The sequence below is a fragment of the Micromonospora sp. NPDC000663 genome, assembly GCF_042898105.1.
Lineage (GTDB): Bacteria > Actinomycetota > Actinomycetes > Mycobacteriales > Micromonosporaceae > Micromonospora.
Genome location: NZ_JBIAYR010000002.1, coordinates 597037 through 653818, shown reverse-complemented (window position 1 = coordinate 653818; position 56782 = coordinate 597037). Strand labels below are relative to the sequence as shown.

50 protein-coding genes and 1 pseudogene (2 of these 51 running past the window's edge) are annotated in these 56782 nt (G+C 71.0%); 22 read left to right on the top strand and 29 right to left on the bottom strand.

Annotated elements, in window-relative coordinates:
- The 4 genes in view from ACFY1S_RS11750 to ACFY1S_RS11735 are tightly spaced (at most 4 nt apart) and all read right to left on the bottom strand, a layout consistent with a single transcriptional unit that may run on beyond the window.
- On the bottom strand, nucleotides 1-412 hold the 5' portion of the coding sequence (locus tag ACFY1S_RS11750; RefSeq protein ID WP_364375285.1) for an ABC transporter permease subunit. It extends 299 nt beyond the left edge of the window; only the first 412 of its 711 coding nucleotides appear in the window; its start codon is at nucleotides 410-412; its stop codon lies beyond the left edge, outside the window.
- Between the two features lie 4 nt (nucleotides 413-416).
- Nucleotides 417-1328, bottom strand: coding sequence for an ABC transporter ATP-binding protein (locus ACFY1S_RS11745; RefSeq protein ID WP_387115739.1), 912 nt, complete (start codon nucleotides 1326-1328; stop codon nucleotides 417-419).
- Nucleotides 1328-2233, bottom strand: coding sequence for an ABC transporter permease (locus ACFY1S_RS11740; protein ID WP_364375290.1), 906 nt, complete (start codon nucleotides 2231-2233; stop codon nucleotides 1328-1330). Before ACFY1S_RS11740 ends, ACFY1S_RS11745 begins: the two co-directional genes overlap by 1 nt.
- A complete protein-coding gene (locus ACFY1S_RS11735; RefSeq protein ID WP_364375293.1) occupies nucleotides 2226-3140 on the bottom strand; it encodes an ABC transporter ATP-binding protein in 915 nt (304 codons plus the stop codon). The genes ACFY1S_RS11740 and ACFY1S_RS11735 overlap by 8 nt, the downstream gene beginning before the upstream one ends.
- 239 nt (nucleotides 3141-3379) lie before the next feature.
- On the opposite strand from ACFY1S_RS11735, the gene ACFY1S_RS11730 reads away from it, so the two are divergent.
- The 4 genes from ACFY1S_RS11730 to galT all read left to right on the top strand — a co-directional run bounded on the left by ACFY1S_RS11730 (nucleotide 3380) and on the right by galT (nucleotide 8518).
- Entirely contained in the window at nucleotides 3380-4894 is a 1515-nt protein-coding gene (locus tag ACFY1S_RS11730) for a glycosyltransferase family 2 protein (RefSeq protein WP_387115735.1), read from the top strand.
- A gap of 87 nt (nucleotides 4895-4981) precedes the next feature.
- The gene (gene cysC / locus ACFY1S_RS11725) at nucleotides 4982-6511 is read left to right on the top strand and encodes an adenylyl-sulfate kinase (protein ID WP_387115731.1); all 1530 of its coding nucleotides are present in this window, start codon (nucleotides 4982-4984) and stop codon (nucleotides 6509-6511) included.
- Between the two features lie 112 nt (nucleotides 6512-6623).
- Nucleotides 6624-7448: a DeoR/GlpR family DNA-binding transcription regulator gene (locus ACFY1S_RS11720; RefSeq protein WP_387115728.1), complete on the top strand. Its 825-nt coding sequence runs from the start codon at nucleotides 6624-6626 to the stop codon at nucleotides 7446-7448.
- Nucleotides 7445-8518, top strand: coding sequence for a galactose-1-phosphate uridylyltransferase (galT, locus tag ACFY1S_RS11715; RefSeq protein ID WP_387115725.1), 1074 nt, complete (start codon nucleotides 7445-7447; stop codon nucleotides 8516-8518). Before ACFY1S_RS11720 ends, galT begins: the two co-directional genes overlap by 4 nt.
- 277 nt (nucleotides 8519-8795) lie before the next feature.
- On the opposite strand, the gene ACFY1S_RS11710 is transcribed toward galT, so the two are convergent.
- Complete coding sequence (locus tag ACFY1S_RS11710) at nucleotides 8796-10010, bottom strand: NADP-dependent isocitrate dehydrogenase (protein ID WP_387115722.1); 1215 nt, start codon at nucleotides 10008-10010, stop codon at nucleotides 8796-8798.
- A 138-nt stretch (nucleotides 10011-10148) separates the two neighbouring features.
- On the opposite strand from ACFY1S_RS11710, the gene ACFY1S_RS11705 reads away from it, so the two are divergent.
- On the top strand, nucleotides 10149-10961 hold the full coding sequence (locus ACFY1S_RS11705; protein WP_387115719.1) for an MBL fold metallo-hydrolase: 813 nt from the start codon (nucleotides 10149-10151) through the stop codon (nucleotides 10959-10961).
- Nucleotides 10962-11090: 129 nt separating this feature from the next.
- Here the strand turns inward: ACFY1S_RS11705 and ACFY1S_RS11700 are convergent, their stop codons facing one another.
- Both ACFY1S_RS11700 and ACFY1S_RS11695 read right to left on the bottom strand, forming a co-directional pair.
- Nucleotides 11091-12041, bottom strand: coding sequence for a malate dehydrogenase (locus ACFY1S_RS11700; protein ID WP_387115716.1), 951 nt, complete (start codon nucleotides 12039-12041; stop codon nucleotides 11091-11093).
- 119 nt (nucleotides 12042-12160) lie between these two features.
- A complete protein-coding gene (locus ACFY1S_RS11695; protein ID WP_266246080.1) occupies nucleotides 12161-13021 on the bottom strand; it encodes a bifunctional methylenetetrahydrofolate dehydrogenase/methenyltetrahydrofolate cyclohydrolase in 861 nt (286 codons plus the stop codon).
- 449 nt (nucleotides 13022-13470) lie between these two features.
- On the opposite strand from ACFY1S_RS11695, the gene ACFY1S_RS11690 reads away from it, so the two are divergent.
- From ACFY1S_RS11690 to ACFY1S_RS11670, 5 genes are all read left to right on the top strand, one after another.
- Nucleotides 13471-15072 (top strand): ABC transporter substrate-binding protein, encoded by a 1602-nt coding sequence (locus ACFY1S_RS11690; protein ID WP_387115713.1) that lies wholly within the window; start codon nucleotides 13471-13473, stop codon nucleotides 15070-15072.
- Between the two features lie 202 nt (nucleotides 15073-15274).
- Nucleotides 15275-16213, top strand: a complete 939-nt coding sequence (locus tag ACFY1S_RS11685) for an ABC transporter permease (RefSeq protein ID WP_387115710.1) — start codon at nucleotides 15275-15277, stop codon at nucleotides 16211-16213.
- Between the two features lie 72 nt (nucleotides 16214-16285).
- Nucleotides 16286-17242 (top strand): ABC transporter permease, encoded by a 957-nt coding sequence (locus ACFY1S_RS11680; RefSeq protein WP_387115707.1) that lies wholly within the window; start codon nucleotides 16286-16288, stop codon nucleotides 17240-17242.
- A 7-nt stretch (nucleotides 17243-17249) separates the two neighbouring features.
- A complete protein-coding gene (locus ACFY1S_RS11675) occupies nucleotides 17250-18278 on the top strand; it encodes an ABC transporter ATP-binding protein (protein ID WP_387115704.1) in 1029 nt (342 codons plus the stop codon).
- A complete protein-coding gene (locus ACFY1S_RS11670) occupies nucleotides 18262-19296 on the top strand; it encodes an ABC transporter ATP-binding protein (RefSeq protein ID WP_387115701.1) in 1035 nt (344 codons plus the stop codon). Before ACFY1S_RS11675 ends, ACFY1S_RS11670 begins: the two co-directional genes overlap by 17 nt.
- A 111-nt stretch (nucleotides 19297-19407) precedes the next feature.
- On the opposite strand, the gene purH is transcribed toward ACFY1S_RS11670, so the two are convergent.
- Entirely contained in the window at nucleotides 19408-20979 is a 1572-nt protein-coding gene (gene purH, locus ACFY1S_RS11665; RefSeq protein ID WP_387115698.1) for a bifunctional phosphoribosylaminoimidazolecarboxamide formyltransferase/IMP cyclohydrolase, read from the bottom strand.
- Nucleotides 20976-21596 carry a phosphoribosylglycinamide formyltransferase gene (purN, locus tag ACFY1S_RS11660; protein WP_354824084.1) on the bottom strand — a complete coding sequence of 207 codons (621 nt, stop codon included), beginning with the start codon at nucleotides 21594-21596 and terminating at the stop codon, nucleotides 20976-20978. The genes purH and purN overlap by 4 nt, the downstream gene beginning before the upstream one ends.
- A 178-nt stretch (nucleotides 21597-21774) precedes the next feature.
- Between purN and ACFY1S_RS11655 the strand changes: the two genes are divergently transcribed.
- Entirely contained in the window at nucleotides 21775-22071 is a 297-nt protein-coding gene (locus ACFY1S_RS11655; RefSeq protein ID WP_364375335.1) for a CD225/dispanin family protein, read from the top strand.
- A gap of 27 nt (nucleotides 22072-22098) precedes the next feature.
- The gene (locus tag ACFY1S_RS11650) at nucleotides 22099-22662 is read left to right on the top strand and encodes a DUF4190 domain-containing protein (protein ID WP_364375338.1); all 564 of its coding nucleotides are present in this window, start codon (nucleotides 22099-22101) and stop codon (nucleotides 22660-22662) included.
- Nucleotides 22663-22716: 54 nt separating this feature from the next.
- Here ACFY1S_RS11650 and ACFY1S_RS11645 read toward each other — a convergent pair whose 3' ends face one another.
- Nucleotides 22717-24054: a DUF6350 family protein gene (locus ACFY1S_RS11645; protein WP_387115693.1), complete on the bottom strand. Its 1338-nt coding sequence runs from the start codon at nucleotides 24052-24054 to the stop codon at nucleotides 22717-22719.
- 201 nt (nucleotides 24055-24255) lie between these two features.
- Between ACFY1S_RS11645 and ACFY1S_RS11640 the strand changes: the two genes are divergently transcribed.
- The gene (locus ACFY1S_RS11640) at nucleotides 24256-24522 is read left to right on the top strand and encodes a DUF4190 domain-containing protein (protein ID WP_354888888.1); all 267 of its coding nucleotides are present in this window, start codon (nucleotides 24256-24258) and stop codon (nucleotides 24520-24522) included.
- 63 nt (nucleotides 24523-24585) lie between these two features.
- Here ACFY1S_RS11640 and sucD read toward each other — a convergent pair whose 3' ends face one another.
- The 3 genes from sucD to ACFY1S_RS11625 all read right to left on the bottom strand — a co-directional run bounded on the left by sucD (nucleotide 24586) and on the right by ACFY1S_RS11625 (nucleotide 27490).
- Nucleotides 24586-25473 (bottom strand): succinate--CoA ligase subunit alpha, encoded by an 888-nt coding sequence (gene sucD / locus ACFY1S_RS11635; protein ID WP_357991253.1) that lies wholly within the window; start codon nucleotides 25471-25473, stop codon nucleotides 24586-24588.
- A 2-nt stretch (nucleotides 25474-25475) separates the two neighbouring features.
- Nucleotides 25476-26654 carry an ADP-forming succinate--CoA ligase subunit beta gene (sucC, locus tag ACFY1S_RS11630; RefSeq protein WP_387115689.1) on the bottom strand — a complete coding sequence of 393 codons (1179 nt, stop codon included), beginning with the start codon at nucleotides 26652-26654 and terminating at the stop codon, nucleotides 25476-25478.
- Between the two features lie 431 nt (nucleotides 26655-27085).
- The gene (locus ACFY1S_RS11625; protein WP_139584684.1) at nucleotides 27086-27490 is read right to left on the bottom strand and encodes a cobalamin B12-binding domain-containing protein; all 405 of its coding nucleotides are present in this window, start codon (nucleotides 27488-27490) and stop codon (nucleotides 27086-27088) included.
- Between the two features lie 409 nt (nucleotides 27491-27899).
- Here ACFY1S_RS11625 and ACFY1S_RS11620 point away from each other — a divergent pair, with 409 nt between their 5' ends.
- Entirely contained in the window at nucleotides 27900-28607 is a 708-nt protein-coding gene (locus ACFY1S_RS11620) for a M23 family metallopeptidase (protein WP_354824075.1), read from the top strand.
- A 262-nt stretch (nucleotides 28608-28869) separates the two neighbouring features.
- Nucleotides 28870-29631: a M23 family metallopeptidase gene (locus ACFY1S_RS11615; RefSeq protein ID WP_387115685.1), complete on the top strand. Its 762-nt coding sequence runs from the start codon at nucleotides 28870-28872 to the stop codon at nucleotides 29629-29631.
- Between the two features lie 107 nt (nucleotides 29632-29738).
- Here ACFY1S_RS11615 and pcrA read toward each other — a convergent pair whose 3' ends face one another.
- The gene (gene pcrA / locus ACFY1S_RS11610; RefSeq protein ID WP_387115682.1) at nucleotides 29739-32144 is read right to left on the bottom strand and encodes a DNA helicase PcrA; all 2406 of its coding nucleotides are present in this window, start codon (nucleotides 32142-32144) and stop codon (nucleotides 29739-29741) included.
- A gap of 279 nt (nucleotides 32145-32423) precedes the next feature.
- Here pcrA and ACFY1S_RS11605 point away from each other — a divergent pair, with 279 nt between their 5' ends.
- Nucleotides 32424-32813, top strand: a complete 390-nt coding sequence (locus tag ACFY1S_RS11605; RefSeq protein WP_387115679.1) for a chorismate mutase — start codon at nucleotides 32424-32426, stop codon at nucleotides 32811-32813.
- A 131-nt stretch (nucleotides 32814-32944) separates the two neighbouring features.
- On the opposite strand, the gene ACFY1S_RS11600 is transcribed toward ACFY1S_RS11605, so the two are convergent.
- The 5 genes from ACFY1S_RS11600 to ACFY1S_RS11580 form a co-directional block, all read right to left on the bottom strand.
- Nucleotides 32945-33958 (bottom strand): ABC transporter ATP-binding protein, encoded by a 1014-nt coding sequence (locus tag ACFY1S_RS11600; RefSeq protein ID WP_387115676.1) that lies wholly within the window; start codon nucleotides 33956-33958, stop codon nucleotides 32945-32947.
- The gene (locus tag ACFY1S_RS11595) at nucleotides 33951-34979 is read right to left on the bottom strand and encodes an ABC transporter ATP-binding protein (RefSeq protein WP_387116056.1); all 1029 of its coding nucleotides are present in this window, start codon (nucleotides 34977-34979) and stop codon (nucleotides 33951-33953) included. Before ACFY1S_RS11595 ends, ACFY1S_RS11600 begins: the two co-directional genes overlap by 8 nt.
- Nucleotides 34980-35005: 26 nt before the next feature.
- Nucleotides 35006-35971, bottom strand: a complete 966-nt coding sequence (locus tag ACFY1S_RS11590; protein WP_364375361.1) for an ABC transporter permease — start codon at nucleotides 35969-35971, stop codon at nucleotides 35006-35008.
- The gene (locus ACFY1S_RS11585; protein ID WP_387115672.1) at nucleotides 35964-36890 is read right to left on the bottom strand and encodes an ABC transporter permease; all 927 of its coding nucleotides are present in this window, start codon (nucleotides 36888-36890) and stop codon (nucleotides 35964-35966) included. The genes ACFY1S_RS11590 and ACFY1S_RS11585 overlap by 8 nt, the downstream gene beginning before the upstream one ends.
- 149 nt (nucleotides 36891-37039) lie before the next feature.
- On the bottom strand, nucleotides 37040-38680 hold the full coding sequence (locus tag ACFY1S_RS11580; protein WP_387115669.1) for an ABC transporter substrate-binding protein: 1641 nt from the start codon (nucleotides 38678-38680) through the stop codon (nucleotides 37040-37042).
- Nucleotides 38681-38808: 128 nt separating this feature from the next.
- Between ACFY1S_RS11580 and ACFY1S_RS11575 the strand changes: the two genes are divergently transcribed.
- Complete coding sequence (locus ACFY1S_RS11575) at nucleotides 38809-38952, top strand: hypothetical protein (protein ID WP_364375370.1); 144 nt, start codon at nucleotides 38809-38811, stop codon at nucleotides 38950-38952.
- Between the two features lie 399 nt (nucleotides 38953-39351).
- On the opposite strand, the gene ACFY1S_RS11570 is transcribed toward ACFY1S_RS11575, so the two are convergent.
- The 3 genes from ACFY1S_RS11570 to ACFY1S_RS11560 all read right to left on the bottom strand — a co-directional run bounded on the left by ACFY1S_RS11570 (nucleotide 39352) and on the right by ACFY1S_RS11560 (nucleotide 42644).
- Nucleotides 39352-40500 (bottom strand): Cys-Gln thioester bond-forming surface protein, encoded by a 1149-nt coding sequence (locus ACFY1S_RS11570; protein WP_387115665.1) that lies wholly within the window; start codon nucleotides 40498-40500, stop codon nucleotides 39352-39354.
- 192 nt (nucleotides 40501-40692) lie between these two features.
- Entirely contained in the window at nucleotides 40693-41379 is a 687-nt protein-coding gene (locus tag ACFY1S_RS11565; protein WP_387116053.1) for a response regulator, read from the bottom strand.
- Nucleotides 41380-41381: 2 nt separating this feature from the next.
- Nucleotides 41382-42644, bottom strand: a complete 1263-nt coding sequence (locus ACFY1S_RS11560) for a PspC domain-containing protein (protein ID WP_364375376.1) — start codon at nucleotides 42642-42644, stop codon at nucleotides 41382-41384.
- A 157-nt stretch (nucleotides 42645-42801) separates the two neighbouring features.
- Here ACFY1S_RS11560 and ACFY1S_RS11555 point away from each other — a divergent pair, with 157 nt between their 5' ends.
- The 3 genes and pseudogenes from ACFY1S_RS11555 (at nucleotide 42802) to ACFY1S_RS11545 (ending at nucleotide 46590) form a co-directional block, all read left to right on the top strand.
- Entirely contained in the window at nucleotides 42802-44571 is a 1770-nt protein-coding gene (locus ACFY1S_RS11555; RefSeq protein WP_387115661.1) for a PspC domain-containing protein, read from the top strand.
- Nucleotides 44568-44804 (top strand): annotated as a pseudogene (locus ACFY1S_RS11550) (hypothetical protein); the annotation flags it as partial. The gene ACFY1S_RS11555 and the pseudogene ACFY1S_RS11550, both read left to right, overlap by 4 nt.
- Nucleotides 44805-45336: 532 nt before the next feature.
- Entirely contained in the window at nucleotides 45337-46590 is a 1254-nt protein-coding gene (locus tag ACFY1S_RS11545) for a phosphatidylserine decarboxylase (RefSeq protein WP_387115658.1), read from the top strand.
- A gap of 60 nt (nucleotides 46591-46650) precedes the next feature.
- Here ACFY1S_RS11545 and ACFY1S_RS11540 read toward each other — a convergent pair whose 3' ends face one another.
- The 3 genes from ACFY1S_RS11540 to ACFY1S_RS11530 all read right to left on the bottom strand — a co-directional run bounded on the left by ACFY1S_RS11540 (nucleotide 46651) and on the right by ACFY1S_RS11530 (nucleotide 49936).
- Nucleotides 46651-47586, bottom strand: a complete 936-nt coding sequence (locus ACFY1S_RS11540) for a CDP-alcohol phosphatidyltransferase family protein (protein WP_387116050.1) — start codon at nucleotides 47584-47586, stop codon at nucleotides 46651-46653.
- A 345-nt stretch (nucleotides 47587-47931) separates the two neighbouring features.
- Nucleotides 47932-48825 (bottom strand): NUDIX hydrolase, encoded by an 894-nt coding sequence (locus ACFY1S_RS11535; RefSeq protein WP_387115655.1) that lies wholly within the window; start codon nucleotides 48823-48825, stop codon nucleotides 47932-47934.
- 160 nt (nucleotides 48826-48985) lie between these two features.
- Nucleotides 48986-49936 (bottom strand): NUDIX hydrolase, encoded by a 951-nt coding sequence (locus ACFY1S_RS11530; RefSeq protein WP_387115652.1) that lies wholly within the window; start codon nucleotides 49934-49936, stop codon nucleotides 48986-48988.
- 143 nt (nucleotides 49937-50079) lie between these two features.
- On the opposite strand from ACFY1S_RS11530, the gene ACFY1S_RS11525 reads away from it, so the two are divergent.
- Nucleotides 50080-50436, top strand: a complete 357-nt coding sequence (locus ACFY1S_RS11525; protein ID WP_387115649.1) for a PspC domain-containing protein — start codon at nucleotides 50080-50082, stop codon at nucleotides 50434-50436.
- 7 nt (nucleotides 50437-50443) lie between these two features.
- On the opposite strand, the gene guaA is transcribed toward ACFY1S_RS11525, so the two are convergent.
- Nucleotides 50444-52000: a glutamine-hydrolyzing GMP synthase gene (gene guaA / locus ACFY1S_RS11520; protein WP_387115646.1), complete on the bottom strand. Its 1557-nt coding sequence runs from the start codon at nucleotides 51998-52000 to the stop codon at nucleotides 50444-50446.
- Nucleotides 52001-52153: 153 nt separating this feature from the next.
- Nucleotides 52154-53851, bottom strand: a complete 1698-nt coding sequence (locus tag ACFY1S_RS11515; protein ID WP_387115644.1) for an FAD-dependent oxidoreductase — start codon at nucleotides 53849-53851, stop codon at nucleotides 52154-52156.
- A 145-nt stretch (nucleotides 53852-53996) separates the two neighbouring features.
- Between ACFY1S_RS11515 and ACFY1S_RS11510 the strand changes: the two genes are divergently transcribed.
- Nucleotides 53997-55115, top strand: coding sequence for an LCP family protein (locus ACFY1S_RS11510; protein WP_387115642.1), 1119 nt, complete (start codon nucleotides 53997-53999; stop codon nucleotides 55113-55115).
- A 6-nt stretch (nucleotides 55116-55121) separates the two neighbouring features.
- On the opposite strand, the gene ACFY1S_RS11505 is transcribed toward ACFY1S_RS11510, so the two are convergent.
- Nucleotides 55122-56579 carry a M1 family metallopeptidase gene (locus ACFY1S_RS11505; protein ID WP_387115639.1) on the bottom strand — a complete coding sequence of 486 codons (1458 nt, stop codon included), beginning with the start codon at nucleotides 56577-56579 and terminating at the stop codon, nucleotides 55122-55124.
- Nucleotides 56580-56683: 104 nt separating this feature from the next.
- Nucleotides 56684-56782, bottom strand: partial view of a M1 family metallopeptidase gene (locus ACFY1S_RS11500; protein WP_387115636.1) — the end only. The gene runs 1326 nt beyond the window's last position; the window shows 99 of its 1425 coding nt (coding positions 1327-1425); its start codon lies off the right edge, out of view; the stop codon is at nucleotides 56684-56686.

Genomic DNA, 56782 nt, shown 5'->3' with positions numbered 1-56782 from the left:
GCGCGCCGAGCGCCGAGGCGGCGGCCAGCGCCAGACCGAGGCGTACCGAGTCGGCAAGCACGCCCGCCACGTAGAGCGGCACGGCGACGGTGGCCGCGGCGACCCCGGCGGCCACCCCGAGCTTGGGCAGCACGATCTGCCAGCGCGGCAGGGGCTTGGTCAGGATGTGCACCACGGTGCCGTCGTCGATCTCGGCGCCCAGCACACCCGTGCCGATGATCAACGCGACGACCGGCAGCACCACGGCCAGGCCGAGGCCCACCAGGACCGGAGGCCCCCACTGCCCGGGGTCCACCCCGAGGGACCGGCAGAGCACAGCCAACCCGAGCAGCACCAGCGGCAGCGGAAGCAGCAGCAGGAACCGGCGCCGGCCGAACAGCCCGCGCGCGGTGATCCAGGTAATTGTCGACATGCTCTCAGGCCTCCACCAGGTAGGAGAAGACGCTCTCCAGGGACTCGTCGGACGGCACCAGCTGGCGCACCCGGATGCCGCGGTCCAGGGCGATCCGGGGCAGCGCCCGGGTGAAGGCGCCGTAGTCGCCGGCGCGCACCGTCAGACCGGTGCGGTCCAACTCGACGCCGCTCACCGACGGCTCGGCGATCAGTGCGACGGCAAGCGCCCGGTCGTCGGTGGAGCGCACCGCGAAGACGTGCGGCCGGTTCGTCATCAGCCGGCGGATGGTCCGGAAGTCACCCGAGGCGGCCAACCGGCCCGCCACCATCACCTGCACCGTGCCGGAGACCTGCTCGACCTCCTCCAGGATGTGCGAGCTGAACAGGATCGTCCGGCCGGCGTCGCCCAGGGTGTGCAGCAGCTCCATCATGTGCAGCCGCTGGCGCGGGTCCATCCCGTTGAACGGCTCGTCGAGCAGCAGCACCTGCGGGTCGTGCACCAACGCGGCGGCCACCCGCGCGCGCTGACGCATGCCCTTGGAGTACGTGCCGATCCGACGGTCCTGCGCCGACTCCAGCTCCACCAGGTCGATCGCGCGCCGGGCGGCCGCCGCCGGGTCCGCCAACCGGTGCAGCTTCGCGCTGGCCAGCACGAACTCGTACGCGGTGAGGAAGCCCTGCACCGCCTCCCGTTCACTGACCAGCCCCAGCCGCCGGTAGACGTCGGGGTTGCGCCAGGTCGGTTCGTCGTCGAGGGTGACCGTGCCACGCGACGGGGAGAGGAACCCGGCCATCATGTGCAGCAGCGTGGTCTTGCCGGCGCCGTTCGGGCCGAGCAGTCCGGTCACGCCCGGCCCCAGGGCCATGCTGATGTCGTTGACCGCGACCACGTTGCCGTACCACCGGGACACCCCGGTCAGGCTCAGCGTGCTCATCAGGAGGCGACCTTCCGGTAGCGGGCCAGCAGGAGGGCGGTCGCGCCGGCGACCAGCAGCACCGCGGCCAGGGCGTAGACCGGACCGAAACCGCCTATCGTCATCTCGCCCGGATCGCCCTCGACCAGGAGGTCGCCGAGCGACCAGATGCCGACCCCCTGCACCAGGGTGGACGGGGAGGCGAGCCCGGCCAGTTCGTTGGCCGCCCGCGACGGCAGGATGCTCAGCACGCCCACGATCGGGGTGGTCATGAGGAAGACCGCGACCACACCGCCGGCGGCGAAGGCCCGCTTGCCGGTCAGCGACGCGACAAGCAGCCCGATCGAGGCGAAGACCACCGCCCAGAGGCCGGCGTAGAGCAGCCCGGGCAGCAGGTCGAGCAGCTCGTTCCAGACCCCGCGCATGCCGTCCTTGGTGGTGAAGGCGGCACCCAGGAACATCACCAGCTGCGGCCCACCGAGCAGCAGCCAGAGCGCGGTGACGAGTGCCAGCAGCTTGGCCAGCGCGTAGTCGGTGCGCGGCAGCGGTCGGGAGAAGTACAGCGGCAGCACCCCGCTGCGCAGGTCGCGGGAGACCAGCTCGGGCGCGGCGACCGCGACGAAGAAGATGACCAGCCAGCTCATCGCGTCGGCGAACTGGGCGTACGTGGCGACCGGCTCGCCGATCTGGCTGCGTACCGCCGCCAGGGCCACCGCGACCAGGGTGACGATCCCGACCACCAGCCACGGGAAGATCTTGGCCTTGACGCTGCGCCCGAACCCGAACGTGGTGCGCAGCCCGTGCAGGTAGAGCGCGCCGAAGACGTGCCGCCGGCCCAGCCTCGGGCCCTGGTAGCGCTGGTAGCCGATGTCGTGGATGACGCCTGTCGGCGCGGAGCGCACGGCGGCGGTTGACGGCTCAGGCATGGGTGAGCTCCCTCGTCGCGAAGAGTTCGGCCACCCGGTGTCGACGCTGGTCCAGTCGGTGCAACGGCAGGTCCAGTTCGGCGACCGCACCGAGGATCAGGTCATAGGTGCCGTCGTCGGCGAGCGGCACGAGAAGCAGCCGGCCCTCGCGCGCCACCGGCAGGTCGAGCGCGGCCAGCCGGGCGGCCAGTTCCTCGGTGCCCTCGCTGACCTCCACGGCGAGCACGTCGGTGGCGGAGGTCATCGCGGAGATGTGGTCGGCGCGCAGCAGCCGGCCGCCGTCGATCGCGACGAGCGTGTCGCAGATCCGTTCCACCTCGCCGAGCAGGTGCGAGCAGACCAGGACGGAGATGCCGAACTCGGTGCCGATCCGGTGCACCAACGCGAGCATGGCGTCGCGGCCGGCCGGGTCCAGTCCGTTCGTCGGCTCGTCGAGCAGCAGCAGGTCGGGGTCGTGCACCAGCGCCTGGGCGAGCTTCACGCGCTGCTTCATGCCCGTGGAGTAGCCGCCGACCGGACGGTAGCGCTCCTCGTACAGCCCGACGTGGCGAAGGGCCTCGGAGGCCCGCTCGCGTGCCGCCGTACGGGGCAGGCCGCTCATCCGGCCGAGGTGGGTGACCAGCTCGGCGGCGGACAGGTCCGGCGGGAGGCAGTCGTGCTCGGGCATGTAGCCGACCCGGGCGCGGACGGCAGCCGGGTCGGCCGTCGGGTCGATGCCGAGCACCGAGACCTGACCGCTGGTCGGGGCGATCAGGCCGAGCAGGATCTTGATCAGCGTCGATTTGCCGGCGCCGTTCGCGCCCACCAGACCGATGATCCCGGGCTCGACGGCGACGGTGAGGTCGGTCAGCGCGGTGACCCTGCCTCCGTACGTCTTGGTGAGCGACTGGGTCGCTATCAGTGTCACGCTGCCCAGCGTAGGGAGTCGATGCGCACCGGAGGCACCGGCGCGCCCCCGGTACCCCCCTGATCCTTTCCGCGCCGGACCCCTAGGGTCCGCCGCCGGTGTGCCGGGGCGTTTTCGCCGGTCCCGCGTTCGGCCGGACCCCGGCCCGGGAATGACCTCCGGAAGGTGACACCATTCACTTCCCGTTCACCGGGCAGTGTTGCGGTGGCAGTGCGACCGCCGATGCGGGAAGGATCGTCATGATCGAGGTGGGCGTGCCCAAGGTGAGTGTCGTGGTGCCGGCGTACAACTCCGGCAGACACATCGAGAAGCTGGTCGCCTCGCTGCTGCGCCAGTCGTTGCCCGCGGACGAGTTCGAGGCCATCTTCGTCGACGACGGCTCGACCGACGACACGGGAGCGCGGTTGGATCGCCTGGCCGCCCAGCATCAGCAGATCCGGGTGCTGCACATCGAGAACTCGGGCTGGCCGTCGCGCCCGCGCAACCTGGGCATCGAGCACGCCCGCGGCGAGTACGTCTTCTTCGCCGACGACGACGACTGGTTCGCCGACCGGGCGCTGGAACGGCTCTACGACTGCGCGAAGACGTACGACGCCGACGTGGTGATCGGCAAGATGGCCGGGCACGGACGCGGTGTGCCCCGGGAGCTGTTCCGCAAGAACCGCTTCGACGCCACCCTGGCGAACGCCCCGCTGATCGACAGCCTGACCTGCCACAAGCTGTTCCGGCGGGCGTTCCTCAACGAGCACGACCTGCGGTTCCCGGAGGGCGGCAGGCGGCGCCTCGAGGACCATTCGCTTGTGGTGCGGGCGTACTTCCTGTCCCGCCGCACCTGCGTGCTGTCCGACTACACCTGCTACCACCACGTGCACCGCAGGGACGAGAGCAACGTCACCGCCGCGCTGCTGGACCCGTCGAGCTACTTCGCCAGCGTGTGTGACGCCCTGGACATCGTGGACGCCCACACCGAGCCGGGACCGCTGCGCGACAGGCTGCACCGGCGGTGGCTGCGCAACGAGATGCTCAACCGGTTGCGGGGCAAGCGGCTGCTGACCGCCCCGGAGGACTGGCTGGAGCAGTTCGCGCTGGAAACCCGGAAGGTCATCCAGGACCGGTTCGCGCCGGGCGTCGCGGCCGGTCTGCCGCCCCTGCTGCGGGCCGTGGCGTACCTCGCCGAGCGGGGCCGGGTCGCGGACCTGCGGCGGCTGGCCCGCTGGGAGGCGGGCATCGGCGCGTACGGGACGATCGACGACGTCCAGTTCGCCGACACCGCCGTCACGGTGACCGTCGCCGCCGAGCTGCGCTCGGCGGGCCAGCCGATCGGTTTTCGCGCCGACGACGGCCGGGACGTGCTGGTGCTCCCGGTCGAGGAGATCGACCCGCTGGTGCTCGACGCCACCGCGCAGGTCCGCAAGGCCCGGTTGGATGTGGTCGCGCGCCGCCGGGAGACCGGTGACGAGATCTTCCTCCCGGTGTCCTTCGAGACCGAGCGGGTCGCCGGTAGGTCGGGAGCGGAGACCGTCCACCTGCGGCACCGGGGCACCACCACGATCGATTTCGGTGCGCTCAACGGCGGTCGGACGCGGGGCAGTTGGCTCCTGAAGGCCCGGGTCACCACCGCGGGCTGGACCGAGGACGCGCACCTGCCGCTCCTGTTCGTGTGCCGTGCCGACGGGTCCCGGCCCCGCATCCGCGACGAGCGGAAGGTGTGGAACCGGGTCCGGTCGGCGGTGGGTCGCCGGGTCCGCCGCTGATCCGCCCGCCCGGGTCGTGGAGTGGCGCCCTCGACCGATCGGCGGTCGGCTGCGAAACTGTGTGCCGTCAGCGAGTGGGGGGTGTGGATGAGCAACGGCTGGGTGCTGCCCGACGAGGTGCTCCGGGGCGCGCCGGCGTACACGCCGCGTCCCGGTGAGCTGGCGGATCTTGAGCTGCTGCTGACCGGCGCGTACGCCCCCCTGACGGGGTTCATGACCCGTGCCGACCTGGTCTCGGTGAGCCGGCGGGGCCGGTTGGCCGACGGCACCCCGTGGCAGGTCGCGGTGACCCTCCAGGTGCCGACGACACTGGCCCAGGGCTTCGATCCGCGTGACCCGGCCCGGCGGGCGCTTGTGCTGACCGACGGCGAGGGCGCGCCTGTCGCCGGCCTGGACGTGTCGGACGTCTGGCCCGTGCGTGACGGCGTCGCGGGCGTCGGCGGTCAGGTCCGGCGGCTGGGCGATGGTGGCCACGGCCCCTTCCAACGATTGCGCCGCAGTCCGGAGGAGGTGCGGGCGCTGCTGCCCCCGGGTCGGGTGCTCGGCGTGATCGCCGACCGGCCCCTGCACCGCCCGCAGCTCGCCCAGATCGCGCACGCCGCCCGTACCCTGGCCGCGCACCTGCTGGTGATGATCCCGGTCGGTGATGGCGGCGCCGGTGGGCTCACGCCCGAGGCGCTTGTACGGTCCGTGTTCGCCGCACGGGACCGGATGCCGCCCGCCACCCTGGTCGCGGTGCCGCTGTCGCACCGACGCGAGGAGATCGACGACGCGCTGCTGCGCGCCCGGGTCTCCGCCGCGTACGGCGTCACCCACCTGCTGTCCACCGGGGAGATGCTCTCCGGTGCCGGGCTGCGGGTGCTGGTGCCGCGCGAGCTCGCGTACGACAACCGGGACGGGCAGTGGCGGTGGCGGGAGGACATCCCGCCGCGCAACCGTCGCCTCGCGCTGACCCAGGCCGAGATCGACGATCTGCTCGACAGGGGTTTCCCGCTGCCGGAGTGGCACACCCCTCCCGCTGTGGCGAAGGAGCTGGCCAAGGCGCGGCCGGCGCGCCGGCACCGCGGGCTGGTGGTCTTCCTGACCGGGCTCTCCGGCTCGGGCAAGTCGACTGTGGCCCGAGGGCTGACCGACGCGCTGCGGGAGAGCGGCGAGCGGACGGTGACCCTGCTGGACGGGGACGTGGTGCGCCGGGAGCTCTCCGCGGGATTGGGCTACAGCAAGGCCGACCGGGATCTCAACGTCCGGCGGATCGGCTGGGTGGCGGCGGAGATCGCCCGGCACCGGGGGGTGGCTGTCTGCTGCCCCATCGCCCCGTACGCGGCGGCGCGCGCCACGGCGCGGGAGATGGCTCTGAGCGCCGGGGCGGGTTTCGTGCTGGTGCACGTCGCCACCCCGCTGGAGGTGTGCGAGCAGCGGGACCGCAAGGGCCTGTACGCGCGGGCCCGCGCCGGCCTGCTCACCGGCATGACGGGCATCGACGACCCGTACGAGGTGCCGACCGACGCCGAGCTGGTGCTGGACACCACCGACGTGAGCGTGCCGGAGGCGGTGGAGGCCGTGTTGCAGCACCTGACGGAGACCGGCTGGGTGGAGTTGAAGATCCCGTCCAGCTGAGGCGTCGCCGCACCCCGTTTCTTCCGCAGGTACCCACCACGCGCTAGTGTTCATCTTTGTTGGAACACGTTCGACCGCGTGAGAGTACGTGGGGACCGGGGAGGCACGGCGAATGCTCGCTCAGCAGCGGCAGACGGCCATCCTGGAACGGGTCCGGTCCGCCGGCGGCGTCCGGGTGACCGACCTGGCCACCGAGTTCGGCGTCTCCGACATGACGATCAGGCGCGACCTGGAGGCGCTGCACGAGCGCGGCCTGCTGGCCAAGGTGCACGGCGGCGCGACGGCCGCCGGCCCGAGTTCGACAGACGAACCGGGCTTTCGCGCCAAGTCGGTCCGTCAACTGCCGGAGAAGGCCGCCATCGCCGACCGGGCCGCGCAGCTCGTCCGCCCCGGTGCGGCGGTCGCGCTGTCCGCCGGCACCACCACCGCCGAACTGGCCCGCAGGCTGGTGGACGTGCCCGGCCTGACCGTGGTGACCAATTCGCTGCCGGTTGCCGAGATCCTGTACGGCGGCGGTCGACCGGACCAGACGGTGGTGCTCACCGGCGGCGTACGCACACCGTCGGACGCGCTGGTCGGCCCGCTTGCCGTCGACGCCATCCGGACACTGCACCTGGATCTGCTCTTCCTGGGCGTGCACGGCATCACCGAACGGGCCGGCTACACCACTCCGAACCTCATGGAGGCGGAGACCGACCGGGCGTTGGTGGCGGCGGCGGACCGGTTGGTGGTGCTCGCCGACCACACCAAGTGGGGCACGGTGGGCATCTCCTCGATCGTCGGGCTGGCGGCGGCGCACGTGCTGGTCAGCGACGAGGCGTTGCCTACACCCGCCCGACGGGTACTCGGCGAACAGGTGGGTGAGTTGATCATCGTGAAGGCGACGGGGGCGGGACGCGCGACGCGCACGCCGACGAGTGAGGGGACGGCGCCGTGAAGCGCACCGCGATCGACCTGGCCGACGGCCGGGAGCTGATCTACTTCGACGAGCGCGACGACGCCGTACGCGACCAGCCGGACCGCCGGGATCTGCCACCGCCGCCGCCCGCGTCCCAGCTGCGCTACGACCCGCTGACCGACGAGTGGGTGGCGGTGGCCGTGCACCGGCAGACCCGCACCTTCCTCCCGCCGGCGAATGAGTGCCCGCTCGACCCGTCGGTCGGTGACCGGCTGACCGAGATCCCGGCTCCGGACTACGACGTTGTCGTCTTCGAGAACCGTTTCCCGTCGCTGAGCGGCCGGGTGGCCGACGAGCCCGGGGAGATCACCCCGTTCACGGCGGTCCGTCCCGGCCTGGGCCGGTGCGAGGTCGTCTGCTTCACGTCGGACCACAACGCCTCCTTCGCCAGCCTCCCGCCGCGCCGGGTCCGTACAGTGCTTGACGCGCTCGCCGACCGGACCGAGGTACTCGGCGAACTGCCTGGGGTGGAGCAGGTGTTCTGCTTCGAGAACCGGGGCGTCGAGATCGGCGTCACGCTGCACCACCCGCACGGGCAGATCTACGCGTACCCCTTCGTGACGCCGCGCACCCGGGCGCTGCTGGCCGCGGCGCGGCGGCACGCCGAGCGCACCGGCGGCAACCTGTACGCGGACGTGCTGGCCGCCGAACGCGCCTCAGGCGAGCGGGTGGTCGCCGAGAACGACCACTGGACGGCGTTCGTCCCGGCGGCGGCCCGCTGGCCGTTCGAGGTGCACGTGGCGCCGCGCCGGGTGGTGCCGGACATCCCGGCGCTCAGCGACGCCGAGCGGGACGCGTTCGGGCCGCTCTACCTGGATCTGCTGCGCCGCTTCGACGGGCTGTTCGACATGCCGATGCCGTACATCTCGGCGTGGCACCAGGCGCCGGTGCGGGTCGACCGGGAGTTGGGCCATCTGCACCTTCAGCTGTTCAGCATCCGGCGGGCCAAGGACAAGCTGAAGTATCTGGCGGGCTCGGAGTCGGGGATGGGCGTCTTCATCAACGACATCTCCCCGGAGCGGGCCGCCGAGTTGCTGCGCGCCGCCTGAGAACTGTGTGAAACAGGGCGCGGGGGGCCCGGGACAGGGCCCCCCGCAGGGAAGGGACGGCTGGCTGTGCACCACACAGCCGGGAAGGCTGGCTGATCGGCAGGCATTGCCGCGAGGCGACCGAAGTCAACCTTCCTGGACGCGACTGGCATCTCGTCCACCCTGCTCAACGAGGCGCGGCCGGTGACGGTGACGCCGAGGCCGTGTGTCGAGCACTGGACACGCCGGAGCCCGCCGACACATGCCGACGGGCTCCGGTGCTGTGGTATCTGCGAGCTCAGGCGAGCTTGCGGGCCAGGTTCTCGTCGAGCGCGTTCATGAACTCGTCGGTGGTCAGCCACGGGGCGTCGCGCGAGATGAGCAGCGCGAGGTCCTTGGTCATCTGGCCGCCCTCGACGGTGTCGACGATGACCTGCTCCAGGGTGTTGGCGAACTCGGTGACCGCCGGGGTGCCGTCCAGCTTGCCCCGGTGGGCGAGGCCCCGGGTCCAGGCGTAGATCGACGCGATCGGGTTGGTCGAGGTCTTCTCGCCCTTCTGGTACTGCCGGTAGTGCCGCGTGACGGTGCCGTGGGCGGCCTCCGCCTCGACGGTACGGCCGTCCGGGGAGAGCAGGACCGAGGTCATCAGACCCAGCGAGCCGAAGCCCTGCGCGACGGTGTCGGACTGCACGTCACCGTCGTAGTTCTTGCAGGCCCAGACGTAGCCGCCCTCCCACTTGAGCGCGGCGGCGACCATGTCGTCGATGAGCCGGTGCTCGTAGGTGATGCCGGCGGCGTCGAACTCGGCCTTGAACTCGTTCTCGAACACCTCGGCGAAGATGTCCTTGAACCGGCCGTCGTACGCCTTGAGGATGGTGTTCTTGGTGGACAGGTAGACCGGGTAGTTGCGGTCCAGCCCGTACCGGAACGAGGCCCGGGCGAAGTCCCGGATCGACTCGTCGTAGTTGTACATGCCCATGGCGATGCCGCCGCCGGGGAAGTTGGCGACCTCCATCTCCATGGGGGCGCCGCCGTCGGCCGGGGTGTAGGTGATGGTCACCGTGCCCGCGCCGGGGACGACGAAGTCGGTGGCCTTGTACTGGTCACCGTGGGCGTGCCGGCCGATGATGATCGGCTTGGTCCAGCCGGGGACGAGCCGCGGCACGTTGGACATGATGATCGGCTCGCGGAAGACGACGCCGCCGAGGATGTTGCGGATGGTGCCGTTGGGCGACCGCCACATCTTCTTCAGGCCGAACTCCTCGACCCGGGCCTCGTCCGGGGTGATGGTCGCGCACTTGACGCCGACGCCGTGCTCCTTGATGGCGTTGGCGGCGTCAACGGTGACCTGGTCGTCGGTCTCGTCGCGGTGCTGGATCGACAGGTCGTAGTAGTGCAGGTCGACGTCGAGGTAGGGCAGGATCAGCTGCTCCCGGATCTGCTTCCAGATGATCCGGGTCATCTCGTCGCCGTCGAGCTCCACGACCGGGTTGTTTACCTTGATCTTCGCCATCGGCCGGCGCTCCTCTCGGGGGACACGTGCTCAAGCAGTACGAGCGTACTGCAATTGGGCCGGCAGCCCCCAGCCGGCCTCTACCGGCCGGCGGAAACCGGGCTGCACGGCACAGCATTTCCCTGACACCATCACCCGATGCCTCTGAGCCGCACCCTCGGGTCTATCACGGTCACCGCGCTCACCGACGGGGAGGGCCCCTTCTTCCAGCCCCGCGCCGAGGCGTTCCCCGAGGCCACAGCGGCGCACTGGCGGGACGCCGACCGCCGCGACCCCGGCTCGGTGACCGCCGACGGGCAGTGGTGGCTGCCGTTCCGCAGTTTCGCGATCCGCGCCGGCGACGGGCCGGTCACGCTTGTCGACGCTGGAATCGGCCCGGTCGACGCGCCGGCCGCGAGCTGGGCACCCGTGCCCGGCCGGATGCCCGACGAGTTGGCCGCCGCGGGCATCGATCCGGCCGACGTCAACATGGTCGTGCTGACCCACCTGCACAGCGACCACATCGGCTGGGCGGTCACCGGCACAGCCGGGCGGCCGTACTTCCCGAACGCGAGCTACCTGGTGCAGCGCGCCGAACTCGACGCGGCGGAGACGATAAGCCCGAGGCTCCCGGCCGGCCTGATCGCGCCGTTGCGCGCCGCCGGCCAGCTCCGGGTGGTCGACGGTGAAACCGCCCTCAACCCAGCGGTACGACTGCTGCCGACGCCCGGACACACCCCCGGCCACCAGGCGGTGCTCCTCACCTCGGCCGACGAACGGATGCTGATCACCGGCGACCTGCTGGTGCACATGGTGCAGCTCGTCGACCCCGACCTGGCGTACGCCCACGAGGTGGACCCGGACGTCGCCCGGGCCCCCCGGCGAAACGCCCTGGACACCCACTCCCCCGTCGTCCTGGCCACCCCCCACCTGGCCACCCCCTTCACCCCCCACCCCGCCCGTCGATCATGAAGTTGTTGCCCCGACACGCCGAGCCGGTCGGCAACAACTTCATGATCAGCAAGGTGGGATCGGGGTAAGACGCACGAAGGGCGCGCCGGCGGAGCCGGCGCGCCCTTCGTGGTGCGGTGATTCGGGGAACTACATGTTGGCGACGTCGCCCTGCTTGGCGCGGACGGCCTCGGCAGCCTCCAGGAGGCTGGCGCGCTCGTCGGCGTCCAGGTCGGTCTCGACGACCCGCTTGACGCCCTCGGCGCCGATCTGGGCCTCGACACCCAGGTAGACACCGGAGATGCCGTACTCGCCGTCGACCCAGGCGCAGACCGGCATGACCTCGCCGGAGTCCTCGGCGACGGCCTTCGCCATCCGGGCCGCGGCGGCGGACGGGGCGTAGTACGCCGAACCGGTCTTGAGCAGCGCGACCACCTCGGCGCCACCGTTGCGGGTCTTGACGACCAGTTCCTCGATCTGCTCCGCCGGCATCGCGTCGCGCAGCGGCTTGCCGTTGACGGTGCTCTTCGACGGCACCGGGACCATGGTGTCGCCGTGCGAGCCCAGGGTCAGCGTGCGGACCGACGCCACAGGCACGTTCAGCGCCTCGGCGACGAAGTTGCTGAACCGGGCGGTGTCGAGCATGCCGGCCTGGCCGAGGACCCGGTTCTTCGGGAACTGGGTGGCGAGCTGGGCCAGCGCGGTCATCTCGTCGAGCGGGTTGGAGACGACGATGACGACGGCGCTCGGGGCGTACTTGGCGACGTTCTCGGCGACCTGCCGCACGATCTTGGCGTTGGTCTCCAGCAGGTCCATCCGGCTCATGCCCGGCTTACGCGGCAGGCCGGCGGTGATCACGACCACGTCGGAGCCCTCGATGGCCTCGTAACCCTCGCCGTTCGGGCCGGTGGTCACGCCGACGACCTTGGTCTCGAAGCCCTCGATGGCCCGCGACTGGTTGAGGTCGAGGGCGAGGCCCGCGGGCTTGCCCTCGACGATGTCGGTGATGACGACGGTGTCGAATACGTCGTACTCGGCCAGGCGCTGTGCGGTGGTGGAGCCGTAGAAGCCAGCCCCGACGACAGTGACCTTCTTACCCATGGTCGTCCCACTCCCTGATACCAGTCGGTTTTCCGGACCGTATCAGTCATCCTGGCACCCATCAGGCCAGGGGCGGACGGTTACAGCCTGCTGGGCGAAGAAGGACCGTTTCCTCCCTCTCAGCCGCGCTCGGCGCGCTCCACGACGTTGGTGAGGAGCATGGCGCGGGTCATCGGGCCCACGCCGCCGGGCATCGGGACCACCGCGCCGGCCGTCTCGGCGACCTCCGGGTCGACGTCGCCCGTGTAGCGGCCCTTGCCGTCCGGGCCGATCACCCGGGTGATGCCGACGTCCACCACCACCGCGCCCGGGTTGATCATGTCGGCGGTGAGTAGCCCCGGTACGCCGGCCGCGACGATGACGATGTCGGCGGCGCGGGTGTGCGAGGCGAGGTCGAGGGTGCCGGTGTGGCAGAGGGTCACCGTGGCGTTCTCACTGCGCCTGGTGAGCAGCAGGCCGAGCGGGCGGCCGACGGTGTTGCCCCGGCCGACCACGGCGACGGTGGCGCCGCGCAGCGCCACGTCGTGGCGGCGGAGCAGCTCGACGATGCCGCGCGGGGTGCAGGGCAGCGGGCCGTCGTAGCCGAGGACGAGCCGGCCCAGGTTGACCGGGTGCAGGCCGTCGGCGTCCTTGGCCGGGTCGATCAGCTCCAGCACCCGCTGGGTGTCCAGGTGGGCGGGCAGCGGCAGCTGGACGATGTAGCCGTGGCATGCCGGGTCGGCGTTCAGCTCGGCCAGCACGTCGTCGACCTGCTGCTGGGTGGCGTCGGCGGGCAGCTCCCGGCGGATCGAGGCGATCCCCACCTCGGCGCAGTCGCGGTGCTTGCCGTTGACGTACGCCTGGCTGCCCGGATCCGCGCCGACCAGGACGGTGCCCAGTCCCGGGGTGATACCGCGTTCCGCGAGTGCCTTCACACGTATCCGCAGCTCGTCCTTGATCTCCGCTGCGGTCGCCTTGCCGTCCAGAACCGTCGCCGTCACGGTCAGATCGTCTCACGGCCGTCGCGGGCGGTTCGGGCGACCTCGTTTCGACAGGCCCACCAGCGCTCCCGTCGCGCCGCCGTTAGTAACGACGAGTCACGTGTTGCTCATCACTCTGCGTGACGTTTTGTGGATCGCGCCATCGCCGAACCGGTCGGTGGATTCGAGACCTGCCGATACCGGACGGTCGGCCACCCGGCGGCCGAATCGGCTCCGGGCAGGCACACGACACTCCCCACCGCTCAAGGAAACAGCAGCTGGTAGCCATATTTCGGGTTTGGGCTAGCACGGGTGAGGATGCCCTGCAAGGGAAGCGTCCCCGGACCGTTACGCACCCGCAACCCTCTCGTTGTCGAAGGCCACCACCCCGACCTACCGTTACCGCTTGTTGCGCAGCGTAAACCCAGCGTCGGGCATGACTGCGCAGCGTGAGGAGATGAGGAGGCTCAATGCGAGTTCGTAGACTCGCCGCCTGGACCGCCCTCCCGCTCGCGGTGACGCTGGGCCTCGCGGCCTGCGGCAGCGGCGGAGACGGTGGATCCGGCGGCAGTGACAGTTCGGCGGTCAGCATCCAGATCGGCGAGCCGAAGCACCTGGTTCCCACGAACACCACCGAGACGTCCGGCGCGCAGGTGCTCACCGGCCTGTTCAGCCCGCTCGTCGACTACGACGCCCAGAACAAGCCGTACGAGGTCGCCGCAGAGTCGATCACCTCGTCCGACAACCAGGTCTGGACGATCAAGCTCAAGGACGGCTTCACCTTCCACAACGGCGAGAAGGTCACGTCCGAGGACTACATCAACGCCTGGAACTACGGCGCGTACGCCCCCAACGGCCAGGACAGCAACTACTTCTTCGAGAAGATCGCTGGCTACACGGACCTGCAGGGCAAGGAGCCGAAGGCCAAGGAGATGTCCGGCCTGAAGAAGGTCGACGACCTCACCTTCACCGTGACGCTCGCCGAGCCGTACATCGACTTCCGGACGATGCTCGGCTACACCGCGTTCTACCCGATGCCGGATGCCGCGTTCTCCGCCCCGGGCGTGCTCAAGGACTCCTACGAGCAGGCGCCGATCGGGCAGGGCCCGTTCAAGATGAAGGGCGCCTGGCAGCACGACAGCAAGATCGACGTCGAGCGGTACGACGCCTTCCCGGGCGAGAAGCCCAAGGTGAAGAACATCGAGTTCCGGATCTACCAGCAGCTCACCGCCGCGTACGCGGACGTCCTGGCGGACAACCTGGACGTGCTGCCGACGATCCCGACCGAGAGCCTGAGCACCGCGCCGACCGACCTGGGCGACCGGTTCCTGACCAGCCCGATGTCGTCGTTCCAGTTCCTCGCGTTCCCGACGTTCGACAAGGACTACAGCAACCCGGACGTGCGTAAGGCCATCTCGATGGCTATCGACCGGGACGAGATCACCAAGTCGGTCTTCAAGGACTCGCAGGACCCGGCCCGTTCGTTCGTCTCGCCGGTGCTGCCCGGCTACCGGGACAACACGGCGGGCAAGGCAGGCGAGTTCAACCCGACCGAGGCCAAGAAGCTCTACCAGGCCGCGGGCGGCCCCGCGAAGATCGTCATCTCCTACAACGGCGACGGCGGTCACAAGGACTGGGTCGACGCCACTGTCAACCAGCTCAAGGCCAACCTGGGCGTGGACGCCGTGGGCGTCGCCGAGCCGAAGTTCGCCGACCTGCTGACCAAGGTCGAGAAGAAGACGCCGGTTGGTGCGTTCCGGATGGGTTGGGTCATGGACTACCCGACCATGGAGGACTACCTCGGCCCGCTGTACAGCACCAACGGTTCGTCGAACTACTACGGCTACAGCAACCCGGAGTTCGACAGGCTCGTCAAGGAGGGTTCCGCCGCCAAGACGCAGGACGAGGCGATCGCCAAGTACCAGCAGGCGGAGGACATCCTGGCCAAGGACATGCCGGTGATCCCGCTCCGCTTCGGCGAGAACGTGTACGGCCACTCGTCCAAGGTCAAGAACGTGGAGATGGACCTGTTCCAGCGGGTCAACCTCGTCAAGATCGAAGCGGCCAGCTGAGCTGACCGATGGTTGCGGGCCACCCGGGCGACGACGCCCGGGTGGCCCGGACCGCGCCACCGCCGCCGGGCGCCGCACCCCGCAGGCCCGGCCGCGGTGGCGGCGGCTCGCCCGGGCCGGACGGCACCTCTCCGACATTTCGGGTACTACCAGAGATGCCGTCCTGCGACCCTTTCGCACATTTCCGGAGAGACTGCTAAGCATGTTCCGCTACATCTTGCGGCGCCTACTCCAGATGGTCCTGGCCTTCTTCGGGACCACCCTGATCGTCTACGCGCTGATGTTCGCCGGCCAGGGCGATCCCATCCAGGCCCTCGCTGGCGAACGACCGGTGACGGAGGCCCAGCGGGCCTACCTGACGGAGAAGTACCACCTCGACGCCACAGGCGTCGGTGGCTTCTTCTACCGCTACTTCGACTACGTCAGGAGCCTGCTCCAGGGCGACCTCGGCCAGTCCCTGACCGGCCGGCAGATCGGCGACATCCTCCAGGCCGCCTGGCCGGTCACCGTCAAGCTCGCGCTCATCGCGCTCGCCGTGGCGATCATCTTCGGTGTCACCGCGGGAGTGGTCGCCGGCATCCGCCGGGCCAGCATCTTCGACAACTCGACGCTGGTGCTGACCCTGCTGGTGCTGGGCATCCCGACGATCGTGCTGGCGCCGCTCGCGCAGTACCTCCTGGGCGTCAAGTGGCAACTCTTCCCACCCACCGCCGGCTCCCAGCCCACGTTCTACGCGCTGCTGCTGCCCGGCATCGTGCTCGGCTCGCTGTCGCTGGCCACCGCACTGCGGCTCACCCGTACCTCTGTGGCGGAGAACCTGCGCGCCGACTACGTCCGGACCGCCCGGTCCAAGGGCCTGGTCAAGCGCCGCATCGTCACCGTCCACGTGCTGCGCAACTCGCTCATCCCGGTGGTCACCTTCCTCGGTGTGGAACTCGGCAACCTGATGAGCGGCGCGATCATCACCGAGGGCGTCTTCAACATCCCCGGCGTGGGCTTCAACCTCTTCCGCGGCATCCGCACCGAGGACGGCCCCCTGGTGGTGGGCATCGTCAGCGTGCTCGTCGTGGTCTACCTGGTCTCGAACCTGGTGGTGGACGTCCTGTACGCCGTACTCGACCCGAGGATCCGCTATGAGTGAGCGCAGCGAACGAATCGTCAGCGCAGCGTGCCTGGGCTCTCAGGCCGGCAACGAGCGCAGCGAGGTGCCGGCATGAGTGACTTCGAAACTGTGGCGGCCACCGAGAACCAGGCCGCGCGGCGTGGCCCCTCGGGCGAGCCGGGCACCCCGAACCAGATCGGCGCTCCGCAGAAGCCGCGCAGCCTCGCCGGAGACGCCTGGCGCGACCTGCGCCGCAACCCGATCTTCTGGATCTCGTCGGTGCTTGTCGTCATCTTCACCCTGATGGCGCTGGCTCCCGGCATCTTCACCGCCAACAGCCCGAACGACTGCCTGCTCTCCCGGCAGCACGCCGGGCCGTCCGGCGGGGCCATCTTCGGGTACGACTTCCAGGGCTGCGACACGTACTCCCGGGCGGTCTACGGCACGCGGGCCTCGCTCCTGGTCGGCGCGCTCGCGGCGCTGGGCACCGGCGTCATCGCGCTTGTCGTCGGAATGCTGGCCGGGTACTTCGGCCGCTGGGTCGACGCCGTGCTCTCCCGGGTGATCGACGTGGTGCTCGGCATTCCGCTGCTGCTGGCCGCCATCGTGCTGCTCAAGCGGGTGTCCAGCGACAGCGAGAACGCCCGGATCGCCGCGGTGATCTTCGTGCTGGCCATCCTGGGCTGGACCACCGCCGCCCGGGTGGTGCGTTCCTCGGTGATCACCGCCAAGGAGCAGGACTACGTGGCGGCGGCCCGGATGCTCGGCGCCGGCAACGGCCGGATCATGTGGCGGCACATCCTGCCGAACTCGCTGGCCCCGGCCATCGTCGTGCTGACCATCGCGCTCGGCTCGTTCATCGCCGCCGAGGCGACCCTCTCCTTCCTGGGCATCGGCCTGAAGGCGCCGACCATCTCCTGGGGCCAGGACATCGACACCGGACGCATCCACATGCGGGAGGCGGCGACGCCGCTTGTCGTCCCGTCGGCCTTCCTCGCGCTCACCGTGCTGGCGTTCATCATGCTCGGCGACGCGATCCGTGACGCCTTCGACCCGAAGCTGCGGTGATCAACTCATGACCGTCGAACCCACCCCCGCCTCCGCCACACCCGAGGGCGGCCACCTGCTGGAGCTGCGGGACCTGCACGTCGAGTTCCGGACCAACGAGGGCGTCGCCCGGGTCATCAACGGGGTGTCGTACCACCTGGACGCCGGTGAGACCCTCGCGGTGCTCGGCGAGTCCGGCTCGGGCAAGTCCGTCACCGCCCAGGCGATCATGGGCATCCTGGACACCCCGCCGGCGTTCGTCCGCTCCGGTCAGATCCTCTACCGGGGTCAGGACCTGCTCACCAGCTCCGAGGAGCAGCGCCGGCAGGTCCGTGGCAAGGAGATCGCGATGATCTTCCAGGACGCGCTCTCCGCGCTCAACCCGGTCTTCCCGGTGGGCTGGCAGATCGGCGAGACACTGCGCCAGCGCTCCGGCATGTCTCGTGGCGACGCCCGCCGCCGGGCGATCGAGCTGATGGACCTCGTCAAGATCCCGGGCGCCGCGAAGCGGATCGGCGACTACCCGCACCAGTTCTCCGGCGGCATGCGGCAGCGCGTCATGATCGCCATGGCGTTGGCGCTGGACCCGAAGGTCCTGATCGCCGACGAGCCCACCACCGCGCTCGACGTCACAGTGCAGGCCCAGATCATGGACCTGCTCGCCGACCTGCGCCGCGACCTCAACATGGCGATGATCCTGATCACCCACGACCTGGGCGTGGTCGCCGGCGTCGCGGACCGGATCGCGGTCATGTACGCCGGCCGCATCGTCGAGCACGCCGACGTCCGCTCGCTGTACAAGGCGCCGGCCCACCCGTACACGAAGGGGTTGCTGGAGTCGATCCCGCGGATGGACGTGCGCGGCCAGGAACTGGCGACGATCAAGGGTCTGCCACCGAACCTGATGCGCATCCCCTCCGGCTGCCCGTTCCACCCCAGGTGCCCGTACGTGCAGCAGGTCTGCGTGGACGTGGTGCCGCACGACCTGGTCCTCGGCGACGGCCGGACCAGCGCATGCCACTTCGCGCAGGAGGTCCGTGATGACAGCGCCCGCTAGCCCCACCAAGGTCCGCGGCGAGACCATCCTCTCCGTCGACAACCTGGTGAAGCACTTCCCGATCAGTCAGGGCGTGCTGTTCCAGCGGCAGGTCGGCGCGGTCAAGGCCGTCGACGGGGTGAGCTTCGAGCTGCGCCGGGGCGAGACGTTGGGCGTGGTCGGCGAGTCCGGCTGCGGCAAGTCCACCCTCGCCCGGCTGCTGATGCGCCTGGAGACGCCCACCTCCGGGCGGGCCACCCTCGAGGGCAAGGACCTGTTCAAGGCCTCCGGGGGCGAGCTGCGCCGGCTCCGCCGCAACATGCAGATGGTCATGCAGGACCCGTACACCTCGCTGAACCCGCGGATGACTGTCGGCGACATCATCGGCGAGCCCTTCGAGATCCACCCCGACGCGGCGCCCAAGGGCAGCAAGCAGAAGCGGGTCCAGGAGTTGCTGGACGTGGTCGGGCTCAACCCGGAGCACATCAACAGGTACCCGCACCAGTTCTCCGGCGGTCAGCGCCAGCGCATCGGCATCGCCCGCGCCCTGGCGCTCCGCCCGGAGATCATCGTCTGCGACGAGCCGGTGTCCGCGCTCGACGTCTCCATCCAGGCCCAGGTGATCAACCTGCTGGAGCAGCTCCAGGACGAGTTCGGCCTGTCGTACATCTTCATCGCGCACGACCTGTCAGTCGTCAGGCACATCGCCGACCGCGTCGCGGTGATGTACCTCGGTCGGATCGTCGAGATCGGCACCGAGGACGAGATCTACGAGCGGCCGACGCACCCGTACACCCAGGCGCTGCTCTCGGCCGTGCCGGTGCCGGACCCGGAGGTACGCGACCAGCGCACCATGATCCGGTTGGTAGGCGACGTGCCCAGCCCGGCCGACCCGCCGTCCGGCTGCCACTTCCGCACCCGCTGCTGGAAGGCCCAGGAGATCTGCGCGATCGAGGACCCGCAGTTGGTCGAGCGGGCCGCCGATCCGCACCCGTCCGCCTGCCACTTCGCCGAACTCCGCCCCGCCACCCCCGCCTGACCCCAGCCCGACCTCCGACCCGACCTCGACCGTTGATCATGAAGTTATTGCCCTGCACATCGGCGTGTCAGGGCAATAACTTCATGATCGACGAGGTCGGAGCCCTCGGGGTCAGTGGAAGAAGTGGCGGGTACCGGTCAGGTACATCGTCACGTCTGCCTTCTTGGCCGCTTCGATGACCTCCTCGTCGCGGATGGAGCCGCCGGGCTGCACGATGGCGCGGACCCCGGCGTCGATGAGGATCTGCGGGCCGTCGGCGAACGGGAAGAACGCGTCGGACGCGGCCACCGAACCCCGCGCCCGGTCGGCGCCGGCCCGGCTGACCGCGAGCCGCGCCGAGTCGACCCGGTTCACCTGACCCATGCCGACGCCGACCGTCGCGCCGCCCCTGGCGAGCAGGATCGCGTTGCTCTTCACCGCGCGCACCGCCCGCCAGGCGAACGCGAGATCACGCAGCAGCTCCTCGTCGGCGGCCTCACCGGTCGCCAACTGCCAGTTCGCCGGGTCGTCGCCGGAGGCGTCCACCCGGTCGGCGACCTGAGCCAGCACGCCGCCGGTCACCTGCCGCCACTCGACAGTCGCCGGGGTCCAGGACGGCGCGCGCAGCAGCCTGATGTTCTTCTTGCCCTGCAACACCTCGACCGCGCCCTCGTCGAAGCCGGGGGCGACCACCACCTCGGTGAAGATGTCGGCGACCTGCCGGGCCAGCTCGACCGAGACCGGCCGGTTGACAGCGATCACGCCACCGAACGCCGACACCGGGTCGCAGGCGTGCGCGAGGCGGTGTGCCTCGGCCACGTCGGCGCCCACCGCGATGCCGCACGGGTTGGCGTGCTTGATGATCGCCACCGCCGGCTGGTCGGCGAAGTCGTTGGCGGCCCGCCAGGCGGCGTCCGCGTCGACGTAGTTGTTGTACGACATCTCCTTGCCGTGCAACTGCTCGGCCTGGGCCAGCCCCGCCGGGGCGTCCGGGTCGCTGTAGAGCGCTGCCGGCTGGTGCGGGTTCTCGCCGTAACGCAGCACCGTCGACTTGCGCAGCGCCGAACCGGTGAACGCCGGCCAGGAGTCGTCGGCCGGCGCCAACTCCCGGGCGCACCACTGGGCGACGGCCACGTCGTACTCGGCGATGTCGGCGTACGCCCGGGCGGCCAGCGCGCGACGCTGGGCCAGGGTGAACCCACCTTCGCTGAGCGCGCCGAGCAGCGCCGGGTACCCGGCCGGGTCCGTGAGCACAGCGACCGAGGCGTGGTTCTTGGCGGCGGCCCGCACCATGGCCGGGCCACCGATGTCGATCTGCTCCACGCACTCCTCGACGCCGGCGCCGGAGGCGACAGTCGCCTGGAACGGGTAGAGGTTGGAGACCAGCAGGTCGAACGCCGCCACCCCCAGCTCGTCGAGCTGCGCGACGTGGGTGTCCTTGCGCAGGTCGGCCAGGAGGCCGGCGTGCACCTTCGGGTGCAGGGTCTTCACCCGGCCGTCGAGCACCTCGGGGAAACCGGTCACCGTCTCCACGGGCGTCACCGGCACACCGGCGGCGGCGATGGCGCCGGCCGTGCTGCCGGTGGACACGATCTCCACACCGGCGGCGTGCAGGGCCTGGGCCAGCTCGACCAGCCCGGTCTTGTCGTAGACGCTGACCAGCGCCCGCCTGATCGGGCGGCGCCCGTCCTGAGTGGGACTCACGGAACCGTGACCTTCCTTCCGGTGATGGTCCAGCCTTCGCGGACCAGGCGACCGACCTGCTCGACGAGCTGGCGCCGCTCGGCTTCCTTGATGCGCTCGGTAAGCGTGTCCACGTCGTCGTCGTCGAGCACCGGCACCGCGACCTGCGCGACGATCGGCCCGGTGTCCATCCCCGCGTCGACGAAGAAGAGGGTGGCGCCGGTGAGCTTCACGCCGTAGGCGAGCGCGTCACGCGGGCCGTGGATGCCGGGGAACGCCGGCAGCAGGGTGTTGTGGGTGTTCAGGTAGCGGTCGCCGAACGCGGCGAGGAAGTGCGGGCCGACCAGCTTGAGGAAACCGGCGGAGATGACCAGGTCGGGTTGGTGCTTCGCGACGTGCGCGGTGAGCGCCCGATCCCAGTCCTCCCGGGTGTCGTGGTCGCGGACCCGCTCGACGAACGTCGGCACGCCGGCCGCGGCGGCCCGGTCCAGGCCCGCGATGCCGTCGCGGTCCGCGCCTACCGCGACGACCTGCGCGCCGTACGCGGGGTCGGCGGCGGCGTCCAGCAGGGCTTGCAGGTTGCTCCCGGAGCCGGAGACGAGGACGACGATGCGGGCGGCGGACGCGGGCTCGGTCACCGGGCCACCCTATCGGGCACTTCAGCACTCCCTCCGGCTGGGAGGCGCCGATCTCTGACAGTGCGGACGTGCATCGACCCGGTACGCTGCCGGTCGCTCGGGCCGGACGTCGTGCCGGCCCGCACCCCCGTCACTGATCCGGCACGCCAGCCGTGTCGTTGGAATGAGGAGCACCCCCATGCAGCCGGGTACCCACCCCCACCAGCAGCCGCCCGTCAACAACAACATGGCGATGTCGATCGTCGCCATCTTCCTCTTCTGGCCGCTGGCCATTCCGGCGATCATCAACGCCTCGAAGGTCAACCCGCTGCTCCAGCAGGGCGACTACGCGGGCGCCCAGGCCGCCGCCGCGGAGTCGCGCAAGTGGTCGAAGTGGGCGCTCATCGTGGGCATCGGCTGGTATGTCGTCGCCCTGCTGTGCTGTGCGTTGGGCGGTCTGGGCGCGATCATGAGTGGGAACAGCAGCACCAACTGACGGAACAAGCCCCAAGGAGCTTCTCGAATGCAGCCCGGTAACCCCGGTCAGGACCCGTACGGCCAGCAGCCCAACCAGGACCCGACCGCCCCCCAGCCGCCGCACGACCCGTACGCCCCGCCGCCGGCCGCCCCGTACGGCCAGCAGCCGACCTCCGGGCAGCCCTACGGCCAGCAGCCGCAGGACCCGTACTCGGCGCCGCAGGCCCCGTACGGTCAGCAGCCGCCGGCGCCGTACGGGCAGCAGCCCCACGACCCGTACGGCCAGCAGCAGCCGCAGTACGGCGCACCGACGTACCCGAACGCCGGCTACCCGCAGGCCCAGGGGCAGAACAACACCCTCGGTCTGGTGTCGATGATCCTCGGCATCGCGTCGATTCCGCTGGTCTGCTGCCTCTACCTGGGCATCCCGGTGGGCATCGCGGGCGTGGTGACCGGTTACCTCGCCAAGCAGAAGGTCGCCCAGGGCCAGGCCAACAACGCCGGGCAGGCGAAGGCCGGCCTGATCTGCGGCGCGGTCGGCGTCGGGCTCGGCATCCTGCTGATCATCCTGAGCATCGTGGCGAACGTCGCGCTGCCGACCCAGCCCTGACCGGTCGGGTCTCGACGGGGCGCTCCGGACTTCTCCGGGGCGCCCCGCGCTCGTCTACGGCGCGGACGGCCCGGTGAGTGCCCGGGTCGCGGCGGCGCCGATCAGCGCACCGACCGCGATGACACAGGTGGCCACCGCGGCGACCTGCCAGGCCACCGGCCCGAGCTGGGTGAGCCGGCCGGCGCCCAGCGGCCCGGCGGAGACCTTCGCGGCCACGCCGAGCAGCACGCCGGCAACCGGCCCGGCCAGTGCCGCCGGCACCAGCAGGTCGGCCCAGCGCCGCGAGGTCCGTTCGCGGCCGTGCTGCGCCTCGGCGTCCACGCCGCCGATCCTGGCCCGCTCGGGCCCGGCGTGCCGGGCCGTGCGCCGGGCGAGCAGCCAGCCGGCCACCATCCCGGCCAGCACCGGCACCGCGAGCAGCAGAGCGCCGAGGCCGTCCACCGGGCCGCGCGGCAGGCCGGCGAGCAACGGTACGGCCGGCAGCGCGCCCACCGAGACCTCACTCGTCCGGATCGCGGTGTCGGTGCCGACGGCGAAGCCCGGCCCGAGCAGGTAGCTCGTCGACCAGATCGCCGCGTTCGGCGCGTACGCCACGCTGACCAGGGTGATCCCGGCCTGCCCGGCCACCCCGGTGCGGTACGCCCCGATCATGTCCGCCGCGTCCCCGCCGCCGGTGGCCACGGCAAGTCCGGCCGCGCCGGCGCCCGCGCCCAACAGCAGGAGCCCCGCCACCAGGCCGGTGCGGACGCCGTCGCGCAGCCGGGCCGGCATCCGGTCGACGAGCAGCCGGGTGACGGCGGTGATCCGGGTCGCGCCGACGAGCGCGGCGAGCGTGCCTACCGCCGCGAAGGTGGCTGCCGCCCGGACCGGGGAGGCAGCCGGGCCACCGACGCCGACGAGCACCGCGGCGAGCGCGCCGAGCAGCGCGTACGCGATGCCGACCGCGCCCGCGGCGAGTAGCGCCCGGCGCGGTGAGCGGGTGTCCCGGGCGCCGATGGCGCGGCTGACGTGCACGCCGGCCCGGGTGAGTCGCCAGATCGCGAGCACGGTGAGCGCCAGCGGGGCGAGCCCGAACGGGCCGGCCTCGGTGTGCAGCGGCACCCCGTGCCCGACCAGCCAGCCGGCGAGCGCGGTGCGCAGGGCGCCGCCGAGCGTGGCGCCCTCCGCGCCGAGCTGCACGAGCGCGAGCACGATGGCGACCGGCAGGTACGACGTGAGGGCGGCCCAGCCGGCGGCGACCCCGGCGGCGACGGGTAGCGGCGCCCGCCCGCGCGGCGACCCACCGGTGCGGGGCGCGGGCACCCGTCGGGCCGGCGTGGCGCGGTCGACCGGCCGGTCGTCGGCGCGGACACCGCCGGGACGGCTGGGACGGTCAGGGGTGACGGGGGACATCCGCTCTACTCTGGCACGTCGCGCGGGCCGGAGCAGTCCGTTAACCCGCCCCGAAGGGCGGCGAGTTGACCGAACCCCGGTCCGGGGCGCCCGGTCGGGTCTAGCCTCGGCCCAGAGGGGGCGCGCGTCGCCGGTACCCCGGGTCGGGTCGACAGGTCACGGTCCGGGGCGGTCGCCGCCCACGACCGCCCGGAGGTAGCCGTGACGACCGCATACCCGCCGCCCCCGCCGCCACCGGCGCGGGGACGGGACCGGACGACCCTCTGGGGCGTGCTGGGCATCGTGCTGGGCCTTATCTGCTGCGGCATCCTCGGCATCATCTTCGGCTATCTGTCCATCCGGGACGCCCGGCGGTACGGCCAGTCGCCGGTGCTCGGATACCTCGCCATCGTGTTCGGCGTGATCAACATCATCGGCGGCTCGATCCTGCGTCTCACAGGCAACTACCCGTTCTGGAACAACGACTGAGCGGGTGGTACGACGAAGGGGCCGACCGGTTCCGGTCGACCCCTTCGCTGGTGCCCTGCCGGCTCAGTTGCCGGACATGATCTCCCGCATCAGCTTCGCGGTCTCGGTGGGCGTCTTGCCGACCTTGACGCCGACGGCCTCCAGCGCCGCCTGCTTCGCCTCGGCGGTGCCGGCCGAGCCGGAGATGATGGCCCCGGCGTGGCCCATGGTCTTGCCGGGGGGCGCGGTGAAGCCGGCGATGTAGCCGACCACCGGCTTGGTGACGTTGGCCTTGATGAACTCGGCGGCCCGCTCCTCGGCGTCGCCGCCGATCTCGCCGATCATCACGATGGCGTCGGTCTCCGGGTCGGCCTCGAACGCCTTGAGGGCGTCGATGTGGGTGGTGCCGATGATCGGGTCACCGCCGATGCCGACGCAGGTGGAGAAGCCGATGTCGCGCAGCTCGTACATCATCTGGTAGGTCAGCGTGCCGCTCTTGCTGACCAGGCCGATCCGGCCGGAGCCGGTGATGTCGGCCGGGATGATGCCGGCGTTGGACGCGCCGGGCGAGGCGATGCCGGGGCAGTTCGGCCCGATGATGCGGGTCCGCTCGCCCTGCGCCAGGTTGTACGCCCAGAACGCGGCGGTGTCGTGCACCGGCACGCCCTCGGTGATCACCACGGCAAGGCCGATCGCGGCGTCGATCGCCTCGACGACGGCGGCCTTGGTGAACTGCGGCGGCACGAAGATGACTGTGACGTCGGCTCCGGTCTCGGCCATGGCGTCCGCCACGGACGCGAAGACCGGCAGCTCGGTGCCGTCGAAGTCGACAGTCTGACCCGCCTTGCGCGGGTTGACGCCGCCCACCACGTTGGTGCCGGCGGCGAGCATCCGCCGGGTGTGCTTGGAGCCCTCGGAACCGGTCATCCCCTGGACGATGACCTTCGAGTCCTTGGTCAGCCAGATAGCCATGATCAGACCCCCGCAGCTGCCAGCTCGGCGGCCCGCTCGGCCGCGCCGTCCATGGTGTCCACCCGCTGTACGAGCGGGTTGTTCGCGCCGTCCAGGATCGCCCGGCCGGCTTCGGCGTTGTTGCCGTCGAGGCGGACGACGAGCGGCTTGGTGACCTGCTCGCCGCGCTGCTCCAACAGGGCCAACGCCTGGATGATGCCGTTGGCGACCTCGTCGCAGGCGGTGATGCCGCCGAAGACGTTGACGAAGACGCTCTTCACCGCCGGGTCGGAGAGCACGATCTCCAGCCCGTTCGCCATCACCGCGGCGCTCGCGCCGCCGCCGATGTCGAGGAAGTTGGCGGGCTTGACGTTGCCGTGCCGCTCACCGGCGTACGCGACCACGTCGAGGGTCGACATGACCAGACCCGCGCCGTTGCCGATGATGCCGACCTCGCCGTCGAGCTTGACGTAGTTGAGGTCCTTCTCCTTGGCGGCCTGCTCCAGCGGGTCCACGGCGGCCTGGTCGACCAGGGCCTCGTGGTCCGGGTGCCGGAACGCGGCGTTCTCGTCCAGGCTGATCTTGGCGTCGAGCAGGAGCATCCGGCCGTCACCGTTCTTGGCGAGCGGGTTGACCTCGACCAGTGTGGCGTCCTCGGCGACGAACGCCTGCCAGAGGCCGACGGCGATCTCGACGACCTGGTCGGCGACCTCGGCCGGGAAGCCGGCAGCGGTCACGATCTCGCGGGCCTTGGCCTCGTCCACGCCCTTCACGGCGTCGATCGGGGCCTTCACGACCTTGTCGGGGGTCTCGGCGGCGACCTGCTCGATGTCCATGCCGCCGGCGACGCTGGCGATGCAGAGGAAGGTGCGGTTCGCCCGGTCGAGCAGGTACGAGAAGTAGTACTCCTCGGCCACGTCCGCGGTCACCGTGATCATGACCTTGTGGACGGTGTGACCCTTGATGTCCATGCCGAGGATGTCGGTGGCCCGAGCCACCGCCTCATCCGGGCCCTCGGCCAGCTTGACGCCGCCGGCCTTACCTCGGCCGCCGACCTTCACCTGCGCCTTGACGACCACACGACCGCCGAGGCGTTCGGCGATCGCGCGGGCCTCTTCGGGGGTAGTGGCGACGCCGCCGGCCAGCACGGGCAAGCCGTGCCGCTCGAACAGGTCCCGCCCCTGGTACTCGTACAGGTCCACGATTGCGCGTCCCGTCCCGTCTCCGCGGCGCGCCGTCGCGCCGCCACCAGCGTTCAGAAAACAGTTTGACGCCTGTCATCACTTGACACAGGCCATTGGCCGCAGCCTAGCGAGGTGGGCACGGCCGGCAACCGAGCGGGTGCACGGTGTGCGGTAATGCACAACCCGGCCGTACGCGGGGCGGGTTTCGGTGCCGACACGCACGGTGTCAGCCGTCCGGGCGATGTTGCAGGGGGTGCGTAACCCGCCTGACGGGGCGTCGTTGAGTCAGGTGTCGGAGCGCTGCACAGCGCGATGACGGGAGACGGCCGATGCCCTGTCGGTCGAGGGGTGGCGGCGGGGCATCGTGCATAGAGGGGCCGGACGTGTGAGGGGTGCGTCCGGCCCCTCCCCCGTGCCCGGACCGGCCCGACGACCCGCGCCGGTACGTGTCAGGCGACCGGCTGCGCCACGTTCTCCCGGACCCACTCGACGATCGCCTGCGTGGTGGCCCCCGGCGTGAAGATCTTGGCGACGCCCAGCTTCTCCAGCTCGGGGATGTCGCCGTTGGGGATGATGCCGCCGCCGAACACGACGATGTCCCGCGCGTCCCGCTCGCCGAGCAGCTCCAGGACGCGACGGAAGAGCGTCATGTGCGCGCCGGACAGCACGGAGAGGCCTACCGCGTCGGCGTCCTCCTGGATGGCGGTCTCCACGATCTGCTCCGGAGTCTGGTGCAGACCGGTGTAGACGACCTCCATGCCGGCGTCACGAAGGGCGCGCGCGACGACCTTGGCGCCCCGGTCGTGGCCGTCCAGGCCTGGCTTCGCGACGACGACCCGAATACGAGAGCTCATCAACGCACACCTTTCACCGGCTCCACGGCCTTCACCTGAACGAACGGTAACCCGGCCGACCGGGCCCGGGAAATCCGGGCCGGGAAACCCGCCGGCGCGACTCAGCCGGGGCGAGGCCGGCGGCCCTCGTCGTCAAGCCGGACGACTCCGCCGGACCGGTCACGCTCGGCGACGAACGGGCAGTAACAGGGGCACCGTTCGACGGTGCGATGCGTGACAATCATGGACGCAAACGGACAGATCGACACGCCAATTATTCGCTCTGGCTTGTGACTCGCCTGGTGGTTGGCTAACGTGTCCACGGTTGTCATCAGGTCCATGGACGGGTGACGACGCGGTCAGCGGACGTTCAACGAAGCTTCACGAACGCCCACCGGCCGCCTCGGAACCCCGACAACGGAGGGTGTGCGTGCGCCAGCGCCTGTCGTCTGAGCCCGATCGATATCGCGGTCGCCGCCGCGTACCCACCCCACCCCGCAGCCGCTACGCCGCGGTCGTCACCACGGCGTTCGTCGGAGCCGGCATCGTCGCGCTCGGCGCGAGCGCCCTGCCGGACGCCAAGGACGTCAGCCCGTCGGTCCTCGACGAGCTCAAGCAGGCGTCGGTCACCAGTCAGGACGCCGCGGCCCGCGCCGACAACGCCGACCGCGCCTCCCGGGACAGCCGGGGCAAGGAGGCGGCCGAGCGCGAGGTCTGGCTGCTGCCGCTGCAGGGCTACGACTTCAACTCCCCGTACGGGCTGCGCTGGGGCAAGATGCACACCGGCGTCGACCTGGTCGTTCCGGAGGGCACGCCGTACGTGGCGGTGCACGACGGCCTGGTCACCAAGGCCGGCTGGTTCGGCGGGTACGGCAACGCGGTGATCGTCCAGCACGCCGACGGCACCGAAGCGATCTACGGCCACTCCTCGGCGGTCACCGTGAAGGAGGGGCAGCAGGTCAAGGCGGGCGACCAGCTCGGTCTGGTGGGTCAGACGGGCCACGCCTACGGCGTCCACCTGCACCTCGAGCTTCATGTCAAGGGCCAGCCGATCGACCCGGTGCCGTTCCTTCAGGAGCGCGGAGTGGACATCAAGCTGCAAGTCGAGGCAATCTACAGCGAGGTAGCCGCGTCCTGACGCTGCGTATCGACCGTTGACCGCCCGGATCTGTCGATCCGGGCGGTTTTTCGTGGGCCGATGTCTGCTGGGTCACAGCGACGACTGTGGCCGACGCCACCCGCCACATAATCACAAATACGGACGGACCGCCGCGAGGTGGGACGTATCAGGGCAGCACGCTGCCGATCCGCCGGACCGTGGTCCGGCCCCGGTACCCGGCCCGAGCCGACCCGACACCAGTATTTCGAGGTCAAGTGCCCCTCGACTGTGAAGGTCCGCCGTGCAGGAAGACAGCCCCGTCCAGAACGAGAACACCCCCGACACCACTGCCGAGTTGCCGCAGCGCCCCGGCCGGCGGAACCGCCTCATCGTGCTCGGCGCGGCCGCCGCTGTCGCGCTCGGTGTGGGCGGCGTCGCCGTCGCCACGACCGGCCCGGACCGCCCGACACCCACCGCCGTCTCCGCCGACGCACAGTCCCGCGCCGAGGCCGCCAGCCGCGCGGACCGGTCGGCCCGCGAGTCGAGCGCGCCCCCGTCGGCCAGCCCGAGCGTGAGCCCGTCCACGGCCAGTGCCAGCCCGACCCCGACGAAGACGGTCACCGCCAAGCCGAAGCCGAAGCCGAAGAAGACCACAAAGCCGACGCCCGCCTGGGTCGACCCGATGCCGGGCGCCTCGGTCACGTCCTGCTACGGACAGCGCTGGGGCACCCTGCACGCCGGCATCGACCTGGCACTGCCCTCCGGCACGCCGATCCGCGCCGCCGCCGCCGGCACCGTCACCCAGGCCGGCGACGCAGCCGACGGGTACGGCAACTCCGTCTTCGTCGACCACGGCAACGGATACCTCACCCACTACGCCCACCAGAGCCGCATCGCGGTCACCGTCGGTCAGAAGGTCAAGGCCGGCCAGGTCATCGGCTACGAAGGCGCCACCGGCGACGCGACCGGCCCGCACCTGCACTTCGAGGTGCACCAGGGAATGTGGAACCAGATCGACCCGGCACCCTTCATGCGCACCCGAGGCGTCAACCTGGGCTGCTGACCCCCGCCCGCCACTCCTGCGCCGATCTTGCACTTTCTGCCGCGACACAAGGGGCATACCCACCCCTGTCACCCACCGGAAGTGCAAGATCGGCGCGGTTCTGGCCGCTAGAGCTTGTCGATCGGGGCGTGGCGTAGCACCAGCCACATGGTCTGGTCGCCGAAGTCGATCTGCGCGCGGGCACCCGGGCCGTGGCCCTCGACGGCGAGCACGCGGCCCAACCCGTACCGCTGGTGGTTGACCCGGTCACCGGCGGACACCTTCGGCCCCTGCGGCAGCTCACTGGCCGTGGTCAGCCGGCTGGCGTCCACGCCGAGCCGCTGGGCCAGCTGCGCCGCCTTCGGCGTACCCCCGGTGAAGGTGCCACGCACGCCTGGCGCGCGGTCCGCGCGACCGCCGACGCCGCCGCCCCCGCCAGCCCACGAGGTGTACGACCCCTCGGTGCGCTCCCAGTGCACCAACTCCGTCGGCAGCTCCTCCAGGAACCGCGACGGCGGGTTGTAGGCCGGCTGCCCCCACGCCGAGCGGGTCACCGCCCGGGAGAGGTAGAGCCGCTGCCGGGCACGGGTGATGCCCACGTACGCCAGACGGCGCTCCTCCTCCAGCTCGCGGGTGTCGCCAAGCGAACGCAGGTGCGGGAAGACGCCGTCCTCCAGCCCGGTCAGGAACACCACAGGGAACTCCAGGCCCTTGGCGGTGTGCAACGTCATCAGGGTGACCACACCCTGGTGGTCGGGGTCGTCCGACGGGATCTGGTCGGCGTCCGCTACCAACGCGACCTGCTCCAGGAAGCCGGCCAGGGTGGCCCGCTCGCCGTCGTCGCCTGTCGCCTCGATGCGCTCGGTGTACTCCCGGGCGACGCTCACCAGCTCCTGGAGGTTGTCCACCCGGCCGGCGTCCTGCGGGTCCAGGCTCTCCTCCAGTTCGGTGAGGTAGCCCGAGCGGGTCAGCAGCGCCTCCAGCACCTCCTCCGGGGTGCCGGTCTCGGCCAGCTCACGGGCGCCGTCGAGCAGCGCGACGAAGTCGGCGATGCCGTTGGCCGCCCGGGTGGAGATGCCCGGCGCCTCCCGGGCCCGGCGCAGCGCCGCGCCGAACGAGATCCGGTCGCGGCTGGAGAGCGCCTCCACGCACGCCTCGGCGCGGTCGCCGATGCCCCGGCGAGGGGTGTTCAGCACCCGCCGCAGGCTCACCGTGTCGTCGTCGTTGACCACCGACCGCAGGTACGCCAGGGCGTCGCGGACCTCCTTGCGCTCGTAGAAGCGCACCCCACCGACCACCTTGTACGGAAGGCCGACGCGGATGAACACCTCCTCGAAGACGCGGGACTGGGCGTTGGTGCGGTAGAAGACCGCGACGTCGCCCGGTCGGGTCTCGTCGGCGTCGACGAGTCGGTCGATCTCGCGGGCCACCCAGTCGGCCTCGGCGTGCTCGGTGTCGGCGACGTACCCGACGATCCGCTCGCCGGCACCGGCCTCGCTCCACAGCCGCTTCGGCTTGCGGGAGGTGTTCCGGTCGATCACCGCGTTGGCGGCGTTGAGAATCGTCTGGGTGGAGCGGTAGTTCTGTTCCAGCAGGATCGTCCGCGCGTCGGTGAAGTCCCGTTCGAACTCCAGGATGTTGCGGATCGTCGCGCCCCGGAACGCGTAGATCGACTGGTCGGCGTCACCGACCACGCACAGCTCGGCCGGCTCCAAGCCCTCGGTGCCGGACACCAGCTCCTTGATCAGGACGTACTGGGCGTGGTTGGTGTCCTGGTACTCGTCCACGAGCACGTGCCGGAACCGCCGCCGGTAGCTCTCCGCGACGTGCGGGTGGGACTGGAGCAGGTGCACCGTCGTCATGATCAGGTCGTCGAAGTCCAGTGCGTGCGCCTCGCGCAGCCGGCGCTGGTAGAGCGTGTACGCCTCGGCAAGCGCCCGTTCGTTGGGCCCGCTGGCCCGCGCGGCGAACTGCTCCGGGTCGACCAGCTCGTTCTTCAGGTTGGAGACCTGGGCGGCCAACCCGCGCGCCGGGTAACGCTTCGGGTCGAGGTCCAGCTCGCGGGCGACCAGTTGCATCAGCCGCCGGGAGTCGTCCGCGTCGTAGATCGAGAAGGTCGACTTGAGGCCTGCGTGCTCGTGCTCGGCGCGCAGGATCCGGACACAGGCGGAGTGGAACGTCGACACCCACATCAGGCGGGCCCGCGGGCCGACGAGCGCGGCGACGCGCTCCTTCATCTCGCCCGCCGCCTTGTTGGTGAAGGTGATCGCGATGATCTCCCCGGGGTGGACGTCCCGGGCGGCGAGCAGGTAGGCGATCCGGTGGGTGAGCACCCGGGTCTTGCCGGAACCAGCGCCGGCGACGATCAGCAGCGGCGAACCGGCGTGACTGACCGCGTCACGCTGCGGACCGTTCAGCCCGGCGAGCAGCTGCTGCGGGTCGAGGCGGACGGCGGGCGGCCGGGGCCGGTCCGGACGGGCCGGAGCGGACTCCGGCGCAGGCGGGGACGCGGGAATGTCGAAGAGAGGATGCATCGCGCAGCAAGTCTATGCCGCCGGCCGGACACTTCCCGCCCGCCGGTCCCGCGCCCGATGCCCTCTGTTGGTGCCGAATCCTTGCGCACCGACCACGGTCGTGGGCATACTCGACGGCGTGATCGCTGCGCGCTACTACTTTTACTACGGCACCGGGAGTCCGGCTGCCGTAGGTCGCGCCTGATCGATCAGACCTGCGAACAGCCCCGGGCTCCTGGAGTCCGGGGCTTTTTCGTCCCGGGTTCCGGGCACCGGGCACCACAGTGCGAGAGGTACCCGATGATGACAGACGTGGTGGAGCAGAGCGGCAACCCGAGCCGACCGGTGGCCGAGCAGTCCCCGGCGAACGGGAGCGAGCCGGCGGTGGTGTCGCCGAGCGGGGGCGACGGGCCGGGCGAGGCACGCACCGGCACGGCGGAGCCGACGGCCGCCGCCCGGATCGTGCAGATCAGGGAACGGATCGACGAGATCGACCACGCGCTCATCTCGCTCTGGCAGGAGCGGGCGACGCTGTCCCAGGAGGTCGGGGTCACCCGGATGGCCTCCGGCGGGACGCGGCTCGTGCTCTCCCGGGAGCGGGAGATCCTGGAACGCTTCCGGACCGCGCTCGGCGCGGACGGCACCCAACTGGCACTGCTGCTGCTGCGGGCGGGTCGCGGCCCGCTGTGAGGGGCCCCGGCGGCGTCGTGGGCGTCCGACCCCACCCCCGGACAGCCCCGGGGGTGGGGTCGCGCACGGCGCCGTACGGACGGAACCGCCTGCCGTCGTCGTACTGACGTCGGCAGGCGGTTCCGGGGACCTCACACCTCGTGCGTGGCGACGATCTCGCGCTTCTCGGCGAAGTGGCAGGCGCTCGGGTGGTCCGAGCCCTGCCGGACCTCCAGCAGCGGGACCTTCTCGGCGCAGACATCCTGCGCCTTCCAGCAGCGGGTCCGGAACCGGCAGCCCGAGGGCGGGCTGATCGGCGACGGCACGTCACCCGTGAGCCGGATGATCGTCTTGTTGTGCCGCTGGGTCGGGTCCGGCACCGGCACGGCCGAGAGCAGCGCCTGGGTGTACGGGTGCGTCGGCCGCTCGTAGATCTCGTCCTCGGTGCCGATCTCGACGATCTTGCCGAGGTACATGACCGCGACCCGGTCCGACAGGTGCCGGACCACTGACAGGTCGTGCGCGATGAAGACGTACGACAGCCCGAACTCGGACTGCAACTGCTCCAGCAGGTTCATGACCTGGGCCTGGATGGACACGTCGAGCGCCGACACCGGCTCGTCGCAGACGATGACCTCCGGGCGCAGCGCCAGGGCGCGGGCGATGCCGATGCGCTGGCGCTGACCGCCGGAGAACTGGTGCGGGTACCTGTTGATGTGCTCCGGGTTGAGCCCGACCAGGTCGAGCAGCTCCTTGACCTTGCTGCGCCGGCTGCCCCTCGGTGCCACCTCCGGGTGGATCTCGAAGGGCTCACCGATCAGGTCGCCGACGGTCATCCGCGGGTTCAGCGAGGTGTACGGATCCTGCATGACCAGCTGGATCTGTCGACGCAGACGGCGCAGCGCGCCACCGGACAGCTTGGAGATGTCCTGGCCCTTGTAGACCACGCTGCCGGCGGTCGGCTTCTCCAGGTTCATCAGAACCCGGGCGAGTGTCGACTTGCCGCAGCCGGACTCGCCGACCACGCCGAGCGTCTCACCGGCACGCAGGCCGAACGAGACCCCGTCCACCGCCTTGACCTGGCCGACGGTCTTCTTGAACACCACACCCTGGGTGACGGGGTAGTGCTTGACCAGGTCACGGACCTCGATGATGTTCTCAGTCACGGTTCACCAGCTCCTCGGCGAAGTGGCAGGCGCTGGCCCGGGCGTTCCCCACCTGCAGCAGCGGCGGGACCTTCTCCCGACACACCGGCTGGGCCATGGGGCAGCGCGGGTTGAACGGGCAGCCCGGCGGGATGTTCATCAGGTTCGGCGGGAGGCCCTTGATCGTCCGGAGCTGCTGCCCCTTCTCGTCCATCCGCGGGATCGAGTCGATCAGACCCATCGTGTACGGGTGCGCCGGCTTGGCGTACAGGTCGTACACGTCGGCTTCCTCGACGATCCGGCCCGCGTACATGACCGCGATCCGGTCCGCGACGTCGGCGACCACGCCGAGGTCGTGGGTGATCAGGATCATGCCCATGTGGCGCTCACGCTGGAGCTCGGCGAGCAGGTCCATGATCTGGGCCTGCACGGTCACGTCGAGCGCGGTGGTCGGCTCGTCCGCGATCAGCACCTCCGGGTCGAGCGCCAGCGACATCGCGATCATCGCGCGCTGCCGCATACCGCCGGAGAACTGGTGCGGATAGTTGTTGAACCGGCCCTTGGCGTTCGGGATCTTGACCTGGTCGAGCATCTCGATCGCGCGCTTCTTGGCCTCGGCGCGGCCCAGGCCCCGCCGGACGCGGAACTGCTCGGCGATCTGGAACCCGACGGTGAAGACCGGGTTCAGCGCGGAGAGCGCGTCCTGGAAGATCATCGCGATGCCCTCGCCGCGGATGCGGCGGCGTTCCTCGCTGGACATGCGGAGCATGTCCTTGCCGTGGAAGCGGACCTGCCCACCGGTGACGAACCCCGGGGGCGTGTCGAGGATGCCCATGATGGTCTGCGCCGTGACGCTCTTGCCGGAGCCGGACTCGCCGAGCACGGCGAGGGTCTCCCCCGCGTCGACGTGGTACGTGACCCCGTTGATGACCTTTGCGACGCCGTCCCGGGTGCGGAACTCCACCCGCAGGTCGTCGACCTCGAGCAGCCGGCCGGAGGGACGTCCGGACCCGCCGGATCCCGGCGCGGACTGCTCGGACACGAGAATGTCGGACAACTGGATCTCCCCTAGCGGAGTTTCGGATCGAGGGCCTCGCGGACCGCCTCACCGAGCATCACGAAGCTCAGCACTGCGGTGACGAGGAACGCGGCGGGGAAGAACACCAGCCCCGGCGCGACCCGGATGAACTGCTGCCCGTCACTGATCATGATGCCCCAGGACACCACGGGCGACTTCAGGCCGACACCGAGGAAGGACAGCGTCGCCTCGGCACCGATGAACGAGCCGACCATGATCGTGCCGTAGACCAGCAACGGGGCCAGGCAGTTCGGCAGCAGGTGCTTGAGGATGATCCGGCCGGTGCCGGCACCCAGCGCCCGAGCCGCGACGATGTAGTCGGCCTCCTTGGTGGCGAGCACCGAGGAGCGCATCAGCCGCATCACGACCGGCCAGCTCAGCACGGTCAGGGAGACGATGACGAGGCCCATGATCTCGGCCTTGCTGTTGCTCGTGCCCGAACCGTTGAACGTGGTCAGGATGACGATCGCGCCGAGCACGAACGGCAGGCCGAAGAACACGTCGGCGATCCGGCTGAGCAGACCGTCGACCCAGCCACCGCGGTAGCCGGCGATGATGCCCATCGTGCCACCGACCAGCAGGGTGCCGAGTACGGAGAGCACTGCCACCACGATTGAGGCCCGCGCGCCGTAGATGACCCGGGCGTAGACGTCCCGGCCCTGCACGTCGTAGCCGAACCAGCCGTTCGCCGACGGCTTGTCGAGGCTGCGGGACAGGGAGCCGTTGACCGCGTCGCCCGGAGCGAACAGCGCCGGGAAGGCCGCCATCAGCAGGAAGACGACGATCAGCGTGGCCGAGATCCAGAACAGCGGCTTGCGCCGAAGGTCCCGCCAGGCGTCACCCAGCAGGCCGCGCGGCTTCTCCTTGCTCTGCGGCCCCTGGGTGGCGGGGGCGGGAGAGTCGGTCGGGTGCGCGGCGGGGGTGCTGACGATCGATGCGGTACTCGGGTCACTCATAGCGGATCCTTGGGTCCAGGGCGGCGTAGAGCAGGTCAACCAGCAGGTTCATCACGAGATAGACCAGCACCAGGACGACCACGATCCCTACCACGGTAGCGCTCTCCTTGGTGACGATCGCGCGGAAGACCTGGCGGCCGATTCCGTTGATCCCGAAGATGCCTTCGGTGACGATCGCGCCGCCCATCAGGGCACCGAGGTCGGTGCCGAGCAGGGTGACCACCGGGATGAGCGAGTTGCGCAGCAGGTGCACGCCCACCACCCGGCGCATCGGGAGGCCCTTGGCGATGGCGGTACGCACGTAGTCGGCACGGCGGTTCTCCGCGATGCTCGTTCGTGCGACCCGGGCTATGTACGCCACTGACGCGCTGCCGAGCACGAAGCCCGGCACGATCAGTTCGGAGAACCGCATCTCCGAGGAGACGGTCGGCTTGATGATGCCCCACTGAACGCCCAGCAGCCACTGGAGCAGGAAGCCGATGACGAAGACCGGCAGCGCGATCAGGAAGAGGGTCGAGACCAGAACGAGGTTGTCCAGGAAGCCGTTGCGCCGAAGACCTGTCAGTACGCCGGCGCCGAGGCCGATGACGGCCTCGATGGCGAGCGCCACCAGGGCCAGCTTCAGGGTGTTGGGGTACGACGTCAGGATGATGTCGCTGATCTCGCGCTGCGAGAACGTCTGACCGAAGTCGCCCTGGAGCAGGTTCTTCATGTAGTTGGCGTACTGCACGAAGACGTTCTGGTCGAGGTGGTACTTCTCGGTCATGAACGCGATGTACTGATCCGGGCAGCGACGCTCACCGCACTTGCCAGCGAACGGATCGCCCGGGACGGCCCAGACGAGGGCGTAGATCAGGAACGTCGTACCGATGAAGACCGGCACGAGTTGGAGCAGCCGTCTCAACAGATAACGGCCCATGGGGTGGTCCTCCAGACAGGGGGCGCGTCGGACGGCCGACACGGTGGTGACAACGTGGCGAGTGGAGTGTTGTAACACCCAATCGCGGAACGGCCCCGGGTCGGGCTCACCGGATGTGGCGAGCCCGACCCGGGGTCAGACCGTTCGGATCAGAGCTCGACCGAGGTGATGTCGAGTTCACCGACGTTGTTCAGCTCGAGCTTCTTGATCTTCTCCGAGTGGCCGGACTGCTGGCCGTAGAAGTAGATCGGGATGGTCGGAACGTCCTTGTCGACCAGCTCGACAGCCTTGGCGAACGCCTCGTGCGAGGCCTCCAGGCTCGGTGCGGCGCTTGCCTGCTTGGCGAGCGTGTCGACCTCCTTGTTGCTGTAGAGGCCGTCGTTCGAGGAGCCACCGGTGATGAAGAGCGGGTTGACCCAGTTCTCCACGTCCGGGTAGTCCTGCTGCCAGGCAGCGCGGTACAGACCGGTCATCTTGTGGGCGTTGACGTTCTGGCGGAAGACCGCGAAGGTCGGCACGCCCTCAGCCCGAGCCTCGATGCCGAGGTTGGTCTTGATCTGCTGCGCAACGGCGTCCATCCAGTCCTTGTGGCTGGAGTCGGCGTTGTAGTAGAGGACCATCTCGCCGGTGAAGCCACCGGCCTCGGTCAGCAGCTGCTTGGCCGTCGTCGGGTCGAACTTGCAGGCGGTGCAGTTACCCGGCTTGGCGCCCGGGGTCAGCGGGTTCGCCCAGCTGTCGGCCGGCTTGCGGGTACCGAAGAAGATCTTGTCCGAGATCTCCTGCCGGTTGATCGACAGCGACACCGCGCGACGCAGCTTGGGGTCCTGGAAGCGCTTGTCGTAGAGCGGGAACGCGATGAACGCGGTCGACGGCGTGGTGGTCGACAGGCCCCGGTCACCGAGGTCGGTCTTCCACTTGTCACCGGCGAGAGCCGAGGTGGGGATGGTCTCGAGGAAGTCGAGGTTGTTGGCGAGCACGTCGTTGTACGCGGCGTTCTCGTCCTGGTACAGCTTGACGTCGACGTCCTTGATCTTCATCTTGTCGCGCAGGTTGTAGTCGTCGAAGCGCGTCAGCTTGATGAGGACGTTGTCCTCCCACGACACGAACTTCACCGGGCCGTTACCGATCGGCTTCTTGCCGAAGTCCTCGGGCTTCATGGTGAAGAAGGCGTCCGGCAGCGGCATGAAGGCGCTGTAGCCGAGCTTGGTCGGGAAGACCGCGGTCGGGGCCGCCAGGGTGACCTCGAACGTCTGCTCGTCGATGACCTTCAGGCCGGACATCTCCTTGGCCGACGGCTCCGGGGCCTTCTTCGGGCCGTCCGGGCCGTCCGGGTCCTCGGTGTAGGTCTTGTCGAAGCCCGCGATGTCCGCGAAGAAGGTGCCGTTCTGCGCACCGTTCGGCGAGTAGGCGGCCCAGTTCCAGGCGTCGACGAAGTTCTTCGCCTTCACCTCGGTACCGTCGTGGAACTTGGTACCCTTCTTGATCTTGATCGTGAAGACCTTGGAGTCCTTGGTGTCGATGGACTCGGCCAGCGCGTTGCGCGGGGCCCCACCGTCGTTCGGGTACTCGACCAGGCCGGTCCACAGCCAGTCGACGATCTTGCCGCCGCCGGTCTCCGTGGTGTTCGACGGGACCATCGGGTTCTCCGGCTGGACGCCGTGGATAACGATCGAGCCGTCCTTGCTGGCGGCGGCGTCGCCGTCGCCGTCACCGCTCGAGCAACCGCTCGCGACAAGCGCGGCAGCCGCGCTGAGCGCGATCGCGCTCGTCGCCCGCTTCGAGACTCTCATTCCGAGGGGCCTCCTCTTTCTAACCTGGTTCCGTCGTGGGTTTCACGCACGTCTTGGGGGTGACACCGCCCGACCACCCCGGGGGCGCGGGTCGTCGGGATCACAGGGAAGTTGGAGACACACCCCTGATGTTCCGATCCGCCGGGCTGCCCACCGCCGAGGCGTGGCCCTACGCAGGCGACACGGCCACGATCCGCCGTGGAAACAGCGAGGGTCGTGGTCGTGGACCGTACGGGGTGCCACACACCGAGGGTGAGGTGCTGCCACTGTGACACCCACCGGCCGCTTCCGTGAAGGTGCCGTTATCAAGCCGTTAGTTGCCCGCCACGTTGCCGATACTTGAAAAATGATCATAAAGGGGTCGGGTCGGGCAGCCCTGAGCAGGAAATACGTCGACGAACCGGCCAGGACGGCGGTAAGGGGGCGGGCGTCGTGTGAGGTTTTCGCGCTTCGTCCGGCCTGAAACACGCTCTCGTTATCTGTCCGTCCGGCTGACCTGGGCTTCCTCCGCGCGGCCAAGATCGTCGGCTGGGTGGCCGAGGGCGTCCGGGCTGCTCGTCTGATCCTCGACGGCGGCGCGCGGAACGGCATCGCGCCGCCGCCGGGCCACGAACGGCACCGGCCCCGACACCGCGCGAGGCGGAGCCGGGGCCGGGTGGAGCCGGAGTGGATCAGGCGGTGAAGCGGACCTTGCGACGGCGGACCATCAGCACGGCCACCGCACCCGCGGCGAGCAGCAGCACGCCAGCGGTCGCCGCCGCCGCGATCGGCGAACCGGTGAGCGGCAGGGCGCCGCCACCGCTGGCCGGCGAGGTGGACGGCGCCGGGCTGACCGGCGACGCGGTGGCCGTCGGGGTGCCGGACGGAGTCGGCGACGCCGACACGGTCGGGGTGGGGGTCGGGCTCGACGGGACCGCCGTGAACGACGCCGCGGCCTTGGCGGTGACCGTCGCGCCGGTGCTACCGCCGAGGATCAGCTTCTGCGCCTTCTTGGTGCCGGTGAACAGGAACACCCGGCCGAAGGAGACCGAGTCCTGCGCGGTGAGCGTCACGTTCACCGTGCCGGCGCCCTCGGCGGTCAGCCAGAACTGCCCGCCGTTGGCGATCGTGGTGACCGGCTTGCCCTCGGCGTCGACGGCCGCGCCGCCGGTGGCGGCGACGGTGATGGCGCCCGCCGGGCCCTTCACCGTGAACGGGCCGGCCTTCGCGCCGACCGTGGCGGTGGCGTTGGCCGGGTCGACGGACAGCTCGGCCCGCGGCTCCGGCTGGTCGGTGGCGTTCTTGACCAGGTAGTCACGGACCTTCGTGATCACCTCGTACTGGTCGCGGGCCAACAGGCCCTTCTCCCAGGCGCCCAGCTCGATGCCGTCGCTGAAGTGCCAGACGGCGGTCTGGGTGCCGAAGTAGAGCAGGGTCTCCAGCCGCTTCTTGCCGATCTTCGTGTCGACGCCGGCGGCGGCGAGAAGCTTCGCGGAGTCGGCGTTCGGGTAGCCGTGGGTGAGCACCCACTGCACCTTGCCGAGGTTCTTCACCTGGGACTCGTCCCAGGTGCCCTCCTCGTACTTGCCGTCCAGCTTCACCGCGGTGCGGTAGTCGATGCAGAACGCCGGCACCAGCTTGCCGTCGATCTTGAGCGCCAGCGCCGACGTGGTGCGCGGCTTACCGTCGAGCTTCAGGGTCACCTCGGTGCCCTCGACCGCCTTGGCCACACCGGTGGCCGGGGCCGCGGAGGCGGCACCCGCCACGCCGAACGCCAGCGCGCCACCGGCCACGGCCGCCAACGCGACCCGAGCCCAACGTCGTCCTCGTTGTCCGAACATCAAGATTCGCGTACCTCTCCCCCAGGGGTGACCCGCTCGCGCGGGCACACGTGAGCCGCAGCCTCCGCGGGATGCTCAGCACCCACGCGCGGAGACGGGACCGGGGCAGTATGGAGTGAGGGCTGATCGTTTGTCAGCCCCCAGCCGCGGTATCCGTGGCATCTACCCCAAATGTCGGGGAAGAGGAATGGGTCACACAAGCCTTCGGTCCGCCGCCCAGCGGGAAAGCTCGTAGCGGTTGGACATCTGAAGCTTGCGCAGCACGTTCGACACGTGCGTCTCCACCGTCTTGATGGAGATGAACAGCTCCTTCGCGATCTCCTTGTACGCGTACCCCCGGGCGAGCAGCCGCAGCACCTCCCGCTCACGGTTGGTGAGCTGGTCCAGCTCCGGATCGGCGACCGGGGCGTCCGGCCGGGCCGCGAAGGCGTCCAGCACGAACCCGGCCAGCCGCGGACTGAACACCGCGTCACCGTCGGCGACCCGACGGATCGCCGCCGCCAGCTCGTCCGGCGAGATCGTCTTGGTCACGTACCCCCGAGCACCGGCCCGGATCAGACCGATCACGTCCTCGGCCGCGTCGGAGACGCTCAGCGCCAGGAACTTGACCTGTGGGTGGCCCCGCCGCATCGCCTCCAGCACCGCGCGTCCACCACCGTCGGGCATGTGCACGTCGAGCAGCACCACGTCCGGCCCGGTGGCGGCGATCCTGGTGACCGCCTCGGCCACGGTGCTCGCCTCGCCCACCACCTCGACGTGGGCGCCCAACTCCGCGCGTACGCCGGCCCGGAACATGGCATGGTCGTCCACCAGGAACACCCGCAGCCGCTCGGGGCGGGCCTGCGCCGGGTCGAGGTGCTCGGTCGGCTGCTCGGCCATGGTCATCTGTTCCTCTCCGCTGCGGACGAGTCCCGGGAGATCGGCAGGATCAACCGGACCTCCGTCCCCTCCCCCGGTCCGGACCGGATCTCGGCCCGTCCGCCGTGCCGCTTCATCCGCCCGATGATCGAGCCGCTGACGCCGTGCCGGTGGTCCTCCACGGTATCCGGATCGAAGCCCTTCCCCCGGTCCCGGACGAAGACGCTCACCTGGTCCGGCTCCACCTCGGCGTAGAGCGAGACGGTCTGCACCCCGGCGTGCCGGGCCGCGTTCACCAGGGCCTCACGCGCGGCCGCCACCAGCGCGCCCACCTTCTCGTCGGTCTCCCGGTCCCCCACCACTACCGCCTCCACGGTGATGGCGAACGTGTCCTCGACCTCGGCGGCGGCCTGCTCCAGGGCGGCGGCGAAACGCTCGTGCGGCGACGCGGTGGGCTTGTAGAGCCAGTTGCGCAGCGACCGTTCCTGCCCCCGCGCCAACCGCTGGACCGTCTTGACGTCCCCCGCGTTGCGCTGGATCAGGGCCAACGTGTGCAGCACCTGGTCGTGCACCATCGCGGCCAGCTCGGCCCGCTCCTGCTCGCGGATGCGCCCCTCGCGCTCCGAGCGGAGCTGGTTGTAAGTCCGCCAGAGCACCGGCGCGGCGACCACGCCGACCCCGGCCAGCCCCACCAGCGCGAAGATCACGCCGTTGATCACCGCGTCGAAGTTCTGTGCCGGCGAGTAGACGGCCGCCACACCGATGATGCCGACCGCGACGAGGATCCCCCCGCCGATGAACCGGAGCACGAAGGCCCGCCTGTCGCTCTCCTCGACCACCGCCCCGAGCCAGGGCACCGGGGTGTCGCCCCACCGTCGGCGCCGCTCGGGGGCGGACTGGTGCCAGATGACACCGGCCCCCACCGCGATGATGGCCACCAGCCAGCCGGCGGTGCCCGCCGCGCCTACCGAGTCGAACACCATCACCTGGATCAGCAGGACACCGAGCCCGATCCCCACGAACGGCAGGAGCTGGGCCACGTCCCGTCGGGGCGGGACGGCGGTGTCTCCGGGACGCAGCGGCACCACCGCCCAGAAGGCCGCGTACAGCAGCAGGCCCAGCCCGCTCAGGCCGAGCAGCACCATGAACGCGACCCGGACGCGCAGCACCGAGATGCCGAGGTGGTCGGCGATGCCGGCGGCGACACCGGCGGCCATCCGATGCTCGGGGGCGCGGTAGAGGCGCGGGGGCGGGATGACGGTGCTGATCGCGGGCTCCCTGGTCACGGTGGCGGGTCGGTCGGGATCGGTGAATCCGATCGTCACACGCTGCGGCGCCCGCGACCACGGGGACGCCCCCGACATTCCGGCCGTCCAGATCTCAGGGTGGGGTCAGGGTCGGGTCCTGAGGTCGCTCGGGCGGACCGCGCAGCAGGATCGAGGCATGACCGAGGAAGCTGCCCAGCCGGCCCGCCCGGGGTCGGCACAGCCGGGCGGTTCAGCACCGCCACCACCAGCCGCCACGCCGTCCGGCTGGGCCGAGCCCACCACGTTCGGCCCGCCCGCCGCCGGGTCCGGCGCCGACCCCACCGCGGCCTTCGCGGGCAGCGGCGGCACGGGCTACCCGCCCGGCACCGGCTACGGGCCGGACACCGGCTACGGCACGGCCGGGGGCACACCGTCCGGTCCGGGCGGTCCCGGTCCGTCCGCGCCTCCACCGCCGCTCGGCGGCGCCGGCTTCACCTCGCGGTACGGCCTGGTCCGGCCGCGTGAGGGGCGCTACCTCGCCGGGGTCTGCGCGGCGATCGGCCGGGCCACCAACACCGATCCGGTGCTCTGGCGGGTGCTGCTCGCCGTCCTCGGGTTCTTCGGCGGCATCGGCATCCTGGTGTACGTCGCCGCGTGGCTGATCATCCCGAACGAGGGCGACACGGCATCCCCTGTCGAGTCCATGCTCGGGCGCGGCCGGTCCAGCATGTCGCCGGTGACCGTGATCATCCTGGGCATCCTGGTCGCGGCGAGCTTCGGTTACATCGTCACCGACGCCTTCCGTGCGGTGCTGCTCGGCGCGGCCATCCTGATCGGCGGGGCGCTGCTGCTCAACCGGGACAGCCGGGGGCCGCAGCCGGGCGCGCCTGTCGGACCTCCACCTGTCGGTACGCCACCCGGCCCGGTCCCGCCGGTCAGCTGGCCGGCTCCGGCGTACAGCGCGGCGCCTCCCACCGGCCCGTCGGCGACGGTGCCCCTGGCCGGCGGCGACCCGGCGTACGCGACGCCGCCAGCCACCACCCCCACCCAGGCGTACGACGCCCCGCCGGTGGCCGCCACGCAACCGGTCTCCGGGGTGGGAGCGACAGCCGGGCAGCCGTCCGGCACGACGTCCTCGCCGCAGGCGGGCTGGCCGACGCCCCCGCCCGCCTGGCCGACCACCGGGGCTCCCAGCTCCGGCTGGCCTGCGGCACCGGTGACCGGGGCACCCGCCCCCGGCACCCCGACGGCACCTGGCGGCTACCGGCCCCCGTTCGCCCCGCACGGCCCGTACGCGTCGCCGGCACCGCCCGCGTACCCCCCGCGCAAGCCGCCGAAGCCGCCGAAGCGGCCCAAGGAGCGCTCGCCGCTCGGCGCGGTGACCTTCTCCCTGATCTTCCTGGCCCTCGGCCTGGTCGCCCTGCTCGACCTGCTCGACGTCTTCAACATCGGCGCGTCGGCGTACTTCGCGGCCGCGCTCGCCACCATCGGGCTGGGTCTGCTGGTCGGCACCTGGTTCGGCCGGGCCCGCTGGCTGATCGCGCTCGGTCTGGTGACGGCCGCCGCGCTGGGCACGGCTACCGTCGCCGAGTCGTACGACCGGATCCGGGGGGTCGACGGCGCTGTCACCTGGGCGCCCACCGACTACCGCGACCTCGCCGACAGGTACGAGAACAGCTTCGGTGACGCCGTGCTCGACCTGCGGGGGATCGACTTCGCGAAACGGGACGCCCAGGTGACCGTGGCGATCAACTTCGGCCAGGCGACTGTGGTCGTCCCGCCGAACGTGGACGTCACCACGGTGGCCGACGTCAACGCGGGCGACGCCACCGTCTTCGGCAACCACTCCGGCGGGCTGGACGGCCGCCTGCGGGAGTCCACCGACCTCGGCCCTGACGGTGCCGGCGGCGGGACGCTACGCCTGTACATCCACGTCAATGCCGGAAACCTGGAGGTGACCCGATGAAGGCTCACCGCACCGACCTGGTGTCGTTCGCCTTCGGGCTGGTGTTCCTGGCGCTGTCCGCCTGGTGGCTGCTCGCCCAACTGCTCGGGCTCGCGTTACCGCCTGTCGGCTGGTTCCTGGCCGGCGCGCTGATCCTGATCGGCGTCTTCGGGTTGGTCGGCGCGCTGCGCTCCGGCCGGCCGGCCCCGCCGGAGTCGGCAGTCGAGACCGCCGCCACGCAGCCGGTCTCCGGAGCGAACGCGCCCGTCTCCGGGACGACCACGCCGCTCACCGCGGTCGACGTCCCGACCTCCGGTGCGCCCCTGCCCAGCTGGGAGGCCGAACGCTCCACCTGGGACCTTCCCCCGGCACCGGAGGCGCCGACCGCGGAGTTCGGCACACCTGAGGCGCCGACGGCGGAGTTCCGCACACCGGAGGCGCCGCCCAGCGACGTGATCCACCCGGCGTGGCTGGCCCATTCGCCGCCGGAGCCGGACACCGCACCCGTTCCCGATCAGGCCGGCCCGACGGGTGACGAGCCGACCCGGGTCGACCATCAGGTGCCGGCCGCCGACGACCGGCCGGTGGACGAGCGGGGGGCACGGCGCACCGAGCCGTGACGCGACGGGGGCGTCCGCGCCGGCCGCTCGACCGCCTCGGCGGTGTGGCCGGCGCGGACGGGCGCATATGCTGACCGGTGGAGATCCCGCCTCCGCCGGCCGGCCCGACCCGCCATGGCGGTCCCGCCGCGATTCCCGTCGCTACCCCGTCAGGAGCCCGTCCGACATGACCCAGTCCCCCGCCGTGCGTACCACCGGTCGGTCCGGTCCGGTCCGTATCGGCGAGCGAGCCGCCCGAACGCTCGTCACCGAGCTGGCCCGGATCAACGATCCCAAGGCCGCCCTGCTGGTCGGGGCGATCCCGGAGTCCGCGGTGCTGGCCGCCGCGATCGAGGCGCTGCTCCCCGGCGACCGGCTCACCGTGGTGCCCGCCGAGTCGTCCGACGCCAACCTGCTCCGCGAGCACGTCACCGCGCAGGGCCGCTGGGTGTCCGAGCGGGTGCGCGTTGTCGACTCACTCGCCGAGGCGGAGGCCGCTGCCGTGGTCATCGCCGGCGAGGCTTTCGCCGGCACCGTGGAGGAGACCCGCGGCGGCGTCGAAGGGCTGGCCAAGTACCTCGCCGACGGCGCGGTGCTGAGCGTGGCGACGACCGCCACTCCCGGCCGCACGGCCGGCGCCGCCGCCGAGCTGGCCCGGCAGGACGCCCTGCACGGGGTCGGCGCCGACCTGGTGCTGCGCAACTCACCTCCGCTGCGGATCTACCGGCTGCGGTTCACCCCGGCCGACCCGGCCACGGCGGCCCGGCTGACCCCGGCGTACCGGCCGTCGAGCGTGAGGCTGACCCGCGGGATGCACATCGACTCCAACGGTGTGGCGGCTGCGGGCATCACGCTGGGCCTGGCCGCGCTGGCCCGGGTGGCGCGCCCGTCGTCGAAGCTGTGGCTGCTGCCCGCCCTGGCCGCCGGCCCGGTCGCCGCGTTCTTCCGGGACCCGGAGCGGGACGTGCCGGAGGACCCGAGCGCCGTTGTCGCCAGCGCCGACGGGCAGGTCCTGTCGGTGCAGCGGCTGCACGACGAGCGCTTCGGCGACGGCGAGTGGCTGCGGATCGCCGTCTTCCTGTCGGTGTTGGACGTGCACGTCAACCGGGCGCCCGTCGCCGGCAAGGTGGTGGACTACTTCGTCGCCGACGGTGGCTTCGTCAACGCCATGAAGCCGGACGCCGAGCACAACGTGGCGGCGTACACGGTGCTGGACACCGCGCGCGGCACCGTGGTTGTCGCACAGCGGACCGGGCTGATCGCGCGCAGGATCGTGCAGCGCGCGCCGATCGGCGCGTTGCTGGCGAAGGGTGAGCGTTTCGGTCTCATCCGGTTCGGCTCGCGTACCGATGTCTACCTGCCGGCCGACGCCGCCGACCCGCTTGTCGGTCCGGGCGACAAGGTCGTCGGGGGCGCCAGCGTCATCGCCCGCTGGCGCTGACCGGAACAGAACGAGAAACGGGGCGCCGCTGTTCGCGGCGCCCCGTTCTGCGTGGCTCGATCAGGCGGTACGACGCTGCCGCAGCCAGAGCACCGGGCCACTGACCAGGTAGCCGACCACGATCAGGGCGAACGTGAGCCGGACGTCGACGAGGGCGCCGATCACCGGGGCCAGCCACAGCCACGGCGGCATCTTGACCAGGCGGGCGAGCTTGGCGTACGGGAAGCTTGAGACCATCGCGAAGGCGAGCAGCGCCACCCCTGCGACAAGCACCGGACCGGGCACCGGAAGGCCGATCGCCACGGTCACCGCGAGCACCGCGGCGGCCATGGTGGTGGGCACACCGCAGAAGAAGCGGCCGTCCTTCGGTGAGACGTTGAAGCGGGCCAGGCGGATCGCGGCACACGCCGCGACAAGCGCACACGCCACCGCGGCGGCGGCCGTCGACACGGAGCCGGCGAGCGAGGCGTACACCACGACGGGCGCGGCGAGGCCGAACGAGCACATGTCGGCCAGTGAGTCCATCTGTGCGCCGAACGGGCTGGCCACGCCGAGCCGCCGGGCCAGAGCGCCGTCGAGCCCGTCGAAGATGACGCAGGCGATCAGGCACAGGGCGGCGATGCGCACCTCACCCTGCATGGCCAGGAAGATGGCGAGCATGCCGAGCATGAGGCTGGCCAGCGTGCAGGCGTTGACCACGCCGAACTTCATCCGGCGGGCCATCGTGCGCTCACCGGGGAGCAGAGGGATCGACCCGGCCGTGGCCTCGTCGGTGTGCATCATCGGCAATGCCGGGCTGATCGGCATGACCGCCTCGATCTCCGCGCGGGTGGCGTCGATCGGCGGCCGGCTGAGCCGGTCCAGACCGTAGCGGCGGCGCTGCCTGTCGACGTACCGGTGCTCGGGCAGCGCCAGGTCGGTGGTCCGCAGGTCGTCGTCACGGCGACCCACTCGGACCAGCAGCACCTGGCGGGCGAACGTGCTGCTGCGGCGCAACGGGCCCGCCCAGCGACGCCCTGCGGGGCGCGGACTGTCAGTCGTACGACGCCGGCGCCATGGGGCTCTCGGCACGTTTCCTCCATCACCGGATCGGCTGGCCCGCCGTGGGCGGGGTGTCCGGCTGTCTCGTGCCGGACCTTCGATGGCCCGGCAGCCGTTTTGCGGAGTACACCATCGCATAGGGGAACAGGACTTGGCGATAGCTGCCGGCGGTACTTCCATCTGGCTTAAACCGCGCGAACCGCTCTCTTATTCCCATCCCGGGCATCAACGCCCGTTTCCTCCGTCATCCCTCTCCTGACTGTACCGGAGGGTCACCATCGCGGCTCAGTGAGCGGGGTGTTATCGACCCCGTTGTCCGATTGCCGAGGCAGCGATGCCCGTCAACGGCAGGTCAGCGGCCTGCGCCCTGGTGAACCAGCCGGCCCGGGCCGTGGAACCGCCCGCGGACTCGGTGACCACCGCATCCGTCGGTACGTCCACCAGCACCCGATAGATCACCCGTACGCCGTGCCAGTCCAGCGGACGGCCCTCGGGGCCCAGCGCGGCGGGGTTGTGCAGGTTGTCCACGCCGAGCAGCTCCACCACCCGACCCAGTTGCCCACCCTCCTCGACCAGCTCCCGCAGCAGCCCGGTGGTCGGCTGTTCGCCGTGGTCGGTGCCACCGCCGGGCAGGTGCCACTTGCCGGCACCCGGGTAGCCGTCCGCGATCTGGGTGAGCAGGATCCGCCCGGCCGGATCGGTGACCAGCCCGTACGCCCCGAAGCGCAGCCGGCGATCGGGGTGCGGCGGCGGGATCGGCTCGGCGGACCGGTGCGTACCGGCCGGGAGCGGGGTGACCGGGACGCCGAGCAGTTCGGCGCTGAACGGCGTCAGCGGCAGCCGGGCTGCCTCTTCGGGGGTGACCCAACGGGTCTCCCCCTCGCCGTCTCCGGCGCTGCCCGACGCGCCGCCCCGGGCGGTCACCTCGAAGAGCAACCGGTCGGTGTGCAGCGAGATGTCCTCCTCCGCGAGGACGGTCACGTCGGCCACGACGGCGAGCAGTCGGCCCACCGCCACCGTCGAACCGGTCTGCCCGGAGACGGCGCGGACGACGGCCCGCTCGGGGTGCTCGGCGTGCGCCACCAGCCCTCCGGGCAGCGACCACACAGCCGACTCCCGGCCCTCCCGGACAACCAGAACCCGCCCGGCATCCCGCAGAACCCCGTAGACCCCAACCCGTCGCGCCAGTTCCATCCCGCCCGCTCCCCCGCCTACCGCCCACAGCACTCGTCGATCATGAAGTTGTCGCCGTCCATCCCGGCGTGTCCTGACAATAACTTCATGATCGACGCGGCGAGGGCAGGTGGGAGGGAGGGAGGGCGGGTGGGAGGGGAGCCGGGGAGCCGGGGGTGGGTCAGGTTAGTTGGGCGGCTTGGACTGCTTCGGCGGTCACCTCGGTGAGGCGGTCGGTGGGGAGGGCGCCCAGCTCCTCGCGGGCGAACCAGCGGGCCTCGCACGTCGAGCCGCCGACGTCGGCGACTGTCAGCGGGTTGGGCTGGTCGACCACCACCCGGTAGAAGGCGCGTACGCCGTGCCAGTCGATCGGGTAGCCCTCCGGGCCCAGCGAGGCGGCGTCGCGGTGGCTCGCCACCCCGAGCAGCTCGACGAGGCGGCCGGTCTGCCCGGTCTCCTCGACCAGCTCCCGGATCAGCGCCGCGCCGGGCTGCTCGCCGTAGTCGGTGCCGCCACCCGGCAGGTGCCAGCAGCCGGCGCCCGGGTAGCCGTCCGAGATCCGGGTGAGCAGCACCCGACCGGCCGGATCGGTGCACACCGCGTACGCGGCGAAGCGCTGCGCCCGGTGCAGCCCGTCCGGGCCGGGCACCGCGTAGAAGGAGGGGAACTCGGGCACCTCGTCGGGCACCACGTCGGCCGAGGAGGCGGGCAGACCGAGGGCACGCGCGGTGAACGAGCGCAGCGGCAACTGGCGCGCCTCGTCGAGCGTGTACCACCGGGCCAGGTCGGTGGGGCGCTCGCCGGCCCGGTCGGCGAGGGTGCCGCCGCGCACCGCCACCCGGTAGATCAGCCGGTCGGTGTGGATGGTGATGCCGCGTTCAGGAAGTGCCCGCATGTCGGCGAGCACGTCGTCCAACCCCGAGACGGCGACGGAGAGGCCCGTCTCGGCGGCGGTCTCCCGGACCACCGTGTGGTTCGGGTCCTCGCCGTGGTCGACCGCCCCGCCGGGCAACGACCAGGTGCCGGGGGTGCCGGAGCGCTCCGATGCGCGGACCAGCAACACTCGGCCGTCTGAATCAGCACAAACTGCGTATGCCGCGATCCTGCGGAGCGGCTCCAGCATGGTGGTCACGGGTCCAAATTCTCCCCGGGCCGGGTTACCGGAACGGAAAAGAGTCGGATTCCTGACTGTCTGACCCCAATCAGGGATCGGTCAGGGTAAGGATCCGGGCGGTCACCGAGGGCGGGCCCGGCACCAGCGCGGACCGTGGAGGCATGACCTCAACCACCGCTCCCCGCGCCCCGTACAAGCAGCTCCGCCGACCGACCACCGACCGCATGGTGGCGGGGGTCGCCAGCGGCCTCGGCCGCTACTTCGACGTCGACCCCACACTGGTCCGGGTGGTCTTCGCGGTCACCGGCCTGCTCACCGGCGGGCTCGCGCTGCTCGCGTACCCGATCATGTGGTTCCTGATGCCCGAGGAGCCCACCGGCGCGCCGGCCTGGCCGCACCCGGCGGGCGCCGCGCCGCAGGCCACCGCCGGGCCCGCGCCCGGCCAACAGACGCCTGGGTACGCCCCGACGCCGCCCTACCCGCCGACGACCCCGTCCAGCACGCCGCCGGCAGCCTGAGCGGCGCTCACTCCCACTCGATGGTGCCCGGGGGCTTGCTGGTGACGTCAAGCACCACCCGGTTGACCTCGGCCACCTCGTTGGTGATCCGGGTGGAGATCCGGGCCACCACCTCGTAGGGCAGCCGCGACCAGTCGGCGGTCATCGCGTCCTCGCTGGAGACCGGGCGCAGCACCACGGGATGCCCGTAGCTGCGCCCGTCGCCCTGCACTCCGACGCTGCGCACGTCGGCAAGCAGCACCACCGGGAACTGCCAGACGCCCCGGTCCAGGTCGGCGGCGGTCAACTCCTCGCGGGCGATCAGGTCGGCCCGGCGCAGCAGGTCGAGCCGCTCCCGGTCGACCGCGCCGATGATCCGGATGGCCAGGCCGGGGCCGGGGAACGGGTGCCGCCAGACCATCGCCTCGGGCAGGCCCAGCTCCAGGCCGAGCGCCCGGACCTCGTCCTTGAACAGGGTGCGCAGCGGCTCGACAAGGGCGAACTTCAGGTCCTCCGGCAGGCCGCCGACGTTGTGGTGGCTCTTGATGTTGGCGGTGCCGGTGCCGCCGCCGGACTCCACCACGTCCGGGTAGAGGGTGCCCTGCACCAGGTACTCCACGTCGCCGTGTGCGGCGACCTCACGCGCGGCGGCCTCGAAGACCCGGATGAACTCCCGGCCAATGATCTTGCGCTTCTGCTCCGGGTCGGTCACCCCGGCCAGCGCGCCGAGGAACCGCTCCTCGGCGTCGACGACCTTGAGCTTGATGCCGGTGGCCGCCACGTAGTCCTTCTCCACCTGCTCGGCCTCACCGGCGCGAAGCAGGCCGTGGTCGACGAAGACGCAGGTGAGCTGGTCACCTACCGCCTTGTGCACGAGCGCGGCGGCGACCGCCGAGTCCACCCCGCCGGACAGGCCGCAGATGACCTCCTTGTCGCCGACCTGGGCGCGGATTCGGGCCACCTGCTCGTCGATGATGTTCGCGGGGGTCCAGGTGGGCTCGATGCCTGCGATGTCGTACAGGAAGCGGGTCAGCATCTCCTGACCGTGCGCGGTGTGCCCGACCTCCGGGTGGAACTGCACGCCGGCACGACGCCCGGCCACGTCCTCGAACGCCGCCACCGGCGCGCCCGCCGACTCGGCGGTCACCGTGAAGCCCTCGGGCGCCTCGGTGACGCAGTCGCCGTGGCTCATCCAGACCGGCAGGTCGGCCGGCAGGTCGCGCAGCAGCACGCCCGGCTCGGTCAGGCGGGGGCGCAGTGGTGTGCCGCCGTACTCGCGGTTGCCCGTCTTCGCGACGGTGCCACCGAGCGCCTGGGCCATCGCCTGAAAGCCGTAGCAGATGCCGAAGACCGGCACGTCCGACGTGAACACGTCGGCGTCGATCTGCGGGGCGTTCGGCGCGTAGACGCTGGCCGGGCCGCCGGAGAGGATGATCGCGGCCGGGTTCTTCGCAAGCATCTCGGCGACAGGCATCGAGTGGGGCACGATCTCGGAGTAGACCTTCGCCTCGCGGACCCGGCGCGCGATGAGCTGGGCGTACTGGGCTCCGAAGTCCACCACGAGGACAGGGCGAGGCAGGCTCATGTGCACAAAGCCTACCGACAGTCACCGGCACCCCCGCCACCGGCACGCCCCCTGTCCCGCCCCATCTCCCTTCCCCGCGATCGTGCACTTCCTGCGGCGACAAAAGTTCACGAATAACGCGTAACGACGACAAGACTGCAAGATCGGCGGGGGTTAGGGGCGCAGGGCGCCCGGGGCGTCCGGTGGGACCGTGGGGTTTTGCGGGGGGACGGGTGACAGACGGCGGTACGGGGCGCCCAGGGGTGGTCGTGGGTCCTCCTCGCCCCGGTTGGGCCAGAACGACATCGCCCGCTCCGCCTGCGCGGTGATCGTCAGCGACGGGTTGACCCCGAGGTTGGCCGAGACCGCCGCGCCGTCCACCACGTGCAGCCCCGGATGGCCGTACACCCGGTGCCAGGGGTCGATCACCCCGTCGGCCGGGGTGGCGCCGATCACCGCCCCGCCCAGGATGTGCGCGGTCATCGGGATGTCGAACGGCTCGGTGACCGAGCCACCGGGGGTGCCGCCGATCTCCTCGGCGAGCAGCCGGGCCGCGGTGTTGCCGGCCGGGATCCAGGTAGGGCTCGGAGTGCCGTGCCCCGGGCCGGTGACCAGTCGGCGACCGAACACGCCGCGCCGCCACCGGGTGGTCAGCGAGTTGTCCACCGACTGCATCACCAGGGCGATGACCGTCCGCTCGGACCAGCCACGGACCGAGAGCATCCGGGCGGCGAGCCCCGGCTGCCGCACGATGCTGCCCAGCCAGCGCCGCACCCGGCGCGGACCGCCGTCGACGAGCAGCGACTGGAGCAGCCCCATCGCGTTGGAGCCGCGCCCGTAGCGGACCGGCTCGATGTGGGTCTGCGCGTCGGGGTGGAACGAACTGGTGATCGCCACGCCCTCGCTGAAGTCCAGTCCCTCGGCCCGGGCCCGCTGGCGCTCCACCGAGGCGCCCAGGATCGCCTCCGAGTTGGTGCGGGTCAGCTCGCCGAGGCGGGGCGACAGCGCCGGCAACGCCCCGTCGGCCTTCATCGCGTGCAGCAGTCGCTGGGTGCCGAGCGCGCCGGCGGCGAAGACGACCTGGTCGGCGTGGATCACCTGCCGGCGCCCCCGTACCCACGCGCCGGTGCGGACGGTGTGCACCTCGTACCCGCCCTCGGAGGCGGGCCGGACGGCGGTCACAGTGGTCAACGGGTGCACCTCCGCGCCCTGCCGCTCGGCGAGCCAGAGGTAGTTCTTGACAAGCGTGTTCTTGGCCCCGTGCCGGCAGCCCGTCATGCACGAGCCGCAGTGCAGGCAGCCGGTGCGCTCCGGGCCGGCGCCGCCGAAGTACGGGTCGGCGACGCGCTGACCGGGCCGGCCGATGTGCACGCCCACCGGGGTGGCGTGGAAGGTGTGGCCCACCCCCATCCGCTCGGCCACCGCCCGCATGGCCCGGTCCGCGCCGGTGTCCATCGGGTACGTGGTGACGCCGAGCATCCGCTTCGCCTGGTCGTAGTGGCGGGCCAACTCGTCACGCCAGTCGGTGATGTCCCGCCACTGCGGGTCGACGTAGAAGGCCGGAAGCGGTTCGTAGAGCGTGTTCGCGTAGACCAGCGAACCGCCGCCCACCCCGGCCCCGGACAGCACGAGCACCCCGCTGCCGGATCCCCGGTCGGCCGGGCGCAGGAGGGTGAGCCGCTGGATGCCGTAGCACCCCAGCTTCGGCGCCCACAGGAACCGCCGCGCCCGCCAGGACGTCTGCGGGAACTCGTCGTCGGCGAACCGCCGGCCGGCCTCCAGGACGCCGACCGACCATCCCTTCTCCGCGAGTCGCAGCGCGGTGACGCTGCCGCCGAAGCCGGACCCGATGACGACCACGTCATACCGCATGGACGCATCATTACTCGCCAGTAGCGCTCGCGCCAGCGCCCGTTTTCGCGCGATCATGCACCGGCCGACCGACCCGACGCCGCCCGGCCGCAACCCGGGGCACCTGTCGGAGCGTTGTTCAGCAGACGGGTGGAAGGAATCCAACATGGTCCTCGGGTCGATGGCACCACGCCGACGGTGGTTACTGCTGGGCCTGGCGGCCCTCGCCGCCGTCGCGCTGATCGTCGCCGGGACGGTGGTGGTCACCCGGCTGACCGGCGACAGCAGGCCGGGTGGCGCTCCGGTGGCCGGCTCGCCGAGCCCGTCGCCAATCGACACGCCCACCCCCAGCCCCAGCGGCCCGCCGCCGGGCGCGAACATCACCGGCCCGCTGACCCTGCTGCTGGTAGGCGTGGACACCCGGGTCAGCGTGCCCGGCTGGGAGCCGCACTCCGACGCCGTGCTGGTGCTGCACGTGCCCAAGGGGTTGGGCCGGGCGTACCTCTTCTCGCTCCCCCGCGACCTGCTGGTGGACATCCCGGCGTTCCCCAAGGCCGGTTACAAGGGCGCCAAGACCAAGCTCACCCACGCGATGAGCTACGGCAGCCGGGTGCCGGGCAAACCCAAACAGCCGAGCACCGCCCAGGGGTACGAGCTGCTGCGCAGCACGGTCAGCGGCTACACCGGGCTGCGCATCGACGCGGGCGCGGTGCTCACCTTCACCGGGTTCGACAGGCTCGTGAACGCCCTCGGCGGCGTGGACATCTACGTCGACCAGCGGGTCGCCTCACTGCACCGCCGGCCGGACGGCAAGTACCGGGAGAGCGCGCCCGGCGGGTACACCGGGCCGCAGCAGATCTACGAGAAGGGTGAGCGGCACCTCAACGGCTGGCAGGCGCTGGACTACGCGCGGCAGCGCTACATCACCGGCGGCGACTACGCCCGGCAGCGCCACCAGCAGCAGCTCATCCGCGCGCTGACCCGCAAGATCCTCGACGAGGGTCTGGCCCGGCAACCCGAGCGGGTCGACCAGGTGGTCGCGGCGCTCGGCGACACCCTCGTGTACGTGGGCGGCAACCGGATCGTCGACCTGGCGTACGCGCTGAGCGGGGTGCCCGAGGACCGCTTCGTCCTTGTCGGGTTGCCCGGCTCCGGGGTCGGCAAGGGCAGCGCCTACCGCGGCGAACAGCTCACCACCGAGGGCCGTACGTTCATCACCGAGCTGCGCGCCGGCCGCGCCGACCAGTACCTGGCCGCCCACCCCAAGCTGGTGGTCAAGAACTGACCCAGGTCAGAGCCGCTTGGGCTGGACGGGTCTTTTGGTGCCGTAGAGCCACGCCTCGAAGAGGGGGCCGAGCTTCTTTCCGGAGAGGCGCTCCGCCAGAGCCACGAACTCGGCGGTCGTGGCGGTGCCGTTGCGCTTGTCCGCCGCCCAGGCCTTGACGATCTCGAAGAACGCCTTGTCGCCGACGGCCACCCGCAACGCGTGCAGGGTCATCCCGCCGCGCTGGTAGACCGACTCGCTGAACAGCTTCTCCACACCCGGCCGACCCGGTGGCGTCTTCCACACCGAGGCGGACATTTGGGCGTACCTGTTGTCGAACGCCTCCTTGGCGGTGTACTCCCCGGTGTGCTCGGCCCACAGCCACTCCGCGTACGTCGCGAAGCCCTCGTTGAGCCAGATGTCCTCCCACCTGGCCAGCGCCACACTGTCGCCGAACCACTGGTGGGCCAGCTCGTGCGCGACCACCTCGGTGTTCTCGCCCTGGCGGAAGAACCCGCCGGAGTAGACCGGGCGGCTCTGCGTCTCCAGCGCGTACCCGATGCGGCTGTCGGAGACGACCACACCGCCGTACGCGTCGAACGGGTACGGCCCGAACACGCTCTCCAGGTAGTCGGCGACCGTGACGGTCTGGGCGATCGACGCGTCCGCGGCACCCTTCGGCAGTTTGGTGGTGACTGCGCTGTACACCGGCCGGCCCTTGTGCTCACCTGTGGTGACCCGGAACTTGCCGATCACAAGCGTGCTCAGGTAGCTGGCCATCGGCGACTTCTCGGACCACTTCCAGGTGGTCCACCCGTCCTTGCTGGTCCGGCCGCCGGGTACGCCGTTGCTGACCGCGGTGAGCCCGTCCGGGACGGTGATCTCGAAGTCGTACGAGGCCTTGTCGGAGGGGTGGTCGTTGACCGGGAACCAGGTGCTCGCCGACTCGGGCTGCCCCAGCGCGATGGCGCCGTCGGAGGTGTGCAGGAATCCGCCGTCGCCGAGCACCTCGTTGCGCAGCGGCTTCGGCACCCCGGCGTAGGTGATCTCCGCGACGAACCCGTTGCCGTTGATCAGGCCGGTCGCCGGCTTGACGACCAGCTCGTTCTTGTCCCTGCGGTGGGTGGCCGGGACGCCGTCCACTGTCACCCGCTCGACGGTCAGGCCGGCGAGGTCGAGGTTGAACGACGACAGGTCGGCAGTCGCGGTGGCCTGCACCGTCACGGTGCCGTCCAGCCGGTCCTTCGCCGGGTCGTAACGCACCTTGACTGTGTACCGACCGACGTCGTACCCGCCGTTGCCGTAGCTCGGGAAGTAGTCGTCGCCGACCCCTGCGGCGCCGGGGGTGAACGTCCGCCCATGCGTGGGGGACGCGCTCGGCGAGGGCTCCGCCGTTGGTGTGGCCGAGTCACATCCGGACAGCAGGAGCGCCCCGGTCACCAGCAGACCGGCACCGACCCGCAGCCTGCGCCGCGTCACAGTCATCACGAGTCCTCCCGTACGGATGCGGCGGCGCCGGGCCGCCCCGCGCGACGGGCGTCTCCCACCGATCGCAGGCGGCAGCCTATCGACAGGTGATCACGTCACCGTCACGGCAGGGTGGGGGCCGAACCGCCCACCAGCCAGGCGTCGAGAAGCGGTCGCAGCTGCCGGCCCGACACCCGCTCGGCGAGCGCGACGAAGTCGGA

Bases quoted from the DNA above. Each gene is read 5' to 3' on its own strand.
- ACFY1S_RS11535 (WP_387115655.1), bottom strand. From the start codon at position 48,825: ATGGAACTGGCGCGACGGGTTGGGGTCTACGGGGTTCTGCGGGATGCC.
- ACFY1S_RS11670 (WP_387115701.1), top strand. From the start codon at position 18,262: ATGACAGCGCCCGCTAGCCCCACCAAGGTCCGCGGCGAGACCATCCTC.
- sucD (WP_357991253.1), bottom strand. From the start codon at position 25,473: ATGGCTATCTGGCTGACCAAGGACTCGAAGGTCATCGTCCAGGGGATG.
- ACFY1S_RS11685 (WP_387115710.1), top strand. From the start codon at position 15,275: ATGTTCCGCTACATCTTGCGGCGCCTACTCCAGATGGTCCTGGCCTTC.
- ACFY1S_RS11515 (WP_387115644.1), bottom strand. From the start codon at position 53,851: ATGCGGTATGACGTGGTCGTCATCGGGTCCGGCTTCGGCGGCAGCGTC.
- ACFY1S_RS11705 (WP_387115719.1), top strand. From the start codon at position 10,149: ATGCCTCTGAGCCGCACCCTCGGGTCTATCACGGTCACCGCGCTCACC.
- ACFY1S_RS11730 (WP_387115735.1), top strand. From the start codon at position 3,380: ATGATCGAGGTGGGCGTGCCCAAGGTGAGTGTCGTGGTGCCGGCGTAC.
- ACFY1S_RS11525 (WP_387115649.1), top strand. From the start codon at position 50,080: ATGACCTCAACCACCGCTCCCCGCGCCCCGTACAAGCAGCTCCGCCGA.
- ACFY1S_RS11645 (WP_387115693.1), bottom strand. From the start codon at position 24,054: ATGTCCCCCGTCACCCCTGACCGTCCCAGCCGTCCCGGCGGTGTCCGC.
- ACFY1S_RS11580 (WP_387115669.1), bottom strand. From the start codon at position 38,680: ATGAGAGTCTCGAAGCGGGCGACGAGCGCGATCGCGCTCAGCGCGGCT.
- ACFY1S_RS11570 (WP_387115665.1), bottom strand. From the start codon at position 40,500: ATGTTCGGACAACGAGGACGACGTTGGGCTCGGGTCGCGTTGGCGGCC.
- ACFY1S_RS11740 (WP_364375290.1), bottom strand. From the start codon at position 2,233: ATGCCTGAGCCGTCAACCGCCGCCGTGCGCTCCGCGCCGACAGGCGTC.
- ACFY1S_RS11710 (WP_387115722.1), bottom strand. From the start codon at position 10,010: ATGGCGAAGATCAAGGTAAACAACCCGGTCGTGGAGCTCGACGGCGAC.
- cysC (WP_387115731.1), top strand. From the start codon at position 4,982: ATGAGCAACGGCTGGGTGCTGCCCGACGAGGTGCTCCGGGGCGCGCCG.
- ACFY1S_RS11605 (WP_387115679.1), top strand. From the start codon at position 32,424: ATGATGACAGACGTGGTGGAGCAGAGCGGCAACCCGAGCCGACCGGTG.
- ACFY1S_RS11575 (WP_364375370.1), top strand. From the start codon at position 38,809: ATGTTCCGATCCGCCGGGCTGCCCACCGCCGAGGCGTGGCCCTACGCA.
- ACFY1S_RS11585 (WP_387115672.1), bottom strand. From the start codon at position 36,890: ATGGGCCGTTATCTGTTGAGACGGCTGCTCCAACTCGTGCCGGTCTTC.
- ACFY1S_RS11700 (WP_387115716.1), bottom strand. From the start codon at position 12,041: ATGGGTAAGAAGGTCACTGTCGTCGGGGCTGGCTTCTACGGCTCCACC.
- ACFY1S_RS11545 (WP_387115658.1), top strand. From the start codon at position 45,337: ATGACCCAGTCCCCCGCCGTGCGTACCACCGGTCGGTCCGGTCCGGTC.
- ACFY1S_RS11555 (WP_387115661.1), top strand. From the start codon at position 42,802: ATGACCGAGGAAGCTGCCCAGCCGGCCCGCCCGGGGTCGGCACAGCCG.
- ACFY1S_RS11625 (WP_139584684.1), bottom strand. From the start codon at position 27,490: ATGAGCTCTCGTATTCGGGTCGTCGTCGCGAAGCCAGGCCTGGACGGC.
- pcrA (WP_387115682.1), bottom strand. From the start codon at position 32,144: ATGCATCCTCTCTTCGACATTCCCGCGTCCCCGCCTGCGCCGGAGTCC.
- ACFY1S_RS11690 (WP_387115713.1), top strand. From the start codon at position 13,471: ATGCGAGTTCGTAGACTCGCCGCCTGGACCGCCCTCCCGCTCGCGGTG.
- ACFY1S_RS11745 (WP_387115739.1), bottom strand. From the start codon at position 1,328: ATGAGCACGCTGAGCCTGACCGGGGTGTCCCGGTGGTACGGCAACGTG.
- ACFY1S_RS11675 (WP_387115704.1), top strand. From the start codon at position 17,250: ATGACCGTCGAACCCACCCCCGCCTCCGCCACACCCGAGGGCGGCCAC.
- ACFY1S_RS11510 (WP_387115642.1), top strand. From the start codon at position 53,997: ATGGTCCTCGGGTCGATGGCACCACGCCGACGGTGGTTACTGCTGGGC.
- guaA (WP_387115646.1), bottom strand. From the start codon at position 52,000: ATGAGCCTGCCTCGCCCTGTCCTCGTGGTGGACTTCGGAGCCCAGTAC.
- ACFY1S_RS11505 (WP_387115639.1), bottom strand. From the start codon at position 56,579: ATGACTGTGACGCGGCGCAGGCTGCGGGTCGGTGCCGGTCTGCTGGTG.
- ACFY1S_RS11655 (WP_364375335.1), top strand. From the start codon at position 21,775: ATGCAGCCGGGTACCCACCCCCACCAGCAGCCGCCCGTCAACAACAAC.
- ACFY1S_RS11650 (WP_364375338.1), top strand. From the start codon at position 22,099: ATGCAGCCCGGTAACCCCGGTCAGGACCCGTACGGCCAGCAGCCCAAC.
- ACFY1S_RS11565 (WP_387116053.1), bottom strand. From the start codon at position 41,379: ATGGCCGAGCAGCCGACCGAGCACCTCGACCCGGCGCAGGCCCGCCCC.
- ACFY1S_RS11720 (WP_387115728.1), top strand. From the start codon at position 6,624: ATGCTCGCTCAGCAGCGGCAGACGGCCATCCTGGAACGGGTCCGGTCC.
- ACFY1S_RS11590 (WP_364375361.1), bottom strand. From the start codon at position 35,971: ATGAGTGACCCGAGTACCGCATCGATCGTCAGCACCCCCGCCGCGCAC.
- ACFY1S_RS11680 (WP_387115707.1), top strand. From the start codon at position 16,286: ATGAGTGACTTCGAAACTGTGGCGGCCACCGAGAACCAGGCCGCGCGG.